Origin of the sequence: Brackiella oedipodis DSM 13743 (assembly GCF_000621025.1) — a bacterium.
GTDB lineage: Bacteria > Pseudomonadota > Gammaproteobacteria > Burkholderiales > Burkholderiaceae_B > Oligella > Oligella oedipodis.
This window is the reverse complement of the sequence record NZ_KK211206.1, coordinates 57672-111965: the sequence shown is the minus strand read 5'-3', so window position 1 is coordinate 111965 and position 54294 is coordinate 57672. Positions and strand designations below refer to the sequence as shown.

The following is a 54294-nucleotide window of genomic DNA, read 5'->3' as shown; positions in this document are numbered from 1 at the left end:
TTAGCCAAGTCTTTGTCGCGTTGCGCCAACTCTTGGTCACGTTGAGCAAGTGCATCTGTAGCGGCGAACAATTGACCACCAGACACAGCGTCTTTGCTATCAGCCGTGATGTCTGCGTCAGCGAGGTTAGTCACTTTAGTGTTACCTGCGTCGATACCGTCTTTAGAAATGCTAGGGCCGACTGGAACCGTTTCACCGGCTTCGTTCTTAGCGGCGAATAATAAGCCTTTGCCATCAACGATGGTGCTGGCGTTTTCGTCACCGAATTGAGCACTGTTAAGACCGACAAGGTTAGGATTTAAGCCGTACTCAACATTGTGACCATCGTTAAGGGCAACGTTCAAGTTGCTACCAGCCGTGAAGTTAACGGTGTCATCAGGAGCGACGTTTTGATTAGTTTCACCAACCGCAACATTCCAACCTTTAGCGGCATTAGCTGCAGCATCAGAAGCTGCTTCGCTAGCGGCTTGGATAGCACCCGTGATGGTGTTCGCACCGGTACCACCGATGTTATCACCGACTAACTTACCGTCTTGGTAAGTCACGCCGTCACCTAGAACACCGGCTGTTGAAGCACCTAAGTCACCTAAGCCAGCGGCTAAGTCGTTATCGCGTTGTGCTAACTCTTGGTCACGTTGAGCTAAAGCATCGGTCGCTGCGAATAATTGACCACCAGACACAGCATCTTTGCTATCAGCCGTGATATCAGCCTCAGCTAAGTTAGTGACTTTAGTGTTACCCGCATCGATACCGTCTTTAGAAATGCTAGGACCAACTGGAACGGTTTCACCGGCTTCGTTCTTAGCAGCGAATAACAAGCCTTTACCATCAACGATGGTGCTGGCGTTTTCGTCACCGAATTGAGCACTGTTAAGACCGACAAGGTTAGGATTTAAGCCGTATTCAACATTGTGGCCGTCATTAAGGGCAACGTTCAAGTTGCTACCAGCGGTGAAGTTAACAGTGTCATCAGGGGCGACGTTTTGAGCTTCTGCGTCACCTGCTACGACATTCCAACCTTTAGCAGCATTAGCTGCAGCATCGGAAGCTGCTTCGCTAGCGGCTTGGATAGCACCCGTGATGGTGTTAGCACCCGTACCACCGATGTTATCACCGACTAACTTACCGTCTTGGTAAGTGACGCCGTCACCTAGAACACCGGCTGTTGAAGCACCTAAGTCACCTAAGCCAGCGGCTAAGTCGTTATCGCGTTGTGCTAACTCTTGGTCACGTTGAGCTAAAGCATCGGTCGCTGCGAATAATTGACCACCAGACACAGCATCTTTGCTATCAGCCGTGATATCAGCCTCAGCTAAGTTAGTGACTTTAGTGTTACCCGCATCGATACCGTCTTTAGAAATGCTAGGACCAACTGGAACGGTTTCACCGGCTTCGTTCTTAGCAGCGAATAACAAGCCTTTACCATCAACGATGGTGCTGGCGTTATCGTCACCGAATTGAGCGCTGTTAAGACCGACTAAGTTAGGATTCAAGCCGTATTCAACATTGTGACCGTCATTAAGGGCGACGTTCAAGTTGCTACCAGCCGTGAAGTTAACAGTATCGTCAGGAGCGACGTTTTGCGCTTCTGCGTCACCTGCTACGACATTCCAACCTTTAGCGGCATTAGCTGCAGCATCAGAAGCTGCTTCGCTAGCGGCTTGGATAGCGCCTGTGATGGTGTTCGCACCGGTACCACCGATGTCATTACCGACTAACTTACCGTCTTGGTAAGTAACACCTTCACCTAGAACACCGGCCGTAGAGTTACCTAAGTCGTTATCGCGTTGAGCCAACTGTTGGTCACGTTGAGCAAGTGCATCTGTAGCAGTAAACAATTGATGACCAGAGACAGCGTCTGTGCTATCAGCTGTGATGTCTGCGTCAGCGAGGTTAGTCACTTTAGTGTTACCCGCATCGATACCGTCTTTAGAGATGCTAGGACCGACTGGAACCGTTTCACCGGCTTCATTCTTAGCAGCGAAGACTAAGCCTTTACCATCAACGATGGTGCTAGCGTTTTCGTCACCGAATTGAGCGCTGTTAAGGCCGACAAGGTTAGGATTCAAACCGTATTCAACATTGTGACCGTCATTAAGGGCGACGTTCAAGTTGCTACCAGCCGTGAAGTTAACAGTATCGTCAGGAGCGACGTTTTGCGCTTCTGCGTCACCTGCTACGACATTCCAACCTTTAGCGGCATTAGCTGCAGCATCAGAAGCTGCTTCGCTAGCCGCTTGGATAGCGCCTGTGATGGTGTTCGCACCGGTACCACCGATGTTATCACCGACTAACTTACCGTCTTGGTAAGTAACACCTTCACCTAAGACGTTAGCGGCACTTGCACCTAGATCACCAACACTGTTGGTAGTGGCGGCCAAGGCTTTTGCTAAGTCGTCAGTACGGTCGGATAAGGCATTCGTAGAAGCGAATAGTTGACTACCGTTGACAGCATCTTTGCTTGCTTCGGAGACTTCACCGTCTGCTACATTTGTTACTTTTAGTTCGCCTGCGTCAATGCCAGTACGAGTAACACTTGGTCCCTGGGAAATCCGATGATTATCCGCATCTTTAGAATAAAATCCTAATCCTTCTGCGTCTAGTTTAGTACCTTCGTTAGCTTTATAATCAAAGGTGTAGAATTCATCTGGAGTTTGTGCGGTTAAATTCTGGAAATTAATCTGTCCATCTTCAGTTTGTGTAAAAGTCGCAATGCGATTGAAATCTGAACCTAACTCATTAGTTTTGTTAACTCCTTCTGGGTTATTACTTCGAATGACAAGATTTTTACTATTTTGAACAAGGTAGTTTTGTCCGTCATTAGATGGAATTTTAATACCAGAGTGGTCAATCACTGTTCCACGGTAGGTTGTTTTTTCAGGACCAGTAGCTTCAAAGAAAGTGATTCTATCGGGATCAATTTCCGTTCCAACACCTTTCTTTTGATTCCAAGAATAAATGCGGTCATTAGTAAAACCAGAAGATGTGTATCTCTCTATAATTTTACCGTTTTCATCTCTTAAATAAGAACCAATTTTGGCAAAATCAGAACCATTCTCGTGAGATACAGTAATACCCTCTTTATTGTTACTACGAGAAATAAAATATTCTGGTGAAATTGAAGTATAAGGTCTGCCATCATCCTTACCCATAAGGATGGCTTTAGAGGTTACTCGAGTACCATCGTAGATGGTAGAGTTGTTTTCAGGGTTGACTTCAAAGAATTTTAACCCGTATTGGCTAAGTTCTACCCCTTTATTTTGACGGTAATCAGTTGTACTGAAACGTCCAGGAGAGATATCTGTGGATACAACTTTGTCCTTGGAACCATTTTGTGGATGAGTGTACTGGGTTAAATGAAATGTTGCCCTATCTAAATCAGCAACTTGTGTGACCTTATCTGTCTCTGCTGTTGCAGATTGAATTGTCAACCTTTCAACTACAGGTTTACTAACCAAACCATACTCAACGTTATTTCCTTCATTCAGACTAACTGTTAAATTTTTACCTGCAGTAAAGTTAACATTGCTCCCTGGGGCTATATTTACAGAATCCCCATCTGCAACATTCAACTTCCAACCCTGACCTGCGGTACCGGCTGCCTTATTGGCTGCAGCGATCGCATCAACAATAGTATTAGCCCCTGTACCGCCGATATCATTACCGACTAACTGACCATTTTCAAAGGTCACGCCATCGCCTAAGACGTTAGCGGCACTTGCACCTAGATCACCAACACTGTTGGTAGTGGCAGCTAAGGCTTTCGCTAAGTCGTCAGTACGGTCGGATAAGGCATTCGTAGATGCGAATAGTTGGCTACCATTGATCGCGTCTTTACTCGTTTCAGACACCTCGCCATCAGCGACATCTGCGATTTTAAACTCACCGGCGCTAATACCTTCTCGACCTATAAACGGACCCGTACGAACCTGTGATGGTCCTCCCTCTTCTCCAGTAGATTCATTATAAAATCCTAAGCCGTCTTTAGTTAGATTAATGCCTTCAAATGAACCTGCTTCGGTTGGAGACTGCGTCCAAATTCTTTCAGGACGTACGCCTGACTGTGCCAATACGGAACCATCTTTAGCAACCTTTTGAGTCACAAAATTAGTCGCACTCATACCTGCGAAAGTATAAGATCCATCTTCAGCAGTTTGATCGATATTTGTGATCGCACCTGGATTTTGAATAGTCCATTTAAGCGGATTTCCTTCTGCATCCGCTTGCGACATTTTCATTTGCTGACCACTTAAACTAACCTCATTGATCTCTCCGTTTTCTGTGTTGGTTTGATTCAACACCAAGTTGTTTGGAGAAAGCACTGAACTCTTAGTTTTAGCATCATTTGCGTCTAGATCATAAGAACCAATATAATCTGAAGCCACTTCAGTACGTGCACGACCACCATTTTCATTGACTTTATCAACAACAATAACACCCGGTTTAACTTGCGCTGATCCTCTAGGATCATCCAGTGATTTACCTACAAATAAACCAGAGTCACCTTCAACTCGCATAAAGCCATTGACGAGTGAATTACCTTTGAAAATTGAGTCGCCATTGACATTAAGATTTTTTCTGACAATGGCATCATTAAATGTTGATTGACCCGTGACAGTCAGTGTTGATGACAAAGCAGTGGGTCCGAAAGCAGTTAAACCGCCATCGATGATTGCGTTACCTTCAACACTTAGATTCCTTTTCGCAGTAATATCTTTTTTAGCTGTAATACTGCTATCAGTCGTTATATTGCCGCCTGCATCGATAGCGCCATCAACGCCGAGTTTTTCATCAACACCTAGGCTACTTACTTGAACAGAATCATTTAAATTAAGTTCTACTGTATTGCCTTCCTTCAAGAAAGCTGAAATATTCTTGCCAGAAACTAGATTAACTTCGGATCCTGGAGCGATATTTGCACTTTTTTTACTACCTAAGAAACCTTCGTCAACATTCAACTTCCAACCCTGACCTGCGGTACCGGCTGCCTTATTGGCGGCAGCGATCGCACCAACAATAGTATCAGCCCCTGTACCGCCGATATCCTTACCGACTAACTGACCATTTTCAAAGGTCACGCCTTCGCCCAATACAGTGGCGGCACTATTGCCAAGGCCAAATAATTGGCTGCCATTGATGCCATCCGTGCTATCAGTGGCAATCGCACCAGGGGCAACGTTAGTCACTTTTAGGTTGCCAGCATTTAAGCCATCGCGCGTGATATCTGGACCGGTAGCCGCTAAATTACCATCGGCATCCGTGCTGTAGAATTTTAAGCCGCTATTATCTAATTGAGCGCGATCCTCGGCGCCATTAGCTTTGTCGGCGACATATAAGAAATGCGGAGTGACAGTGGCCTGACTTACTGTCTTAGCATCGTTGTTGACATCATAAACACCAAAATAATCATCTGCGGTCTCAGTACGGTAGAAGCCGTTAGAGCCATCCGTTTTTGGATTTTGAACGATGATATTGTCTTTTTGGATATGGGTAAAAGAACCGTTTTCGTCTTCACCGAAGAAGGCATCGCCGCCTGTGACGTGAAGTTCTTTGTTAACGACGGCGGTGTCATTTACAAAAAGTCGTTCGCCTACAGTGGCATTGCCCGTGACTTCTAGAGAATTGCTGGTCGTCGTACCGTTGACATGGAGATTAGTAAAGGTAGGCTCATCAGCGACGCTGTATTCAAGATAACCTTCTGGTGTCACGCGTACGCTTGTATTATTACCCGCTTCGAATCTTAAGGTATCACCTAAGCCGATATCTTTGAAACCTGAATTCTCACCCGCTTGAACCCTGATATTACCACCAGCACGTTCTGCTAAGGCATTATAGAGATTTTTACTATCATTAATCGCAGCGTAAAGCTGACTACCGTTGACGGCTTGTTTACTGTCTTGTGTGACATCACCGTCTTCGACATTCGTCACCTTGGCGTTGCCCGCATCCACACCACTGAGTGTGACGCTTGGACCATTCTTAAGTGTAAGGCCGTTTTTATCTAGTTGCGTTCTTGTATATATGTTGTTTTCACCGTCTTTAGTCACGGTATCAATAGTGAGCGAACCTTGTAGAAGACGTGTGCGATCTGGGTCTTCGTAGGATCTACCGATAACAATACCATTATCCGCATTGACAGTGCCTTCAAAGAAGCTGTCTTTGTGAACAGTAACGTTGGTGAATTCGCCGTTTTTGGATGTTAATGTACCTAAAAAATTACCGTCGACAGAGTTAACAGTTTCGTTAGCGATGATTGATTTACCTCTGATATCACCATCCGCAGTGATGTCATCGCCCATGAAGGTTCCTAAATTAGGGCGATTACCAGTAAAATAATCACCCTTCCCAATTTGAATACCTGCATACACTGATGGAGTTAAGGCAGCTAGCGCAAGAAACACAGAAGCAAGCTGTATTTTCTTGAGGTAAGAGTGATGTTGCTTAGTCGTATGGGAATGATCGGCGACTTGTGAAGAGGTTGAGGACTTTTTCTTGCCCTTAACGAGTTCAGAAACGGCTACCCACACGCCAAGGTTAGCGCTCCATATGACTTTATGAATCTTGTTCATAATTCGAGATCTCCAAATTAAACAAAGTAAATACAGCTAATAGTGTTAGCCATCAGCGCTGGCTAATATGAATCAAACAACGTACGATTTATGCAACAACTCTTATAAAAAACGGCTTAATGTATTGATTATTAAGATAAATATGTATAAGATATGCGGTCTTAATAATTTAGAAATTAAGTTGAAATACGAACTAAGCGCTTATATAAGTTGTACGACTAAACCTAAAAGTTAAAAACAAAGCTGAAAAATTAAAAACGAAATAAAAGACGAAATAAAAAACGAAACTGCAAATCAGCTAATTAAAAACAAAAAAACTGCAAAATTACAAAAATTAGGATTAAAGATTAAACAAAAACAAATTAGTTGACTAAGATGACAAAACCGTTAAAAAGTAAAAGATAAAAGTAAGCGTTAAAAGTAAAAATAAAAAAACCAAATCCACCAAGCTCTCTTACTGACAGGGTCAACATCGAAAAAGCTTAGGTAGGTTTGGTAAGTCGATTTTTGGTAAATTTACAAAACTGTATAAAAACATGCAGGTCTACTGTTCCTATGTGTCAGCTCGCTGGGTTAGTGTCATGGCTAAACTACAAACAGCTACAAACAACTACAAGCAACTTCAAACAGCAAGCAAACATACAAAATGTTTACAAATACAAAATGTCTACAAACCAGGGTTATTGCAAGCGATTGAGCCATAGGTCTAAGCACTTAGCTGGCTTCGTCTGAGTTCGTCAGAGAGTTTAGGCGCTGCAGCGGGGGTAAACTCTCTGGCGGTCAGGTGTATTAGCAAATGCTATCGAACTAACTTATTCAATGCCGTACTGATGCTGGCAAAACACTGGACAACGGTTTACTGCGATTACTACAAGTTAACACTAAAATACAAGGGGTTGAGAGATACGTTTGTCAATCGAGATCTGTGCTATGACGCCTAACTTGGAGCTGCTGACTCGTGAACTACCTGGGGATTCATGAAACTCATGAAAAAATAAAATACAGCAAGTAATGCACATTATGTACAGCAGGTACTTCTGGCCTATGCACTTCTATAACGTTTAGGAATGAGCTCTAATGTGTATGGAGCTTGAGATACCACGCAAATAGCAATCATTCTTGATTACTGCGTGCAGCGACACTGTATACGCAAAAAAGCCTAATCATTCATAAATGCAATAATCGATCAAAAAAAACGACCGCTCGAGCCACATAGCCACTAAAGGCTTAGGCTCTATGAGTACTACTAACTACTTACTACTACAATGTTATGTTTGAATTACCCTGGCTTGATTCTGCGATCAGGTGACTTGAGGGTTGGGTTATTGTTGTTGATAGAGTGCAGTAAAAAACGCTTGTAGCTTAGTGATAGACTTACGCCCGGGGGCTTGCTCTACTCCACTACTCAGGTCAACCGCATAAGGTTGAACGCTATTTACTAACTCAATCACATTACTGGCATTGATCCCACCGGCCAGAATGTACTTATATCTTACATTATTTTCTGACATATTTGGCAACATTTTGAGATCAATTTTTTGGCCTGCCCCCCCATAGTGTGGTGTAAATGCATCAAATAAAATTGCTTTCGCATGGCTATAAGTGCGCACAGCTTGCTGTATTGAAATAGGGTTATCTAAGCCTGGCGCCCCTACGCGAATGGCCTTGATATAGGGATAATTAAACTGCTCGCAAAAGCTCGCCGTCTCGTCACCATGGAATTGAATATAGCTTGGGCGCAACTCGGTCATAATTTGTTGCACTTCATTAACACTTGGGTTAACACAAAGTACGACCGAGCTCACGCCAAAAGGCACTTGCGAAATCAGGGTACGCGACGTAGCCATGTCAATGGCGCGTTTGCTTTTGGGATACATTACAAAACCGAGAGCGTCGGCGCCGGCCGCTACAGCCGCGTGTAAGTCTTGAGAATTGGTAATACCACAGATCTTGACACGTATACGCATAGGACCCCCTGCTCTTTAGTCACGATAACCATTAGGATTATTACTTTGCCAATGCCAGCTATGGCGCATCATTTCATCTAAACCTAATTGGGCTTGCCAATTGAGTTCGCGTTTGGCCTTGCTCGGATCAGACCAGCATTCGGCAATATCGCCTGGACGACGCGGGGCAATTTTATAATTGATGTGGACTTGGTTGTTTTTTTCAAAGGCTTGGACAATTTGTAAAACGGAATAACCATTGCCCGTACCTAGATTCCAAACATGGCAACCTGACGCATGGTGTTTAAGGTAATCAAGCGCCGCTAAATGCCCATTTGCGAGGTCGACCACATGAATATAATCACGAATAGCGGTGCCATCCTGGGTGTCGTAGTCGTCACCAAAGATACTCAGCTGCGGCAACTTACCAATTGCCACTTGAGTGACAAAAGGCATTAAGTTGTTTGGTATACCACTAGGATCCTCTCCCATCAGACCGCTAGGATGGGCGCCAATGGGGTTAAAATAGCGCAATAAGGCGATGGACCAGCGCTCGTCACTCTTGGAGAGGTCTTGCATAATACGCTCGGCCATCAGCTTGGACATACCGTAAGGATTGGTGGGTTGACCCAGCGGGCACTCTTCAGTAATTGGGATTTGTTGCGGATTACCGTAAACCGTGGCCGAGGAACTAAAGACCACATTAAAGACGTCATGTTCGCGCATGGTTTGCAGTAATTGAATGGTGCCGTAGACATTGGTTTGATAATATTCCAATGGTTTTTGGGTGCTCTCACCCACCGCTTTTAGGCCTGCAAAATGAATCACGGCGTTGATCTGATGATCAGCAAACACTTGATTAAGTGCATTCTTATCAAGAATGTCACCTTGGATAAAAGGCACGGCATGACCGGTGATTTGTTTAACGCGCTCTAGGGCGACTCGAGAACTATTACTGAGATTATCAAAGACGATGGGCTCATAACCCCGTTGAATGAGCTCGACCACCGTGTGTGATCCAATATAGCCACAACCACCCGTGACCAGAATCGTTTTGTTGCTTGACATGGTTTTCCCCTCATAGAATGTGACAGCATTATAACCAAATCCCCACGCTTAGCCGTCAGGTGATGTAGATAAGATTTGATTTATGACGCATCGAAGCCTAATTGCTTACACAAGTCGCTGTCTGTTTTTTGTGCTTATAGAAAAGCCCGCCCCAGGGTAGCCACCCTGGCAGCGAGCTTGAACACTACAACTAGTGAGAACTTAGAGTTTCTCGGTGAGTTCTGGAACCGCTTGGAATAAATCAGCGACTAAACCGTAGTCTGCCACACCAAAAATCGGTGCCTCTTCGTCCTTGTTAATGCAAGCAATGACTTTGGAGTCTTTCATACCAGCCAAGTGCTGAATAGCGCCAGAAATACCGACAGCGAGATATAGTTGTGGCGCGACGACTTTACCCGTTTGACCGACTTGGAAGTCGTTAGGGGCATAACCCGCATCGACTGCCGCGCGGGACGCACCTACGGCTGCCCCTAGCTTGTCTGCGAGTTTGTCGAGTAATTCAAAGTTCTCGGCGTTGCCCATACCACGACCACCAGAGACCACAATTGAAGCAGTCGTCAAGTCTGGGCGATCACTTTTTGCTAGTTGACGTTCGACAAAGCTAGATAAACCACTGTCAGAGACGGCGTCGATGTTGGCTATTTCGGCACTACCACCCTCGGCAGCCACAGGGTCAAAAGCCGTAGTACGCACAGTAGCGACAATCTTGTCGTCTGATGATTGTAGGGTTTCAATAGCGTTACCGGCGTAAATAGGATGAACAAAGGTTTTGTCGTCGACGACTTCAATAACGTCGGTGATTTGTGCCACATCTAATAAAGCTGCCACACGTGGCGCGATATTTTTGCCATTGGACGTCGCTGGAAATAGGATGTGATTATAATCACCTGCCACTTGGACAACTTGTTGGGCGACGTTCTCGGCTAAGCCATCTTGTAGGCTAGCGTCCTGCGCTAATAAGACCTTGCTAACGCCAGCCACTTGAGCCGCTTGATCGGCGACGGCCTGAGCGTCATTACCGGCTACTAAAATATGGATATCGGCGCCAATTTGTGAGGCCGCGGCAACGGCGTTGCGCGTAGCGACATTAAGGGATTGGTTATCGTGTTCTGCAATTACTAACGTTGTCATATTAAATCACCTTGGCTTCGTTTTTTAGTTTGTCTACTAAGGTATCTACATCTGGCACTTTGATGCCTGGTTGGCGTGCAGGCGGTTCCGTGACTTTGAGGGATTTGAGACGTGGGCTCACATCGACCCCTAGATCCTCTGGTGACAAGGTATCAATGGTTTTTTTCTTGGCCTTCATAATATTAGGTAAGGTTACGTAACGTGGCTCATTGAGGCGCAAGTCTGTGGTAATAACGGCGGGAAGCGATAATTTAATGGTTTCTAGACCACCATCAACCTCACGTGCCACAGTGACGCTATCACCTTCTAACTGTACGCTATTAGCAAAGGTGGCTTGCCCCCAACCCAATAAGGCAGAAAGCATTTGACCGGTTTGATTGGCATCGTCATCGATCGCTTGCTTACCTAGAATTACCAGTTGTGGTTGCTCCTTGTCGACGACCGCCTTGAGAAGTTTAGCAACGGCTAGCGGTTGCAGTTGCTCGTCGGTCTGCACTAAGATGCCTCTGTCAGCCCCCATGGCCATAACGCGACGTAACACTTCTTGGCATTGGCTAACGCCGCAAGAAACCGCAATGACTTCTTCGATAGCACCGCTTTCTTTGAGTTTAATGGCCTCTTCTGCAGCAATATCGTCAAACGGGTTGATCGACATTTTGACATTGGCGATATCTACACCCGTTTGGTCTGATTTGACACGTACTTTGACGTTGTAGTCAACAACACGTTTGACAGGTACTAATACCTTCATCCACAACTCTCCTGAGTAAAAATTGAACAAATCTAGGTCTAAGGGCACAGCAGTCTACTAGAAGATGTTTACTGAGCACTAAAAACTAAAACAGTAAAGACTAACGCATTAAGCGACTACGACTTCGTACACTAAGCCGTCTGATCTCTGGTCTAAGAGGACGACTTTGGGGCGCATAGTTACTACTTAGTCACTTCTTAGCTACTAATGAGTTACTAATAACTGTTAGTTAATATTAGCCAATCTTCGGTACTGTTAGGCACCTTTAATCCTAAGTTAATATAAGTTAGGTTAAGTTAAGCTCAGTTAAAGCCTCTAGTTGGCTAGCGTGTGTGCCTTCGACTAATCACCTAACTATATATTGTTTATAGCACTAAAACAAGCGAGCGCTTGCGCTCTACGGGCTCTGAAGGGTAATCCCCTAGAATCCAGCTCAACACTGAGTCTGCAACCTCTTGGCAAAAAAACCTGATCAGGTTGATCAGGCTAGAGCGGCTGATGATGCTAATGAGACCGGTGGATGAGCGGATGGGTACTCTATGAGCTGAACTAAAGTGCGGCCAAGGTACGAATATGCTCTACCGTGCTGCGCGCAAGCGCCGAGAGATTGTAACCGCCCTCTAAAAAGCTAATAATACGGCCATCACAATAGGTCTCGGCTAATTGCATGATTTGCTCGGTAATCCAGACAAAGTCCCCTTCGAGTAAATCCAGTTGCCCCATGTCGTCCTCGCGATGGGCATCAAAGCCAGCCGAAATCATGATCATTTGCGGTGCAAATTGACGAATGCCTGGAATCCAATCCTGCTCAACAATTTCTTTGATTCTGGACATCCGTGTGTACGCTGGCACGGCCGTGTTATGCATGTTTTTGCCTAGGCTGACTTCACCTGAGTGCGGAAATAAAGGCGACTGAAAAAAGCTATACATTTGAATGGCAGGATCTTTGGCAAAAATGCGCTCGGTGCCATTGCCGTGATGCACATCAAAATCAATTAGGGCGATGCGCTTGAGATCGTATTGTTGAATGGCATAACGTGCCGCGATGGCCATATTGTTAAAAAAACAAAAACCTGTTGCCTTATGGGGTTCGGCATGGTGGCCAGGGGGGCGCACGGCACAAAAAGCATTTTTGTAATGGTGAGCCATGATTTCATCGACTGCCAAAAGGCCAGCGCCGGCAGCGCGCAAAGCGGCCTGCCAGGTGTGGGGGTTGAGGCTGGTTTCTTCAGAGTCGATCAGATAATAACCCTGTGTTGGTATATTGTCGCGGATAGAGGCAATGTAATCGGCATCGTGGCAACTTAAGAGATCCTCTTCGGTGGCATTGGGCGCCTCTGCGTGATGCAAAAAATCATGCAAACCACTCGATAGTAGACGATCATTGATCGCTTCTAGGCGTTGTGGAGACTCGGGGTGCCAGCTCTGCATTTCGTGTAATAAGCAGTCTGGGTGCGTGATGTAGAGTGTCTCCATAGTGTGCCTTAGATACCAATAAGTGTTTGAAACGCGATGGGTTTGTCTTGAGTTAGGGTAAGTGCCTGTTCTCGACCCTGTGAGTACTCAGCTTCAGGTTATCATTAGACTATAAAACTTTTTACAGCACTTAAACACTGGGATTATCGCTATGCTTGCTTTTTCTAAAAAACTATTGCCTGCCTGCTTACTCTCACTCAGTACGGTGGCCTGCAGTCACTCGCCCCATACGACTACGACAGGAACGCCAGTGAGAACATCCTCCGGCACCGTGCCAACGACGGTACGTAGTGCTGAATTAGAGGCGCAGCCGCTCAGTGCCGTTCCTCAGCAATTTGTGGCTCAGGTGGCACAGCGTTACCAAATCCCGGCCAGCACGGTGCAGCATATTTTACAGAGTGCACGTTATAACCCGACGACGGCTAAACTCATGACGCCCAAAGCCAAAACCGTCGTTAAGCGCTCTTGGCAGGCCTATCGGGCACGCTTTGTGGAACCGATTCGTTTGCGAGAAGGCCACAAGTTTTGGCAACAACACCAAGGTACATTAGCGGCAGCACAACAACGCTATGGCGTGCCCGCCGAAATTATTGTGGCCATTATTGGGGTCGAGACGGTGTATGGTCGCAACACGGGTAGTATTCGAACCCTAGACGCTTTGTATACTTTGGGCTTTCATCATCCAGACAGTAGCCGTCCTGATCGTCATCTGTCTTTTCGTAATCAATTAGCAGCGCTGATGAGTTTGCATCAACAAGGGAAGCTCGATGCGATGAGCGTCACCGGTTCGTTTGCAGGGGCCATTGGCTTGCCGCAATTTATGCCGATTAGTATTTTGCAATATGCCGTGGATGGAGATGGCGATGGCCGCATTGATCTAACCGATAATGCCACCGATGCGATTTTTTCTGTGGCTAAGTTCCTGGTGGATCACGGTTGGCAGCGCCAATTACCCGTATTTGCGCCGGCCAGCCTGCCGAGTAATGCTGCCAGTCTCGTGGATGGTGGCTTGACGCCCTCTTATACCTGGTCGCAGTTACAGGCCAAGGGTGCAAATAGTGAGGTACAGGGAGCGGCTTGGCAACATGGCAAGGTGTTGGGCGTGATTGATCTCAAGGAGGAAGGCCGTGGTCAAACCACCTACCGTTTAGCGACGCAGAATTTCTTCGCTATTACGCAATACAATCATAGTTATTTTTATGCCACAGCCGTGGCGGACTTAGCCCAAGCGCTCAAGCAAAGAAGGTAGTGTTAGCGCAGGCGACCTCTCAAAAAAAGGATAGCGCTATAAAACAGGCTATCCTTTTTTGATAGGAGGACTTAATAAGCTAAAAGATGACTATGGAACCATTACGATCAATTAAGATCGGTAAGAACTACTAAGATCTATTATGATCTATGTAGACTTGATCCTCGTTGTGGTGTCATGAATGAGATCTTAGATATCTATCGTTAGGCATGCAATTGCGGCCAGGCTTTGCGTAAGTAATAGACCATGGACCAGAGTGTGAGTATGGCAGCTACGATGATTAGGGCCTCTCCTACCATACCCAAATCGATGTTATACACCGTTTGGTGAAAGAGCAAACAGGGAATGGCGATCATTTGAGCTGTGGTCTTGAATTTGCCTAACCAATGGACGGCCACATTGTCGCGCGCCCCCACAGAGGCCATCCACTCACGTAAGGCAGAGACGGTTATCTCGCGACCGATGATAATCAAAACAATAAAGGAATCGACGCGCTGCAAATTAAGCAACACGAGCAGCGCCGTACAGACCATGAGTTTGTCGGCGACGGGATCCAAAAAAGCCCCAAAATTAGACGTTTGATTCCAGCGTCGAGCTAACCAACCATCTAACCAATCAGTGACCGCAGCAGCAATAAAGAAAATCGTGGCAATATCGTCCCGCAAGTGCTCGCCCATCCAGTCTGTGGGTAGATAATACAAGGCTACGAGTACAGGAATAACGACAATACGTAGCCATGTCAGGGTGATGGGCAAGTTAAAGGACTTCATAGATTCTTTAGGTAACGGAGCTAAGTCATGACAATTTATTTGTAAGCTTAGCAAATTTATGTTACTTAAGAAAGGGATAGTTACCGCCCTTATCGGAAGGAATCGTAGATTTTTTCGGCTAATTGCTTAGAAATGCCTTCTACAGACTTAAGGTCTTCGACGCTAGCATTGGCCACACCACTAAACCCGCCAAAACGAGCCAGCAGTTTTTGGCGACGCTTAGCACCAATGCCCTCAATATCCTCCAATCGCGAAACGTTGCGTGCCTTGGCACGTTTGCTACGCATGCCTGTGATCGCAAAACGATGCGCTTCGTCGCGGATTTGCGCCACTAACATCAATGCTTGTGAGCCTGAACCGAGCTCAAGTGGATCACGACCATCGGTAAAAATCAAGGTTTCGAGACCGACCTTTCGACCTTCACCTTTGGCAACGCCCACAATAATAGAGGTGTCCAATCCCAGCTCTTCAAAAACCTGCTTGGCAATATTCACCTGCCCTTTGCCGCCATCAATCAGGACAATATCTGGCATGTTCTCGTCCGTATTGTGACTATAGCGTCTTTGCAGCACTTGACGCATGGCGGCATAATCGTCTCCGGGCGTAATGCCATTAATATTGTAGCGACGGTACATAGAAGATTGCATATCGTGATGTTGAAACACCACACACGAGGCTTGCGTGGCTTCGCCGTGACTGTGGCTAATATCAAAGCATTCGATGCGTAATTGATCGAGCGATTCGGCATCGTCATCAAGACCCAAGACCTCAGCCAAGGCCGAGGTTCGCTGTTGCCGTAGAGAGGAGTCTGACAGATGGCGCGTTAGTGCCAGTTCTGCGTTGCGAATGGCCAGTTCAAGCCAATGCCGACGGATCTCGGTGGGACGTAACACCAGACGGGGTTTGCCGCCCCCCTGGTGTAATAGGACTAATAGTTCGGGGTCAATCAGCGGATCTGAACAGATCAAAAGCGGTGGCAGCGCATGATCTATATAGTGATTGGCCACAAAGGCGCTCAGGACTTCACTCGCACTGTCGCCATCAATCTGAGTCGGGAAGATGGCTTTATCCCCGAGGTGGCGTCCCGCGCGCACCATGGCTAAATTGACACAATAGCGACCTTGTTTCTGCACCACCGCGATAATGTCGGCATTGGTATCGCTGGGCATCTCCATACTTTGTGAGTGCATGAGGGTCGAGAGATTTTGCATTTGATCACGCCACACGGCCGCGTTTTCGTAGTCGAGATTCGCGGCGGCTTTTTGCATTTTTTGTACTAGATCATCCATGACTTGCGAGGTTTCGCCTTGCAAGACTTTGACGGCTTGTTGCACGTCGTCTTGATAATCTTCTAGGCTAATGCGTCGCACACAAGGTGCTGAGCAGCGTTGGATTTGATGCAATAAACAGGGGCGAGACCGATTTTGGTAGACCCCGTCCTCACAGGTGCGCAACTTAAAGACTTTTTGCAGGACTTGAATGGTATCGCGCACCGCATAGGTATTGGGGTAAGGGCCAAAAAATATTCCTTTACGACGCGTCGTACCGCGATAAAACATAATGCGTGGGGCTTCATGATCGGTAAACAACAAATAAGGATAAGACTTATCATCGCGAAACAAAATATTATATTTGGGATGATAGCGCTTGATGAGGTTGTTCTCGAGGATGAGCGCCTCGGCTTCGGAGTTGGTGACGGTAATTTCAACATGATGGACCCGCGCGATCATATGGGCGATACGCGGGCTCTTCGGGGTGCGCTGAAAATAGGAACTGACTCTACGTTTGAGATCTTTGGCTTTACCTACGTAGAGGATCTCATCATCGGCCGAGATGTGACGGTACACACCCGGCAGATGCGGTAACTCATGCAGGAAGGTATTTAGATCGAAGTTCTCGGGCATACAGATAACGACTATCTTGTTGTAATTGCGACCAACTCATAAAGGCTTGTTGCGGATAGAGTGCACGTAAGCGGTTGACCGATTCGGCAGGCATTTGATGCTGTAAATGCTGCAATAATTCATCAGCTAAATCTGGGCGATTACACACTAGCACCATATCGCAGCCGGCACTAAAGGCCGCTTGAGCACGCTGTGTGATATCCCCCGCCACTGTGGCGCCTTCCATGGTGAGGTCATCCGAAAATACCATGCCTTGGTAATTGAGGCGATCGCGCAGCACGTCTTGAATCCAAAATTTAGAAAAACCAGCAGGCTGAGCATCACATTGACGATATATGACATGCGCCGGCATGATCGATGGTAGCACCATATCCCCCAAGGCTAAATACGGCACAATATCGTCTTTCATAATGTCTTCAAAACTGCGTTCATCGACAGGTAAGGCCACATGCGAGTCGGCTTGCACAAAACCGTGACCAGGAAAATGCTTACCACAAGCGGCCATCCCCGCCAAGGCTAAGCCTTGAATTAAGGAGCGGGAGACGCCTGCCACAATTTGTGGATCCCGATCAAAGCTGCGATTACCGATGACTTGACTCTGACCATAGTCCAGATCTAACACCGGAGTAAAGGAAAAATCCACCCCACAAGCACGCAGCTCAGCCGCCAAGATATAACCGACTTCGCTGGCCAAACGATTGGCTAGTGAGGGCCGTTGTTGCCACAATTTGCCCAAGGTCGCCATGTCTGGCAAATGCGTAAAACCATTGCTTTTGAAACGTTGTACTCGCCCGCCCTCGTGATCGACGGCAATTAATAAGGGTTCATCGCGCAAATCATGGATGCTTTGGCACAATTGCGTGAGTTGCTGAGGGCTCTCATAATTACGACTAAAGAGAATCACCGCCCCGACTAAAGGGTGTTGAAGACGTTTTTTTTCGTGCTCGCTTAATTGTAGTCCCTCAATATCCACCATGACGGGACCCGGCGCGATGGCTTTTTTATTTTGATTCGATAATAACGTAGGCCATGGCCAAGTCTGATTCATCGGTGAGTGAAACATGTGCTACTCCAAATTTTTGTTGATACCAAGACAGTAAAGGCTCTGATAATACCACTATCGGTTTACCACTGGGGTCATTCAGGGTCTGCATGGCCGACCAACGCATGGGGCTGTGCATGCCTAAACCAATGGCCTTAGAAAAGGCCTCTTTGGCAGCAAAGCGCGTCGCTAAAAAGCGCATGCCGCGCTGTGGATCACGCGCATAACGCTGCTGGAATTTTTGGATTTCTTGGGCGCCTAAAATGCGGCGGACAAATTTATCACCAAATTGTTGATAAGACGCCCTAATCCGATCGATATAAATTAGATCGGTGCCGATACCTGCAATATGCGCTGCCGTCTGCATGACTCTATACTCTCTAAGATAACCTCTGGGGTTGGCAAGTCGTAAACGTTACGACTCGTGACTGTTGGAATCTTTAGGGGCTTGCATCACCAAAAAGTGATCCCGATAATAAGCGAGTTCCTCAATTGACTCGATCACATCGGCCAGCGCCTCATGCTTACCGTGCTTTCTTATGCCTTTATAGACATCGGGACGCCAGCGTTTAGAGAGTTCCTTAAGGGTACTCACGTCAATCGTCCGATAATGGAAAAAAGCCTCTAATTGCGGCATGTACTTGAACATAAAACGCCGATCTTGGTTGACGGTATTACCACACAAGGGGGACACGCCTTTGGGTACATGTTGTGACAAAAATTCCACTAAGCGTTGTTCGGCTTGCTGCTCCGTCACGGTTGAGTCTTTGACTTTTTGAATTAGGCCACTGCGACCGTGATGGTTTTGATTCCATTCATCCATACCATCTAAGACACTATCATCTTGATGGATGACCATGACGGGACCCTCAGCCACTATACTGAGATCGGCTTCAGTCACCACCACAGCCACCTCAAGGATGCGATCGTGCTCAGGATTGAGCCCGCTCATCTCCATATCTAACCAAATTAAGCGTTGACTATTCCTTGTCATAGTTTTGGGTATCCTTAAATTTACATAACAGCTATGGTTATAATTGTATTTTGTTCACAGCCATCTGTACACTTAAAAGGAAGCAATGGGCGTATGCAAGCGAGTTTTTTTACTTTAATTTTTGTGATTTTTTTGATTGTGCAATTTGCCATAAAAACCTGGCTAAATGTACGTCAAAGCCGCTATGTCCATGCCCATGCCGATACCGTCCCGGCCACGTTTAGAGAGCAAATCAGTCTTCAAGCGCATCGTAAATCGGCTGCTTACACCTTACAGAATTTGCGTTTATCGCAGTTTGAGTTACTCTACGAAAATGTGATTCTTTTGGTCTTTACCCTGATGGGCGGCATTGATCTGATAACGCGGGGTCTCAATCGTCTGATGCTGCCTGGCTTATTGCAAGGCCTGTGCTTAATTCTAATACTGTTCACCCTGTCTTACCTCTTACAGATCCCCTTTGGCTGGTACAAAACCTTTAAACTCGAAGAAAAATTTGGTTTTAATCGCAGCACCCCTGCCCTGTTTATCAAGGACTTACTCTTACAATACTTGCTCAGTCTCTTGCTTGGGGGACTTTTAGTCTTAGGGGTTTTGTATCTGATGCAAAGCACGCAACTCTGGTGGTTATGGGCCTGGCTCTTTAGTTTGCTGTTTTTTAGCTTGATGATGTACATCAGTCCCACGCTCTTGATGCCACTTTTTAATAAATTCAGTCCGATCCAAGACGGTGAGGTGAAATCACGCATCCAAGCCTTAGCGCAACGTTGCCAATTTGCCCTCAATGGGATTTTTGTGATGGATAGTTCCAAACGCAGTGCCCATGGCAATGCCTTTTTTACGGGCTTTGGTAAAAACCGTCGTATTGTGTTTTTTGATACCTTGCTTGAGACGTTGCAACCGGCTGAAATTGAAAGCGTCATGGCCCATGAATTGGGGCATTTTAAACACAAGCATGTACTCAAACGCATGCTACTAATGGTGCTCGCAGCCTTTTTATTCTTTGCGGTGTTGGGCTTTGTCGCTAAACAAACCTGGTTTTATGCGGGTTTGGGAGTTTCACCTGAGCAGATCGCCTTTTACCCTTATGCCCATGCCTTAATATTGTTTGCCTTGGTTGTACCCATTTTTACCTTTTGGTTTACTCCTTTAAGTAGTTGGATGTCCCGTAAAGATGAATTCCAAGCCGATGCCTTTGCGGCGCAACATAGTGATGCCCAGCAGTTAGTCGCCGCCTTACTCAAACTCTACGAAAAAAACTCTGGCACGTTGACCTCTGATCCTATTTATACGGCTTACTACTATAGTCATCCCCCTGCCCCAGAACGCATTGCGCATTTGCAAGCGCAGATGAGCGCCTAATGGCCAGTCCTATGGACTCAGCCAAGGTCAAAGCCCGTATTATCACAGCGCATGGGCGCCATTATACGGCGCTGGCGCAAGACCAAAAGATTTGGCATTGCTATGCTCGTGGCAAGAAAAAAGAGGTCTGTGTAGGTGATTGGGTGGAACTGCGGCCGCAGAGCACGACGGAGGCCACGATTGAACAGATTTTGCCGCGCCGTAATCTGTTGTATCGCTCCGATCAAATGCGTAGCAAACAATTTGCGGCCAATATTGATTTATTGCTTTTTGTGGTCGCTACCGAGCCGAGTTTTTCGGAGGATTTATTAAGTCGTGCCCTAATTGCTGCTGCCAGTGCAGGCATCGAGGTGGTGATTATCCTCAATAAATGCGATTTACACGATAAATTAAGCGCAGCGCAGCAAAAACTGGCGGTGTATGAACAGATGGGTTATCAAATCCTACAACTGAGTACACATGCGCCTGAGGCGCTTAAGCAGCAACTAAGGCCGTTGTTGCAGCACAAGACGAGTTTACTACTGGGTCAAAGCGCCATGGGTAAGTCCAGTATATTAAATATACTTGTACCGCAGGCGCAGGCCTTTACGCAAGCGCATTCGCAGGCCTTGGGTACCGGTAAACACACCACCACTTTAAGTCGTCTCTATGCCCTTGAAAACGATGATGGGGCGATTATTGATTCGCCTGGCTTTCAGGCGTTTGGACTACTGCATTTAGATGACAAAGCGATTGTCCGTGGTTTTCCTGAGTTTACACCGCATCTGGGGCACTGCCGTTTTTATAATTGTCGTCACCTCAAAGAACCTGGCTGTGCCATCACTGCCGCCGTGCATGCTGGTGAAATTACGCCGGCACGCTACGATATTTATGTGCGCTTGCTTAACGAATTGGACGACGCCAAAAAGTACTAGGTAGAGTGTGACCCCTAGATTGGTTCGGTTGCCAATATTCACATGGCTACCAATACTAAAAACCCCGCTTAGCATGCAGCGGGGTTTATTTTAAAATAGCGACTGATGTATCACGCTTATTCACTGATACCTTCGGCCTTAAAGGCTTTTTGCACAGATGGTCGCTCTTTGATGCGTTCGCGATAGGCCTGAAGATTAGGCCATTGAGAAAGCTCTAGCGGTGTGACGCCGAGCCAACCCAAAATCACAAATAAATAGGCATCTGCAATCGTAAATTTGTCGGCTACGAGATATTCTTTGTCGGCCAAATGTTGCTCCACATAATCGAGGCGTTTGCTTAGCGTTTGCACGCCATAGTCTAACCAAGCGCCTTCGGCTTTGTAGAAAAATGGCGTAAAATTTTTGTGTAACTCAGTGCCCGCATAACTCAACCACTCGGCTACATAATAGCTTTCTAGGCCATTGGAGCTTTGCAGCGCGATATCCTTGGCAGGCACGAGATCAGCCAGATAAGTGAGGACTGCAAAGTTCTCGGTCAAAATCACGCCATTATCCAGTTCAAGGGCAGGTACGTAACCCTTAGGATTGATTTCATTAAAGTCCTTACCAGACTTGGTGCGTTTTTCTTTGACGTCGACTTCTTCGAGAGAATGCTTGAGTTCAAGCTCGTAGAGGATGATATGAGCGGCCTGTGAGCAGGCGCGAGGTTTATAGTAGAGTTTCATCGAAAATCTCCATGGGGTTGATTCGATGAAAACACTTTAACACATTCAGATTACTTTGTTGAGAGAGCTCGGCGACTGGGATTTGCCGCAGTTGCGCGATGGTCTGGGCAATCCCCAATAGCTCTGCAGGTTGATTCGGGCCTTGCCCGAGCCAAGCCGGTAGCGCGTAGGGTGCGTCCGTCTCGAGTACCAGGTGTGGCAAAGGGATGCTTTGCGCTAAGCGTCTGATCTGGCGTGCACGATCAAACGTCGCTGCGCCGCCAAAGCCCAAACAAAATCCTAAGGCTATAAAGGCTTGAGCCTGCTGTTGACTGCCATTAAAAGCATGGGCAATGCCCTTAAGACCTGGACGTTGGCGTAAATACTTAAGCACCCTATCTTGGGCGCGGCGCACGTGTAAGATCACAGGAAGATCATATTGCCGCGCCAACGCCAGTTGTACCTGAAAACACGTTTCCTGATGGGTCTTTAGCTGATCCGTCGTCTTTTCTTTGTCAAAAAAATCTAAGCCAATTTCACCCAGTCCCACAAAGCGTGGATCGTGCATAGCCCGAGCGACCGTGTCCGACAATTGCTTGAGGTCGCGCTCTGTATACTGATGAGCTACCATGGGGTGAATTCCCAGGGTGTAATAAACCCCAGGATATCGCTGCGCCACCGCTTGTACCTGGCTAAAGGTTTGCGGTTTAACGGCGGGCACAATCATGGCCACCACCCCTTTAGCTCGCGCCTGGCGTAGATGGTGATCCAGTTCCGGCGCTAATTCGGCTGCATCAAGATGGCAATGGCTATCGATTAACATGGCGGCCCTAAGGATAATCAGCTAGTGCCTTAGGCAGCGACTTCTAGCAATTGACCGCGTTCCATTTGTAATTTGCGATCGGCGAGTTGTGCCAGTTTTGGATCGTGCGTAACGATAATAAACGCGGTATTAAACGTTGCTTTGATTTGTTTGAGTAAATCAAACATTTGGCTCGCGGTATTGCTATCGAGATTGCCCGTAGGTTCATCGGCCAAGACGCAGACCGGATTGGTCACCAAGGCGCGTGCTAAAGCGACGCGTTGGCGCTCACCGCCCGATAATTGCCCTGGGCTATGCTGCATTCGATCCGCTAAACCGACTTTGCCCAATACTTGCTCGGCAGCTTGGCGCGCTTTATGGCGACTCATGCGTCTGACAATCAGGGGCATGGCGACATTGTCTAAGGCCGAGAACTCGGGCAATAAGTGATGGAACTGATACACAAAGCCTAAATGTTGATTGCGAATCTGACTCAATTGGTTTTCTGATAATTTGTCTGTCGTTTTACCATTGATAATCACTTCACCCGTGCTGGGCTTATCCAGCAAGCCTAGGATATGCATGAGGGTACTTTTACCCGAACCAGAGGCGCCGACAATCGTGAGCATCTCCCCTCTTTTGACCTGTAAATCAATGCCATCCAAGATGACTAATTCATGGTCTACATCTTGATAACTTTTACGAATATCTTTGGCATGCAGCACAATCTCTGGTGCCTGCGGTTGGGATTTGAATGAATTAGTCATGACGTAGGACCTCCGCAGGTTGCAATTTAGAAGCGCGCCAACTTGGATAAAGGGTCGCCAATAGCGACAAGATCAGTGAAGTGAGTGCAATCACAGTAATCACATTAATTTCTGGGTTGGATGGCAATTCACTAATAAAGTAAATCTGGGCATTGATAAATTTGACGCCAAAGATATTTTCAAAAAACGGAATAATGACATCAATATTGTAGGCAATCAGACACCCAAATAAGACACCTAAAAAAGTGCCTACAATACCAATCAGTGCACCCTGAACTAAAAAGATTAAGGCAATCGATTTTTGGGTGACACCGAGCGTGCGCAAAATCGCAATATCCGATTGCTTATCTTTGACGGCCATCACAAGTGAAGATAAGAGATTAAAGGCAGCGACGGCGACAATAAGTGCAAGAATTAGGAACATCATACGTTTTTCGGTTTTGACAGCGGCAAACCACGTACGGTTTTCTTGGGTCCAATCGCGTATAATTAAGCCCGGCTGCATGCTACTGACGAGTTCCATAGCGACTTTGGGGGCTTCGATCATATGTTTGATTTTGAGGCGAGTGCCGGCATAACCATTGTCACGAAAAAGCACGGCGGCGTCATGAGCTGCCACAAAGGCGACACCCGAGTCATATTGATCATGCCCTGAAGAAAAAATGCCAGAGACGGTAAACTGTCGCATCCGTGGCGAAAAACCAGAGGGGTTGATAGAGCCTTGGGCACTTAATAATAATAAGGTATCGCCCACACGAACCCCCATTGATTGCGCTAAATTTGCCCCCAATACTATATTGTAGGCGCCCTGTTTGAGTTGTTGCAGATCGCCCTGCACCATTTGCTCAGGTAATTCAGAGACCTGCCCTTCATTAACGGGATCGATGCCACGGATTTCTACGCCCTTTAGCATGCCGTTGCGACTGAGCATCCCCGTGGCCGAGACAAAGGCAGAGGCACCAATCACTTCGGGATTACGTTCAGCTTGTTGCGCCAAGTCTTGCCAGTGCTCAAGACTCGTGGCTGGATCTTGGTTCATATTAAAGACCTGAATATGTGGGATGACCGACAACATGCGATCTCGCACTTGCACCTGAAAGCCGTTCATCACAGACATCACAATGATCAAGGCGGCTACTCCTAAGGCAATACCGGCCATTGAACTGCCCGTGATGACCGAGATATAGCGGTCCTTTTTTTTGCCTCGGCCAGCCACTCGGCTCAGTCCCGCATAGCGCAGACCAATCCAAAATTCATATAAGTTTTTCATTAAAAATTACTCGTTAAACAATTACAATAGAGCGATGGATATATTAATTAGCGACGCCGTATTGCCCGTCGATCTTGCTACCGAAATTAGCGCGCATATCAGCCCCCAACATGCCTTACGGCAAGTGCTCAAACACGCGACCCACCAGGTCGAGCGCCTCGATCAGCAGCAGGGCTGCAGCAGCAGTGAAGCTGTGATTTTAAATCATTATGGCTACACAGCGTCAGCAAATTCCCCGCTGCTTGATGTATTGCCTTTTTTGAGTCTCCTAAAAAGCCCATTGTCGACACCGCAAACGCAGCCATTGGCGTTGTTAGAGCTTTGTCACTTTGAGATTGACCAGCAGCACAGTGGCTTAATTCCCGCCAAAGAACTGCACATTAGCAACGAGCATCGGCAGCAATTATTCACAGAGCTAGCCCCTTTATTGGCCGAAAAAAACATCACTGTATACGATCACCGTCAAGATAGATGGCTCATTAGCTTGCCAGACAGTATTGTAGCAGCGCCACAAAGCAGCGCCAAAATGGCCTCGCAACTGGTGCATGAATACTGGCCCAAAAGCGCCCAATACAAGGGGCTCAGAGTGCTACTTAATGAAATTCAAATGCAATGCTTTCAGAGTGCCGTCAATCAAGCGCGCCATGTAGCGGGGTTGCCTGCCATTAATAGTGCCTGGATTTTTGGCAAGTTACCAGCACACATCCGTCCTGACAGCCAACAGCGCTGGCACACTGCCAGCTACCAGGGTCTGACTTATGAGGTTTTTGAACAAGGTGATCATGCGCTCGCCTATATCGATGTCTTAGAACCGGCTTTCAGAAAACAGGATTGGGGCGCTTGGCTACAAGGCTTTAATGGCCTCTCAGACTTTATGGCACAGGCCTGGAAAGCGAGGCCGCACACTCGGTTCATTTTCACTGGACCTGAGGAGCTAAAAACGTTGACTCGCACTAAACCATGGGGCGCTAAACGCCTTCTACAAACACTGAATAAGAGCAATAAACAATGGAATCAATGGTGGCTTCAATCATTTTAGAAACCCGTCCGACTAACCCCAAAGCCCAAGAATCACTGCAAGCAGCCGGCGTGGCGCCTATTTTGGCGCGGTTATTTGCCGCCCGCGGTATCGAGCAATTACAAGAAGTGCAATATGATTTGCGCCATTTGCTCTCGCCCGGCCAGCTTTTAAACTGCCAAAAAGCCGCGCAACTCTTGGCTGATGCCATTGCCGCCAAAAAATCCATTTTGATTGTGGCTGACTACGATTGTGATGGCGCCACCGCCTGCGCTATTGGCTTGCGCGGCCTGTCGATGTTTGGCGCCAACGTCGACTTTATGGTGCCGAATCGTTTTGAGACAGGGTATGGTTTATCTCCAGCCGTGATTGAAGTCATCCAAAAGCGCTTTGATCCCCTACCGGATCTGATTGTCACGGTCGACAACGGGATTGCCAGTATCGATGGTGTGGCTGCAGCCAAGGCCCTCGGCATTGATGTGATTGTGACGGACCACCACTTGCCGGCCGATGAGGTGCCCGAGGCCTTAACCATTGTTAATCCAAACCAAAAAGGCTGTCAATTTCCGTCTAAGAGCATGGCGGGTTGCGGTGTGATTTTTTATGTTTTAATTGCACTGCGTGCTGAATTACGACAACGCGGCGCCTTTGCGCACAAGCCCGAGCCCAATCTGAATCAACTGACGGATATTGTCGCCCTGGGTACGGTGGCCGATGTGGTGAAACTCGATGCCAATAATCGGATTTTAGTGTCGCAAGGCTTACGACGTATGCGTAATGGTCAAATGGCGGCCGGTATTAAGGCTTTATTTGATGTGGCGGGAGCCGATTATCGGCGCGCCAGCACTATGGATTTGGGCTACAAAATCGGTCCGCGTATCAACGCCGCCGGCCGTTTACAAGATATGAGTATTGGCATTCACTGCTTGCTCACCGATAATTACGATGAGGCCTTTGAATTAGCCACGCAACTCAATAACATTAATTTGCAACGTCGTAGCATCGAATCTCACATGAACGAGGATGCTTTAGAAGTGCTCGAAAACAATACAGCACTGAATGAACTAGCGGCGATTTGTGTGTATGAGCCCGGTTGGCATCAAGGGGTGATTGGCTTAGTTGCCTCGCGTCTCAAAGAAAAATTCTGGAAGCCGGTATTTGCCTTTGCTCGGGGTGATGATCATGAATTGCGAGGCTCTGGTCGTTCAGTGCCGGATGTGCATTTGCGCGATGCCCTTGACTGGGTCTCTAAAAAACATCCTAAACTACTGCTTAAATTTGGTGGCCACTCCATGGCAGCGGGGCTATCTATCCTCGAACAAGATTTGCCTCTTTTTCGCCAAGCCCTGCACGAAGCGGTTGTCAGCATGACGGGTAAACAAAAATTTGAGGCCGTACTAGAAACGGATGGTCCACTGGATAATCAATTAGTGACGGTACAAAATGCCCAGTTACTGCAACAACAAGTATGGGGCACAGGTTTTCCTAATCCCGTTTTTTGTGATGTTTTTCGTCTGCGCAAACATCTTATTCTCAAAGAAAAACATAGTCGCTTAGTCCTAGAAAAAAACCAACAATTATTTGAAGCGATTTGGTTTAATCATGTTGATCCTTTGCCTGAATACATCGAGGTGGCCTATGAATTGGATAATAATGAATGGCAAGGCTTAAGCAAAGTACAGTTATTAGTTCGACACGCCACGGAGGCTTTTTAGAGGGAGGCTTTTTTAAATGCGACATTTTGCTTTGCGGTCTTGCTTACGACGTGCACTACGCATAGTGCTGCCGCTTAGTCTATTGGCTGTGGGTTTGGCGGGCTGTGCCGACGCGACCCCGATTAGTCGACAAATTGATGGCATGATTGGCACCGTGGGCGGCTCGTTTGGACAGGTGACGGGGCATTCTTGGTAATCACTTAGTGCCGTTTGCTTGGGGGTTGGCCGCTACGCCATCCAGCCAAAATCAAAAAGACTCATTTTGCAGATTTACCCACTTGCTGACACTTATACAGCACAAACGCTTAAAATATTGGGTTTACTATCTTTTTATTGGTATTAGCATGGAAGCAGAACGTCAAAACGCAATTAGCGCCAAATTAGAGGATTTGAGCGCCAGAGAGCTTGCCCTACGGGGGTATCTTTGACTACGACCAAAAGAGCGAGCGCCTACAAGTTGTCAATCTAGAACTCGAAAATCCAGAGATTTGGAATGATCCTGAGCATGCTCAGAAACTTAGCAAAGAAAAAAAGCGTCTCGACGATGTGGTCTTGGTCTTAGAACAATTACAGCAAGACATTGCTGACAACCAAGATATTCTGCAATTAGCCCAAGAAGAAGAGGATGACGAAACCCTCAAGGCTATTGAAACAAGCGCTAAGTCGCTTGAAAAAACCATTAAGGGCTTTGAGTTCCGTCGTATGTTCTCCAATCCCGCCGATCCATTAAACTGCTTTATTGATATTCAATCCGGTGCTGGGGGTACCGAGGCTCAGGACTGGGCCTCTATGCTGTTGCGCCAATATCTTCGTTACTGCGAGAACAAAGGTTTTAAGGTCGAGGTACTCGAAGAGTCTCCGGGGGATGTGGCAGGCATTAAATCCGCTACCCTCAAGGTCGAAGGTGAATACGCCTTTGGCTTATTACGTACCGAGAGTGGTGTGCACCGCTTAGTGCGTAAGAGTCCATTTGACTCAAATAATGGTCGCCATACTTCTTTTGCGAGTTTGTATGTGTATCCAGAGGTTGACGATTCCATCGAGATTGAGATCAACCCGGCTGATTTACGTATTGATACTTATCGCGCCAGTGGTGCAGGTGGTCAACACATTAACAAAACTGACTCGGCCGTGCGTATTACGCACGAACCCACTGGGATTGTGGTGCAATGTCAAAATGACCGTTCGCAACATCGTAATCGTGCCGAAGCGATGTCGATGTTACGCTCGAAATTGTACGAATTAGAGATGCGCAAGCGCATGCAAGAGCAACAATCCCTTGAAGACGCCAAAACCGATGTGGGTTGGGGCCATCAGATTCGCTCCTATGTTCTCGATCAAAGTCGCATCAAAGATTTACGTACCAACGTAGAGATTTCTAATACGCAAAAAGTGTTGGATGGCGATTTGGATCCCTTTATTGAAGCCAGTCTTAAGCAAGGAGTCTAAATGAAACGTTTTGTCATGGTCACGGGAGCCTCCCGCGGTCTCGGGCTTGCGCTCGCTAAAGCTGCTCTCCCCTATGCCGATACGCTACTCGTAGTTGCAAGACACCCAAGCGCAGAACTGCAAGCCTTGGCGACTCAAAGTGCTTGCGAGCTGCGCTTTGAAGCCTGTGATCTGAGCGATTGTCAGCAAATCGATCAGTTATGCCAAGGCCTCAGTGCCTATTTACAAACTCACGCGTTTGATGAGTATTGGCAAATCAACAATGCAGGCACCTTGGGCCCCATGAAGCAATTCAACGGCTTAGCACGGACCAGCGCGCAAACCATTAGTCAAGCCTTTAACCTCAATGTGGTGCAAGTGATGCGACTCTGTAGTTGCTTTTTAGAAGCCACTCAAGATCGCCTAACCAAGGTGGTCAATATCAGCTCCGGTGCCGCACATCGAGCCACCGAGGGCTGGGGCGTATACTGTGCCAGTAAAGCCGCCCTGGATATGTACACTAAAGTCGCACAAAGCGAGGTACAACACGCGAAATTGGTCGCCATGGCGCCAGGCGTGGTAGATACCGATATGCAAGCCAATATCCGCCGTCAATCTGAAGAGGATTTTCCAAATATTGAGCGTTTTTTGCGGCTACATGCTGAGCATGAACTACGGAGCCCTCAAGAAGTGGCCCTAGCCATTATTGAGTACATGACGACGCCAGAATTTGGTGATCCTATTATTGACCATATCAACAATATTATCTAAACATCGCTATTTATTATTATGACAAGCCAAGATCAAACCTCCACAGACGAGAATCATTTAATTGCTGAACGCCGCGACAAACTCACGGCACTACGCCAGCAAGGCAATCCTTTTCCAAATAAATTCCAACCGCAACACCATGCTGACGAGTTACAACAAGCTTTTGCTGAAGCCAGCAAGGAGACTTTAGCCGAGCAAGCCCAGCAGGCCAGTGTTGCCGGTCGAATCATGCTCAAGCGGGTCATGGGTAAGGCCAGTTTTGCCACCATCCAAGATGGCTCGGGTCGGATTCAATTGTATTTAGATAAGGGTGTGCTGGGTGAAGACGCGTATGAGGATTTCAAGCGCTTAGATATAGGTGATATTGTCGGTGCTCGTGGTGAGATCTTTAAAACCAATAAGGGCGAGTTATCTATTCGTGTACAAGAATTGGCCCTTATCGCGAAGTCCTTACGTCCCCTTCCTGACAAATTCCATGGTTTAGCCGATCAAGAAACACGCTATCGTCAGCGTTATGTTGATTTGATTATGAATGAGCAAACGCGCCAAACCTTCAAAACCCGTAGTAAAGCGATTGGTGTGATTCGTAATTTAATGCTCGATAATGAATTCATCGAGGTCGAAACGCCGATGCTGCACCCTATTCCAGGTGGTGCTGCCGCTAAACCTTTTATTACGCATCACAATGCGCTCGATATGGATATGTATTTGCGTATTGCCCCAGAACTTTATCTCAAACGCTTGGTTGTCGGTGGTTTTGAGCGGGTGTTTGAGATCAATCGCAATTTCCGTAATGAAGGTGTCAGTCCACGCCATAATCCAGAATTCACCATGATGGAATTTTATGCGGCCTACAAAGACTACGAGTGGATGATGAATTTCACCGAGAATTTGATTCGGGAAACCGCTAAACGTACGCTAGGTTCCGCGGTGCTGACTCACCAAGAGCGTGAATTAGACCTAGAAAAACCGTTTGATCGCTTAACCATTACCGAAGCCATTCTTAAATATGCGCCGCAATACACGGCTGAACAACTGCAGGACAAAGACTTTTTGCGCAATGAATTAAGACAATTTAAGGTCGATGTCGATGGTGCTGTGATGCAACGTGCCGAAATTGGTGCTTTGCAACTTGCTTTATTTGAAGAAACCGCTGAAGCACAATTGTGGCAGCCGACCTTTATTGTTGATTACCCTGTGGAAGTCTCGCCCCTAGCACGTGCGAGCGATGCCAACCCAGACATTACGGAGCGTTTTGAATTATTCATTACTGGCCGAGAAATCGCCAACGGCTTTTCGGAGTTGAATGATCCCGAAGATCAGGCGGCGCGTTTCCGTGCCCAAGTGGAAGCCAAGGATGCGGGTGACGAAGAAGCCATGTATTACGATGCCGATTATATTCGCGCCTTGGAATACGGCATGCCTTATGCGGGTGGTTGCGGCATTGGTATTGATCGCCTGATCATGTTATTGACCGACAGCCCTAGCATTCGTGATGTCTTGCTATTCCCACACTTACGTAAACTTGACTAAAGAATTGCCTTAGTGTCCGTACAAAAAAGCCTCCCATGGATGGGAGGCTTTTTTACGTCTAGCTGCTCGTCGATGCTGTGTGTACAGCGGTCGTTGAGTAGCTTTAGTTCCGCAAGATTGGTACGACTGATCATTAAAAGATCAGACGGTCGCTTAATTAGGCCGCACCCCCTTATTAATCCTTCAGTCGATAACCCGTTTTAAAAAGCCAAGCCACCAAGCTAGAGCATAAGACGAGGAATAAAATAATAATGCTAAAGCTCACTAAGGGGCTAACGTCACTACTACTATAAAAACTCCATCTAAAACCACTGATTAAATACACTAAGGGATTGAGTAAAGCCACTTTGTTCCAAATCCCAGGCAGCATGTCGATAGAGTAAAAAGCACCACCCAAAAAGGTTAAGGGGGTAATCACCATCAGCGGGATAATTTGCAGTTTTTCAAAACCATCGGCCCACAAGCCAATAATAAAGCCAAACATAGAGAAGGTAATAGCCGTCAGCACGAGAAATACGACCATCATGAAGGGATGTTGTACCTCAAAATCAACAAAAAATGAGGCCGTGATCAGGATTAATAAGGCAATAATGACACTCTTAGTGGCGGCCCCACCCACAAAGCCCAGAATCACTTCTTTGTAAGAAACCGGCGCCGAGAGAATTTCATAAATTGCCCCATTATGACGCGGCATATATATGCCAAAAGAGGCGTTGGAGACACTCTGCCCCATGAGAGTCATCATCATCAATCCTGGCACAATAAAGGCACCGTAACTGACATCACCAATATTGCCTATACGGGACCCCATGGCACTGCCAAACACCACAAAGTACAAAGCGGTTGAAATGACGGGGGCTAAAAGGCTTTGTAATAACGTGCGCCAAGCACGTTTAACTTCATATTTATAAATGGTAAAGGCGGCAAGCCAATTCATACAAGTTCCTTAAGGAGAAGGTAAACAGCAGTGGTCAGTGTTGACAAAAAACGCTAGATACGGCGATTTAGCAAGCGCCCATTAGGCATTTTCTTTGACGAGCGAAACAAAAATATCTTCTAAACTACTTTCAGAGGAGTGAATATCACTGATTTGGATATTTTCTTCGAGTAGTTTTGACAGTAACACATTAAAACTGTTCTGCCGCTGGTGTTCACGTGAATAGGTATAGACTAAGGTGTGGCCATGGTTTTCGAGGCGAATCGGCCAATCGTGTAGGCATTCAGGAAGGCTAGTTAGCGCTTGTACTAAATGCAAGCTGAGTTCTTTTTTACCTAACTGGCCCATGAGTTTGTCTTTGTCTTGGACCAATAAAATCCGCCCGTGATTAATGACAGCAATACGATCGGCCATATCTTCGGCCTCTTCGATATAGTGGGTGGTCAAAATAATCGTCATACCCTGTTCGGTTAAGCGACTGACCATACGCCACAAATCACGACGCAGTTCTACGTCGACGCCAGCGGTCGGCTCGTCCAAGAATAAGACTTCAGGATCATGCACCAAGGCCTTAGCAATAAGCACGCGGCGTTTCATACCGCCTGAGAGACTAAGGATACGATTGTCACGCTTATCCCAAAGATGAAGATCTTTGAGGATTTGCTCGATTTTGGCAGGATCGGCTTTTTTGCCGAAGAGACCACGGCTATAGGCGACGGTATCGTAGACTTTTTCGAAGGACTCGGTCAGGAGCTCTTGGGGCACGAGACCAACCAGTGGGCGCACTTGACGATAATCTTTTTGGATATCGAGGCCATTGATCAGAACTTGACCACTGCTGGCATTCACTAAGCCTGTAATAATACCAATCATCGTGGTTTTGCCAGCACCGTTGGGACCGAGAAGTGCCAGGATTTCGCCGCGTTTAATATCGAGATTGACTCCATGTAGAGCGGTAAAACCATTTTTGTAAGATTTTTTGAGATCTTTGATAGAGACAATAATATCGTCTGCTGCGCTAGCTGTGGAAGCGTTTGTCATAATAAAAAAGCTGAACATTGCGGTCCAGCTTCAGTTAAAAGATTGAAATTACACGAGTTTGACGTTAATGCTGGGTAAATCATCGACAGTCACGTGGATGACATCACCTTTTTGTACTGGGCCCACGCCTTCTGGCGTTCCTGTGTAGATGATATCGCCCGCCTGCAATTCGAAGAGTTCTGAAAGTTTAGCAATGGTTTCGTTGACAGACCAGATCATATCGCTGAATTGGCCATTTTGTTTGACAGTATCGTTTACAGATAACTGTAAATGGCCCTCGGTCAATTCACCCGTGGCTTGGATGGGCTTGATGTGACCGATGGGCGCGGCATAATCAAAGGCTTTGGCAATATCCCAAGGCAAACCCGCTTCGCGCATTTGTTGCTGTAAATCGCGACGGGTCATATCCAAACCTACAGCATAACCAAAAATATGTTGCGCCGCGTGTTCCACTGCAATGTGACGACCACCTTTGGCCAAGGCCACCACTAATTCACCCTCATAGTGCAAATTAGTGGTTTGTGGTGGATACGGCAATTCCACAGTTTGTTGCGGATCGACGACGAGTAAGGACTGAGCATCACTGGCCTTAGTGAAAAACACAGGGGGCTGACGACTCGGATCACCGCCCATTTCCTTGACATGATTGGCGTAGTTTTTGCCCACGCAATAAATACGACGTACTGGAAAAACTTGCTCGCTGCCTTCAACAGGGATGGCGGCGCGCGGTGCTGGTTCGAACGTATAAGTCGTCATAGGGATTCCTTCCATTAAATACTAGTCGTTATTACCACCTAAAAAGCTTTTGAGTTTGTCTGCACGACTTGGATGACGCAATTTACGTAAAGCCTTGGCTTCTATTTGACGAATACGTTCACGGGTCACGTCAAATTGTTTACCCACTTCCTCGAGCGTTTGATCGGTACTAATGCCAATCCCAAAACGCATGCGGAGCACTTTAGCTTCTCTTGGTGTAAGTGAATCCAAGACCTCACGGAAGGCATCGCGCATAGAGCCTTGTAGAGCGCTCTCTACTGGTGCAGTCGTTTGCACGTCCTCGATAAAATCACCTAAATGTGAATCATCGTCGTCACCGATAGGAGTTTCCATAGAAATCGGTTCTTTGGCGATTTTGAGGATTTTGCGAACCTTATCCTCAGGCATGTCCATTTTTTGGGCTAACGTGGCTGGATCAGGCTCTAGGCCAGTTTCTTGGAGAATTTGGCGATTGATACGATTCATCTTATTGATGGTCTCGATCATATGCACTGGAATACGAATCGTGCGTGCCTGGTCAGCAATGGAACGGGTAATGGCCTGACGAATCCACCAGGTGGCATAGGTAGAGAATTTATAACCACGGCGATATTCGAATTTATCAACGGCTTTCATGAGACCAATATTACCCTCTTGGATCAGATCCAAGAACTGCAAACCACGATTGGTGTATTTTTTGGCAATAGAAATCACTAAGCGCAAGTTAGCCTCAATCATTTCTTGTTTGGCTTTCTTGGCAGTGGTTTCACCATTAATCATGCGTTTGTTAATGTCTTTAAGGTCGCTAATCGGAAGCAAGACCTCTTCTTCAATAGCATGAATTTGTTGTTGTAATTCCTGTACGTCTGGTACTGCACGCAACAAGCTCTCTACATACGGCGGATTTTTTGCGATTTCTTGATGGATCCACTCTAAATTCGTTTCATTGTTCTTGAAAGACGCAATAAAGTCGGCGCGTGGCATACCGACGCGTTCAACGCAGGCATCTAACACGCTGCGCTCAAGCGCACGAACTTCGGCCACTTTTTCGCGCAAGATATTACTGAGGCGTTCCACCATTTTAGAGGTCAAACGCACGCCCATTAATTCGTTGAGAATCGCTTGTTGGTGCTTATTGTAAGCCGCAGATTTGTAATGCCCTGCTTTGTGCTCGTCAAGCATTTTGTTGAAGGATTTCTCGATGCGTGCAAATTTGTCAAAGGACTCCACGCGTAGGGTCTCGAGTTGCTTGCTACTCATACCGCCGGCAGGTGCATCTTCACCGTCTTCAGAAGCTCCTGAACCCGCATATTCTTCGCCATTTTCATCGAGTAAACCGTCAACAATATCCTCAATTTGCGCTTGTTTGTTTTTGACTTTTTCGATGTGATCGAGGATTTCTCGAATGGTACGAGGGAAGGTCGCGATCGCCATTAGCATGTGTTTGAGGCCACCCTCAATACGTTTAGCAATTTCGATCTCGCCTTCTTTGCTTAGCAAATTCACTGAACCCATTTCACGCATATACATGCGAACAGGATCGGTCGTACGACCAAAATCAGAGTCGACTGTCGTCAGAGCCGCTTCGGCATCGTCGTCAACATCGTCATCGTTGACAGGATTTGGATCATTGAGAAGTAAATCTTCGGCACTCGGTGCTTGATCGTAAACGGTGAGGCCCATTTCGTGGAAGGTCGCAATAATGCTATCCATCGCATCGGAATCGACCAAATCTTCTGGCAAGGAGTCATTGACGTCAGCAAACGTGATATAGCCACGATCTTTGGCCAATTGGATTAATTCACGTAAGCGTTTACGACGCTCTTCGAGATTAATGGTTTTACGACTACCGCTTTCTTTGACTGTTTTGGATTTTGAGCCGCTTTTTTTGCGAGATTGCTTACTATTAGAGATTTTGCTTTCTTCTTTTTCGATGAACGCGGCGTCTTGATCCTCATCGTAATCGTCGTCGTTATCATCATAATCGTCAAAATCATGATCATTATCTAATTGATCATCATCGTCATCTTGCAATTGCGCTTTATTGGCACTGGCTTTTTTAGCGGTGCTTTTGGACTTTGGGGCACGTTTAGCGGTGCTTTTGCTAGCGGCTTTTTTGGCGCTCGCTTTCTTGGCCGCGCGTTTCCTGGCTGGGGCTTTTTGCGCCGTCGTAGAGGACTCTGCGGCACTCTCTGCACTTAGTGCAAGCGCTTCCTCTGAGCTCGGATTTTCTTTAGTTTGAGTGGTCGCCGTGCTTGACGTTTTGCGTGTACTGCTTTTGTTCGTTTTGCGACGAGTAGCAGGCGCTTTTGGGGTAGCGCTAGGATTGACCGTAGTATTCTGGGCTTGTGTCGTATCCGCTTGAGCAGCCGTGGTTTTTTTTGGAGTTTTTGCTGGTGTCGTAGATTGAGATTTGCTGTTAGACATTGAAATTGTCACCTTAAACCAAGAATAATTAAATTAAGAAAATACCGATAAACGGTGTCGCTTCTAAAAACTAAGAAGTTATCACATTACATAGGGATTAATGAATAAATTTCAAGTAAATTAAGCCCCAAAAGGCGATTTATCGTTACCTTATATGCGCTAATTACAAAACGCCTAAAAACCATTGTCTATGCTCACGAGACGCCAAGGCATTCAGAGTGAACGTATTTAAAACTCGCTGCAAAGTGTTTAAACTTAGCTGACATTTGATGCCATCAAAGCCAAGCCCTTCCCCTACATACACAGTCTTCTTTTACCTAAAAAGGTACCCACCATATTACGATCGCTCGCAAACAATCCCAAGCATCGTCCTTAAAACATGCCGCCTAGCAAGCCATATCTTTGCTAGCGACACTGAGGGCTTAACATGGAGAGACGCGTAAGGCTTAACTCACCATTTGCTTGCCAGCGCTACCTTTATCCACCACATCTGCCACCCCAAAGAGCCAGATAAGAAGCAACATACCAGCCTTTTTGTGCTGCTTGAGGTGGCTTTGAACTGCTTTTGGCAACCTGAGGCTACTTTTGGCGGCCTTAGACCGATGTCCTCGCTTAGCTTATAAGGGCTCTCGCTGTATAAGAGGGATAAGAGTTTAGCGCTTGCAGAGCGATGTCCTATCGTTTGAAATTGTCCTATTTGCAGGTGCTCTATTTGCAGCATTAGCAGTCATAGGTAACCTAATATTATAACATGTATCCGATTTATACCTACTTTAAGATACGTATACGTGCATTTAAGGTTTGGTAACGTTTACGGGCGCTATCGGTCTGTAAGCCCTTATCCACTAAGTCTTGCTGCTCAGAGAGTAGATTTTCCAATTCGATCTTACGCAACGCATCTTGCCATTCTTGCAACGGTTGAGGCAAAGGTTCTAACTGGCTCGCCTCTGTTTGTAAACCTAAAAGCACTTGATAGAGCCGATCTTGTGGGCTCAATTGCTGCATCCAGATGGCTAAATTTCTGCCCGCCTGACTTTGCACAAAGGCGACAAATTCCACAACTAAACCTAAATGGGGATGCCGACTGAGCACCTCTAACTGCCTTTCATTAATTTGCTCGAATAAGTCGGGATGCATGAGGAGCAATGTCAGGAGGCGCTTAGACAACGGTGTGGTACGACTGCGCGATGGTGTCGAAGGCGTATGCGACCGATAGCGTGAAGGTCGTGACGCAGGCGGCGGTGATGATGAGCCCGAATGTCCGCTAGAGAGTGCGGCAAAAGGATCATCATCGTCTGGACTATTGGCTGGCGCCGCTTGGTGTGAGTGAGTGGCAGTGGCGCTGCCCGAGGTCGCCAAACCTGGATAATGGGCTTGACGCTGCTCTTGTTGCTGTTGTCGTTGCCATAAGGCTTGTTGCATTTCATCGTGTGTCAGCTGCAAAAGCCGCGCCAATTCGTTTTGAATTTGGAGTGTCAGATTAATCGCTGGCAACTGTTGCCACAAGTCATAAAACGCATGTAAGCAGGCGGCTCTACCTTCTGCTTGTTGCAAGTCATAGCGTTGTTGTAGTTGCGCGAACAAATAGCTCGATAGGGTTTGGGCATTTTTGAGTAAATCCTCAAACTGCGCCTTACCGTATGCTTGTACATAGCTATCCGGATCATGTTCTGCAGGTAAGAACAAAAACCGTATAGAGAGGTCATCTTGGAGCAACGGCAAGCATGATTGCAAAGCACGCCAAGCGGCTTTTTGACCGGCGGCGTCACCATCAAAACTAAAAACAATTCTGTCACTGACTTTGATCAGTTGCTGAATGTGCGCACCGCTCGTAGCAGTACCTAAGGTCGCCACCGCATAGTCTAGGCCGGCATTGGCCAAGCTGACCACATCCATATAGCCTTCAACCACCAACACCTGCCCCGCTTTGCGGATACTTTGGCGGTTTTCCCATAAACCGTAAAGCTCTTTGGACTTATTAAATAACGGGGTTTCGGGCGAGTTCAAGTACTTAGGTTGGCCCTTACCCAAGACACGGCCACCGAAACCAATCATATGACCTCGCGCATTGCGGATCGGAAACATGACGCGACTACGAAAACGGTCATAGCGTAAACCTTGCTGGTTTTCTATGACCAAACCACTGGTGATTAAATGCTCATTGCTTTGATAATCGGCGAACACTGTGGCCAGACTTTGGCGATCATGGCCAGACCAACCAAGCCGAAATTTTTTGGCTGTTTGCCCGCTAATCCCCCGGCCTTTGAGATAAAGCGCCGCTTCATTGAGACGCTTTTCGGCATGCGCCTCTATGCCTAAGGTTTTGCGCTTGAGTAAATCATAGTAATGCTGTTCGGCTCGATTCAGCGCATCGGTGAGTAATTCTTTTTCGGTTTTTTGCTGTTTGAACTTCGCTTTTTGGGAGGGACTATATTCTTTTTGGGGCACTTCCATGCCCACAGATTGCGCTAAGCTTTTGACGGCTTCAGGGAAGCTTTGGCCAGTATGCTCCATCAAAAATTTAATCGCTGTGCCGTGAGCGCCACAACCAAAACAATGATAGAACTGCTTACTAGGACTGACGGTAAAAGACGGTGTTTTTTCTTGATGAAAAGGACATAAGCCCAAAAGATTACTACCGCCCTTCTTTAATTGCACATATTGCCCGACAACATCGGTAATATCGACGCGTTCTAGCAATTGTTGAATAAAGTCTTCTGGGATCACGCGGGCGCTCTTAAACAATTGGATGGGAACAAAATGCTGTCGGGTCAGTACAAACAGCAAAGGGCATAATAAATCCCAATTTACAAGAAATTAGAATTTATTATGCCTGAAAATAAGGAATCTGCGCGAGTATTCAGTCGGCTTAAAATAAGTCAGCAGTTAGCTGGCTAAGTCCTAGCATCCTGAGTGATGCATTGATCTAGATACTGACTTGTGCGAGCCTTATATATGTCATCGCTTATTAAAACATTGCTGATAGCTAGGCTAAACGCGTATTTTAAGCGTGTACTGCTTTGCGATTGAATGACAGTTTAGCATCACACTCACCTAGAAATGCCATGAAAACTAAGTTAGGCGCTATCACTAGGCGCTCAGTCTTGGTGGGCAGTTATTAAAAAGAATATCAACTTTTTATAAAAGGATTAACTATGGATGGACGCGAACTCATTGTCTACGCCCATCCTATCTTAGCAAACCCTCTCGTCACCAAGACCTTTGCTGAATGAACAATCGCTAAGAATTAGTATAGGCGCGGTGGTAATTGTTGACTACGGATACGTTTGTAGTGACGTTTAACCGCTGCAGCGTGTTTGCGTTTGCGCTCTGCAGTAGGTTTCTCGTAGTATTCACGAGCACGTAATTCAGTAAGAAGACCAGTTTTTTCGATAGTGCGTTTGAAGCGACGTAAAGCAACTTCGAACGGCTCATTTTCTTTGACGCGAATGTATGGCATGTAATATAAACTTTTAGTGAGTTAAAAAAATTATTAGAAAGTTAAGTGTAGGATCTAGCCACTGACATAAACCTAGTGGCAGCAACTAAGTAAGCGGTTCCTTTAGTGATTTAATCAGTGATTTAATCAGTGACTCAATCAAGCTGATATTACGATAAATCCGTAAGTGCTTAGTGTATTAAATCATTAGCACTTCATAGCCCCTGAGGACGATATAGTAGACCATAATGTGGCCTAACGACCAGCTTATCACCGTCTTTATCCGACGATAACGTGTTACTGATAACGTGCTACTCTATAACACTCTATGCCAGCACTAAAAAGCCTTTGCTAACTCTTTGGTAAGCCTTCGACAAGCTTTTGCTAACTTTGGCAACCTTTTAGTATCCCTCTAGCCTATAGTGCCTATTCGATCAACACCGATACCGATAAGCAGCGGCCAAATCGAAGTCGAAGGCTCTATAGTCCTATGACCTAAAGTCTAAAACGCTAAAACACTTTATCAACACGTCTACGCTTCAGCACTGATTAAATTTTACTAAATACTGAACTTTACTTAGGATCAATACACTTTTATCTTTTACCCTAAATAAATTAATCTATAAATTACAACTACTTAAGATTAAATTTAATCTAGGATGATAGCATATTTTAATTGTTTTGTATACCTTTTCGCATCCACGCCTCGAGTTGGTGTGGTCGAATCGTATCATAATCCTCAAAAGGCTGATGAATCCAAGGGTTGGTATCGAGCTTTTTGACATAATAGTCAGGTTGTACAGTAGAGTGGCCTTTCCACCACAAAACAGCTGAACGCAGTTCTTCGATTTGGGGGAATTGGGCAAGCAAATGCTCACGCACCTTATTGAAGGTATGCCCCGTATCCACCATATCATCGACCAATAGAACACGCCCACTGAGGGTGCCTTTAGTAATGGTGATGAATTCAGCAATATCCAACGTGCTCTGGATGGTTCCGGCCGCTTCGCGATAGCTACTGGTGGCCAGGATGGCCAATGGCACATCATAGATGCGGGACATCACGTCGCCTACGCGCACGCCGCCCCTTGCCAAACAGACGATAACGTCAAACTTCCAATCAGAATGATAAACCTGTAAGGTCAATTCTTCGATTAGGCGGTGGTACTGCTCCCAACTCACCCACTCATCAGTCTCGGTGCTTTTTGGCAAGGTGCTCATAAGTTATCCTAGGTAAAACCCCTATTATAAACCCTATGATGCTTTAGTTAAAGCAAATGGATCTTGGCAGAGAATCGTTTCTGAGCGATCGGGGCCTGTGGAGATCATGGCAATTGGCACTTCGCAAATTTCTGCAATACGCTCCAGCAATTTACGCGCATTTTCAGGGAGTTTGTCGTACTCTTTTAGACCTTTGGTTGAGGATTGCCAACCTGGATAGGTTTCAATAATGGCTTCGGCTTGAGCCACCTTGTCAGCGCCATACGGTAATAAATCGATGGTCTCACCATTGATTTTGTAACCCACACACAGACCAATTTCTGCTAAGTCGTCCAAGACATCAAGCTTAGTGACACATAAACCACTAATGCCATTAATAATGACTGAGCGTTTTAGGGCGGCGCCATCAAACCAGCCACAGCGGCGTGGGCGGCCAGTGACGGCACCAAATTCTTGCCCTACTTTAGCAATGTGAGCACCGGTTTCATTATCGAGCTCGGTCGGGAATGGGCCGGAACCGACGCGTGTACAATAAGCCTTGGTGATACCCAAGACATAGTGCAGGCTTTGTGGACCAACACCAGCACCGGCTGACGCTTGACCAGCCAGGCAGTTGCTGCTGGTCACAAACGGATAAGTACCGTGATCAACGTCTAATAAGGCCCCTTGGGCACCTTCAAAAAGCAAGGATTTACCCGCTTTTTGGGCACGATATAACAAGGCAGAAACATCAGCTACCATCGGTGCGATTTGTTCGGCTAAGCTTCGGATCTCCTCGCGCACCGTAGCAAAATCAATACTGGCGGCGCCTAGGTGTTGCAATTCGACATTATGATAGTCGATCACAGCTTGTAATTTTTCATCGAGCTTATCGCTATAGAGGTCTTGTACGCGAATGGCACGACGCGCGACTTTGTCTTCGTAGGCTGGACCGATACCTCGGCCTGTGGTGCCGATTTTTTGATCCGCTTTGCTTTTTTCGCGGGCTTGGTCAATAGCCACGTGATATGGCAAAATCAAGGGACACGCTTCGGAGATTTTGAGGCGATCGCGTACCTTAATGCCAGCGCTTTCGAGCTCTTGGATCTCTGAGATCAGGGCTTGTGGTGACAAGACCACGCCATTACCAATATAACAATACACATGCGGATGCATAATCCCAGAAGGAATTAAGCGTAAAACGGTGCGTTGACCATTGATCCAAAGGGTATGTCCAGCATTATGCCCCCCCTGAAAACGCACGACACCGTGCACTGACTCGGCCAACCAGTCAACAATTTTACCTTTACCTTCGTCACCCCATTGGGTACCAATAACAACAACGTTTTTACTCATATTTGATGCTTTGTATTTAAAAATTAAAATAAAAAACTCTTAGGCAATGTCTTGCAATTGCCACTGTGCATCGACCTGCACTAATTCTTGTGTGAATTTAAATTCGTCTTGATCTTGTTGCGCATCAGGCAGCATTTCGACCACGATGTGGCCTTGGGCACGTAGCTGGGCGATGGCTTGCCTCAGTGATGCATCTTGGGACTGCCAGGGCGCCTTGATGGCCTGTACGATGGGCGCTGGTGCTAAGCCCTGTACTAACTGGCGTAGATCCAAACTAAACCCTGTCGCTGGACGTGCCCGACCAAAAGCCTTACTGACATGATCAAAGCGACCACCACGCACAATGGCATTGTGCCAAGCGCTCGCATAGACAGCAAAACGGATCCCGGTATGATAGTCATAACCACTGACATCAGCCAAATCCACGCTAGCATTGGGAAAGCGTTGCATGACGCTGCGCAACTGCGCGAGGCTCTGTTGGATCGCAGGTAAGTCTGGCAGAATGTGTTGGGCCTTATCGAGTACGCTCTGATCACCATATAAACTTGGCAGCGCTAAGAGGGCTTGCTGCAGTGCTTCAGGCACTGTTTGCAGACGTTCGCATAACTCGCGAAGACTTGGGGTGTTTTTTTCTTGGAGCAAAGTGAAAATAGTCGCCGCGTGGGCGTTCAGTTGCGGATCTTGTTGGATCAGAGCGCGGGTAATCCCAGAGTGATTGAGATCAATACGCGGCGCTTGCACGCCACAAATTGCCAAGGTCTGCAAGACCAAATCTATGATTAATAAGTCCGCTTCGGGGCCTGGATAACCGTAGATTTCGGCGCCAATTTGGAGTAATTCACGATCCCCCAATGCGTTGCTTGGCCGTGCCTGAAAAACCGGTCCACAATAGCATAGACGAGTGACGCCCTGACGGTTAAGCAAATGCGCATCAATACGCGTGACCTGAGGCGTCATATCGGCTCGTACTCCCATGGTACGCCCTGAGAGTTGGTCGATGACTTTAGTGGTGCGTAAGGCCAACTCACGGCTTTGGGTCGCGAGTAAAGACTCGGTAAACTCTAACAAAGGCGGAGAGACTAATTCGAAGCCAGAAGTTCGAAAGAGATCTAAAATTTTTCTGCGAAGTTCTTCGGTACGTCTTGCCTCTGCGGGCAGAATATCTGCCATATGGGCAGGTAAAAGCCAAGCACTAATACTCATAAGCACTACGAAACTGTAAACAATAAAAAACGGCTTGCCAAAGGGGCAAGCCGTAGCGAAATATTCTTAACTTGCACTATATTGTACAATCGATTGGGCGCTTTTGTTAGTCAGATTCATTTTTTTTAAAAAAACGTAAATAATCTGACTGGCTATCTAAAATCAAGATGCCATTGCCCTTTTCAAAACTTTTTTTGTACGCCTGCAAACGACTATAAAAACGATAAAAATCCATATCTTGGTTATACGTTTTAGCGTAGAGTTCAGCTAATTGTTGCTGCGTTTGCGTGCGGATTTTTTGGGCTTCAAGCCGCGCCTCAAGTAAAATATGCTCGGCGCTTATTTCGGCGGGTTTAAGTGCAGGTGGCGCGGCTAGTGCTGCGGCTTGAGGCTGGCCCGCTTTCTCGACCACGGCTGGCTCTGGTTGCAAGTTTTGTGCGAGCTCATGCAGAACATCCTCAGCTACGCTGTTATCAATCATCCTCACCTGAAGGAGTGTTAAACCGCGGTTTTGGAGCCCTTCTTGCATAGCGGCTTGCAGTGCTTGACTAAATTTATGCTCGCGATCCTGTAACAATTCAAGCGCTGTAAACTGCTGGGCGATCGTGACCATTTGTCGCTCAAGCATAGATGTGAGGAAGGCATTGGCCTCTTTCATAGGATATTGGGCATCACGGTGGTTTTTATAGAATTCCTGAGGCGCTGTGATTTGCCACTCTATACTTGGGGTAAGTGATAGCTGTTTATCATCTTTGGAGACCACGTCAATATCTTTTTGGTCACTATTGGCCTCTTGGACACGTTTATCAAGATACACCACCTTCGTGGTAGGAAGGGGTGACATGGCATGTAAGCCAGGCTCGGTGATGACTCGTTTGATATCACTGCTGTTTAGCACCAATGCAATCTCTGTGTTTCTGACGGTAAACAACGATCTGATTATTGCGATCAGCACAATAATCAAGACGACAATCATTATCCATTTTTTGCGTGACATAGCTATTCCTTTATTCTTGTTCATGACGTGCTTTAAGGGCCGCATCGCGATGACGGCTTAAGCTGCGTGAACGCGGATTTTCGTCAGTCACATCGTCTGACTCGACGTCCTCGGGATTGGGTGCCGCGCTAGGGTCCGTTTGATTTTCTGACGCTTGTGGCGACTCGGCGCCAGGTTCTGCTTGGCGCTGTGCTGTACTTTGCGCTGTGCCAGCAGGCGCAACGGCATTGCTCGCGATATTCACTGTGATGCCATTATGAGGATTTTGCGAGTCATTAACCACCACCGCTTGGGCTTTGGAAATGACCTCTTGCATAGTGTCATCGTACATTTTTTGGCGCATAAGCTCTGGCGCCTTGCGATAAACCTGTAACTGCTGCTCAAAATCAGCGGTTTCGAGGGCCGCTTTATCGATGGCCTGATGGCTATCTTTTTCGGCTTGCAAAAGTATGGCTTTGGCTTGTTTCTGGGCTTGGGCGATACGATTTGTAGGAGGTGCCGCAGCAACCTCTGGTTCTTTAGGTGTATCTTGTGGCGTAGCGGCTTGTTTAGCTTGAGGCTTGAATGGCGCTAGCAGCGTGACTTCGACCTTGACCACTTGCAGTCCCAACTGCTGCTTATCTAACTCAGCTTGCAGATGTTGTTGTAACTGCTGCACAAAGGGATCATTCTGCACAACGGTATCACTACTGTCCGGCGGCGTTGCGCGCGAATGGTCAGACTCGGCGGGAGCGCCAGCCGTCTGTGTCTCGTGAGGGGCTAGCCCCTCTTCTTCATCATACGGATCTGCAGGAAGCTTAATTGCTGTTAGCTCTTGACTCGTACTGTGCGCGACGACATTTTGTAAAACACTGTTCAATGTCCGCTCTGCGGCAAGACTTGGAGAGACCGAATGAAATAAATAACTGGCGGCGGCGCTTGGCGTCTCTATGTTTGCATGTTGCAGCTCTTCTGCTGTTTTTAGGCGTAAGTTCGCTAAGGCATCGATAGTAAATAAACGATGGTCAGCACTGATTAGCACGTGATTAGAGCCAGATACGGAGCGAATCGTATTGAGGTTTTCATTTCTAATAATGGCGTCAGCGCCCAAGGGGGTTGGGTAATGCCAATGGTAGCCACTACCGACAGTTTTGTGGTATTTACCCAGGCGTGTAATCACGGCCTGATCGCCCTCCTTGACGGTAAAGATACCGCTAGCGGCCCACATAAGCAGTAGCAAAATTACAATAGTACTGAGCAGCTTAAATGTGGTGCGACGATGGTTTTTGTGATTAGGGCGCCCTCCCTGTGGCGGTAGACCCGCGCCTTTTTTGGCTTTGCCACCCAATATAGATCGCAGATTATTTTGGAGATCTTGCCACACTTGGTCCAAATCAGGTGGTCCGTCATTATTGCGTTGTTTTTTCTCTGACTTAGTGTCTTTTTTTTCGGATAAATACATGTTTAAACCCAGTGTCACCATCAATATAAAGTTAAGTGAAAAACCGTCTGCTGAGCGCAGAATTGGCCCTTCTAGGAGGGATCATCCGTGCCGGGCGTGATAGGATCTTGCTGTAGTGCGCTCGCATCCATTGATTGTATATCATGAGCCGCCTGCTCTGGGGATGGATAAGGACTATGTTGTAATACCGAATCCGTAGACGGCGCCAGTGCCTGGCGCTTAGCTTGCTCATCAAGATGCGTCTTAAAAAGCGCTAAGGCTTGGCGAATATATTGCAAGCCTTGACGCTCGACTGAGCTCACAAAAATTCGAGCGGGTAAACCACGGGCATCGTATTCCATTTTGGGGGGCAATCCCGCTAAGTCGATTTTGTTATAGACATACAAAATGGGCACATGTTCAGCGCCGATTTCTTGCAAGACCTTATTGACCTCGAGTATTTGCGCATCGCGTTCTGTACTCGAAGCATCTATCACATGCAAGAGGACATCGGCTTCTACCGTTTCTTCGAGCGTCGCCTTAAAGGCGGCAATTAAGGTTGTTGGCAATTCCCGAATAAACCCTACGGTATCCGATAAGGTGACTTGCCCTGCCCCTTCGACCCAAACCTTACGTGTGGTCGTATCGAGCGTAGCAAAGAGCTGATCAGCGGCGTAGGATTTGGCTTTGGTGAGGGCGTTAAAAAGTGTCGATTTGCCCGCATTGGTGTAGCCCACCAGCGAGACATTAAAGGTATCAGAACGCTGACGCGAACGTCGTTGCGTTTGGCGTTGCTTTTGGACTTTGTGCAGACGCTGACGCAGCACTTTGACTTTGTCACCAATCACACGGCGGTCCATCTCTAGTTGCGACTCACCCGGACCGCGCAGACCAATCCCCCCTTTTTGACGCTCCAAGTGGGTCCACATACGGGTCAAACGCGTGCGTAAATGCTGGAGTTGCGCCAACTCCACTTGCAGTTTACCTTCGTGACTCTTGGCACGCAGCGCAAAAATATCCAAAATTAGCGCCACTCGGTCAATCACACGAAGATTAAATTCTCGTTCAATATTACGTTGTTGGGCGGGGCTTAGGGGTTGATCAAATAAGACGATCTCTGCGTCAGCCGCTTTGGCTAATGCAACCGCCTCCTGCAACTTGCCTTTACCAATAAAAAATGCAGGATCGGGGCGCTCACGATTAGCCACTAAATTGCCGACGACCTTGGCACCTGCGCCTTTGGCCAGCATTAAAAATTCATCGTGTTGTGCTTGAAAATCTAAATTTCCTAAATTGACGCCTAATACAAATCCACGCATCTATGTCTCATAAAAGAAAAGCCCGCCGAGCGAGCGGGCATGTTGGCTGGGGTCACTGCGAGTAAGGTAAACAGTAAACGATCGCTCTATACAATGAGCTGACGGCACCCAGCCTAGAAAAATGATTATTAATATTTACTATTATTCAGTGGGTGCATTGGCTGAAAAACTTGCCGCACGAGCCGGAACAATGGTTGAAATGGCATGTTTGTAGACCATTTGGGTGACGGTATTTTTGAGTAATACTACATATTGATCGAAAGACTCGACTTGGCCTTGTAGTTTGATACCGTTAACGAGATAGATGGATACAGGAATATGTTCTTTGCGTAAGCTATTTAAGAAAGGATCTTGTAAGGATTGTCCTTTATTGCTCATTATTGAGCCTCCATTTGTATTGATATTGTTTAGTGTTGTTATACCACTTAGCAAAAAAGTCCTAAGTGATTTCTAACTGTTTAAATTAATATTAATTTGCTGTTTTGTCAATCTCGGATAAAATTTGTTGCAAAGCTTGGATGAGTTGCTGACATTCTACTTGTAGCCCAATCGTAATGCGCAAAAAGTTCTCTATACGGGCTTGTTTGAAATGCCGTACCAGAATGCCTCGCTGTCTAAGCGCAGCCGCTATTTGTGCGGCCTCAATCTCAGCATGGCGCACAAACACAAAATTGGTCTGCGAAGGCAGGACCTCAAAGCCCAACTCCATGAGGGCTTGACTTAAGTATTGACGTGAACTGATGATTTGTTGACGACATTGCTGAAAATACGTTTCGTCTTCAAAAGCCGCCTGAGCCGCCACCTGCGCCAGACGATCCAAGGGATAAGAATTAAAACTGTTTTTGACACGTACCAAGGCTTGTAACAAGTCGGCTTGGCCCAGCGCAACCCCCACACGCAGCCCAGCCAAGGATCGCGACTTAGAGAGAGTTTGTACCACTAATAAATTGTCATAGCGAGGTACCAAGCTGGCCGCTGATTGCGCGCCAAAATCAACATAGGCTTCGTCGACAATGACTAAGAGATTGGGCTGCGCCTGCAATAATTGCTCAATTTGCTGCAAACGCAAGGCCTTGCCCGTCGGTGCGTTGGGGTTAGCAATAATAACTGCACTCACCGCTTGTGGATTAGCCTGCAGATAGGGTGACAACTCTAGACTAAAGTCTGGGCCTAAAGGGATGGTCTGATAATCCACCTCATAGAGCGCTGCATAGACTTTATAAAAACTATAGGTAATATCCGGAAAAAGGATATGACGGCCAGGATGCTGTAATAAAGCGCGGAAGCTATGAGCCAAGACTTCATCGGAGCCATTACCCACAAAGACTTGATCAGCTTGAAGTTGGTAGTACTGCGCAATAGTGGCTCGCAAGGCCTCGGATTCTGGATCGGGGTATTTCTGGAGGTCAGTATCGAGCGCTTGCTGCAGGGCTTGACGCACCTTTGGCGAAGGAGCAAAAGGCGATTCATTACTATTTAACTTAATAAAATCAGCTTGCTTGGGCTGCTCACCCGGCACATAAGGTTCTAATTGATGAACCGAATCGCTCCAGAACGATGTCATTTTTTGGACTCAGTGTATGGATTTTTCGAGGCTTTAAAGGCAATGCGTAAAGGCGTGCCATGTAGCTTGAAAGCATGTCGGAACTGCACTTCTAGATAGCGCCGATAGGAATCGGGAATAGCATCTAAAGCACTGCCATGAATGATCACTAACGGTGGATTTTGACCTCCTTGGTGGGCATAACGCATTTTGGGTCTAAAAATGCCCTTACGCGGAGGTTGTTGCTGTTCGACAGCAGCATGCAAGACTCGCGTCAGTTTTGGTGTCGAGAGTTTTTTGAAGGCAGCGGCATGAGCCTGATGCACGGATTTAAGCAGACTTTTAATGCCCCGCGCTTTGAGCGCTGAAATTTGGTGGACCTTAGCAAAGCCTAAAAAGCGCATCTTGCGTTCATATTCACGTTGCATCCAGGCTTTTTGGTCGGCGTCGGCCTCATCCCATTTGTTAAAGGCCACGACTAAGGCTCTTCCACTCTCGAGGACAAAGCCTGCAATATGGGCATCTTGATCAGAGATCCCTTCGATGGCATCAAGCACCAATACCACCACATTGCTGGCCTCGATCGCTTGTAAGGTCTTAATCACTGAGAACTTCTCTATGGATTCAAAAACCTTACCGCGCTTGCGCAAGCCCGCGGTATCGATCAGGGTGTAGTGATAATCATCCTGCTCAAATTCAATCTCGATGGCATCACGCGTGGTTCCAGGCAAATCGAAAGCGATTACGCGTTCTTCACCTAAAATAGTATTGATCAACGTGGATTTACCCACATTTGGACGGCCTACAATGGCCAGTTTGAGACGATGCTGTACGGCTTCTTCGTCTGCAGTATGCTCTGGCGCTTCGTCCTCGAGTTCTGATGTGTCAAACTCTAGCTCAGTAGCGAACTCATCTTCTGGACTTTCTGGAGTAGGATCATCAGCAAAATCTTTTAGGGCCAGTTCAATCAAACTAACCACACCATCACCATGAGCGGCAGAAATGGCTAAAGGTTGTCCTAATCCTAGCTCGTAAAATTCGGCGCCAGCATTGCCAGTGGTCATACCTTCGGCCTTGTTAACGGCCAATAAGACCTTGTGACCTACTGTCTTGCGTAACATGGCGGCAATCTCATGATCGTGACCATTGATACCACTACGCGCATCGACCAAAAAAATCACAACGTCGGCTTGCACAATGGCCTGCTCGGTTTGGCGCGCCATTTCTTGTAATATGCCGGTTTTGGTGACGGGCTCGAAACCACCCGTATCGACCACAATAAAGGGAATATCGCCGACACGGCCCTCGCCGTAATGACGATCGCGAGTCAGGCCAGAGTAATCTGCCACCAAGGCCGCGCGAGATCGTGTAAGACGGTTAAATAAGGTAGATTTGCCCACATTCGGTCGCCCTACCAGGGCGACCACAGGTTTGAGTTTTGTTGTCACTGTACACCCAGCATGACTAATTTACCGTTGCCGGTTTGTACGAGTAGACCGGCAGCCGTTTGGGTTAGAGGTGATTGGATCGGATCACTGCTACCCGCTTCGATGCGTCCAAGGATTTCACCCGTTTGTGGGTTATAAAAATGCACATAGCCCTCATAATCGCCAACGGCTAACGTATTGTTAAACCACACAGGATTGGTCAGTGCACGGTTATACAAGGTATTGTCCTGCCATTGCATATCCCCGTTTTGGGCAGAGAAAGCCGTCAACTCACCATGCATGCTGGCACCATAGATCAAATTATCGTGCGCTTCGAGACCTACAGAACTAGAGAAATCCTTGTTCCATAATAGTGCTGGGGCCTGACCCGCTTTGCTTGGTGTGTAGCATGCGACATGACCTTGATAGGTATCTAGACACACAATGCCGTTAGTTGACACAGGTAAACCGACTACATCGGTCACCACGTCCAGATCAGTCACCCCTTGGATAGGTGCTACGGACAATTCCCAAATCAATTGACCATTATTGATATTCAGTGCGACGGCTTTACCGATTGGCACGGAGGCCATAACGGCGCCTTGCGTCATCATGAGCCGAATACTACCTTTGAGTGCCATGGGTGCATTCGTACGTAAGTAGCTCCATTGTAATTCACCGTTTTGGGCATCAAAGGCTTGCACACGATAATCATCAGCGCGAACGACCACCTTGCCCTGACCGACCACAGGTGGGGTTGAGGTAATGGTAGAGACTTTAGTGTGCCAGAGCTCTTTGCCGTCAGCCGCATTAAGGGCAATCAATTGACCATCACGTGTGGTGACTGTCGCGATGTTACCATCGGTGCCCACACCCGCCGCAAGCGTTTGTTCCAGTTTGGTGTGCCAAATGATCTTGCCACTACTTAAGTCAAGCTTGGTGACATCACCAGATGGTGTGGCAGCATAAATGCTATTGTCCTGCACCGCTGGTGAAAAACCAGGCCCGGCTTCGGAGCCAATATTAGCTTGCCAAATAATATTGGGTTGAACTTTAAAGGTATAGTCAGTTAAATCAACAGGCTCAAAACTATCGGGGTTCTCAAATATACTGCAAGCAGCTAAAGAAACTGAGGTCAACGCCACAGCGGCGGCAAGTTTGATTTTTTTGAAATTCATGCGGTCACTCTACTGTTTGAAGATATTAAGTTTTAGGTTCACCAAATTTTTGAATCTTTCATCCACATGGGGATCCTTGACGATAGCTTGCCATTGTTGCTGAGCTTGCTCCATATCACCCTTGGCAAAATAAATATCGGCTTGACGATCTTGGTACAACGTTTGTAGACCTTGTGGGGCATCCTTCAGTTGAGCCAAGGCTTGATCATATTTTTGTTGGTCCGCTAAGACCGTCGCCAATTGCAATGTAGCGGCTGCTTTAAGCTCTGGAAACTCTTTATGATGCTCGACTAACCACTGCAATTTGGCAGCCGCCGCATCGTAATTTTGTTGCTGCAAATCGGCTCGTGCCGCAATCATTAGCGCGCGTCCGGTGTAATTGACACTACTATAATCTTCTTGCATGGTTTTACTGACTTCTTGAAGACGCTTATAGGCGTCATCCGAAGACTGTTCTGAGGCCTCAAGGACGATTTCATAATAGCCCAGTGCTTGCTCGACTTTGTGCTTTTGGTACCAATCCCAGCCATAGCGCGCCAAGACGGTCAGCGCAGCAATAATAATTAAGCTCGTAATTAATGTACCAAAGCGCTCCCACCACGCTTTTAGGGTGTCGATCTTTTCTTGTTCTTCTAAGTCAAAAGCCATGTTTGATTCCTATGCAAGATGCTCTGTTAGCGTTGTCACGAGTTGTGCTTGCGGCACAGAAAGTTGACTAGATATATTACCATTTTTGTCAGCCCGCAACGGTTTTAGACTAATGCTACCCTCGTTGACTTCTGATTCACCCAAAATGGCCGCCCATTGGGCGCCGCTTTGGTCAGCACGCTTAAACTGGCTTTTGAAGCTAGATGTGCCAGCGTGCACGATGGCGCGAACGCCTTGATCACGGCATTGTTCGGCCAATTGAGCGGCTAATTCTGAAGCCGCTTGACCTTGATGCACAAAGTACACGTCACACTCGCTATTGAGCTGCTCTGATTCTTTTTGTTCAAGCAATGCCAGTAAGCGCTCGAGCCCCAAACCAAATCCCGCTGCTGGCGTGGCTTTGCCGCCCAAGAGCTCGCACAAACCATCATAACGGCCACCACCACAGACCGTGCCTTGAGCCCCGAGCCTGTCGGTCACCCATTCAAACACGGTCAAATTATAATAGTCCAGGCCGCGCACTAGGCGTGGGTTAAGCGTGTAACTAATACCGGCTTGTTCAAGGCGGCGACAGACTTCAGCAAAATGTGCTTTGGATGCTTGACCCAAGAAATCAAAAAGCTTAGGTGCTTGATTGGCAAGCGTTTGCATATTGGGATTTTTGGTGTCCAGAATACGCAACGGATTGCTATATAAGCGGCGCTGAGCGTCTTCGTCTAGCTGTTCTTTATGTTGCTCAAAATAAGCGATTAGGGCCGCACGATGCGCGAGTCGTTCCTCAGGCTGCCCCAAGGAGTTAAGTTCCAAACGAATATCCTCAAGACCTAATTGCTGCCAGAGGCGCTTAAGCATAATGATTAACTCAGCATCGGTATCGGCGCCACTAAAGCCAAGGGCTTCGACAGAGAGCTGGTGGAACTGGCGATAACGACCTTTTTGTGGGCGCTCATGCCTAAATACAGGCCCCATGGTGTAGAGCCGTTGTGGGCGATCATAGGTGATGTTGTGTTCGATGGCGGCTCGCACAATACCTGCTGTGAATTCTGGGCGCATCGTCAGCATATCGTCGATATTTTGTTTGTCAGGCGACATACTAAAGGTGTACATTTCTTTTTCGACAATATCTGTGACTTCACCGATACCCCGAGCAAATAAACGTGTACTTTCTAGAATCGGGGTACGGATATTGCTGTAACCATAAAGGCTTAATAGCTGTGTGATTTGTGCTTCTAGTTGTTGCCATTTAAAACTTTCGGCAGGCAAAATATCATTCATGCCGCGAATGGCTTTTAGTTTTTGAAAAGTCTTAGACATGCTGGTTAAAAGAAAATTTGAATCAGTAGAAAAATTAGGCTTTTTTGCCGTAGCGATTAATTACGTATTCTTCGACAATTTCCTGGAATTGTTCAGAGATATCATCGCCCTTAAGGGTCATGCGACGCTCGCCATCAATAAAAACAGGTGCCGTTGGCACTTCACCGGTGCCTGGTAGACTAATACCAATATCGGCGTGACGACTCTCACCAGGACCATTGACCACACAGCCCATGACCGCGACATTCATATTTTCTACCCCTGGATAACGAATGCGCCACTCGGGCATGCTTTGGCGTAAATAAAGTTGGATTTTGTCAGCCAGTTCTTGGAAAAAGGTACTGCTGGTGCGCCCACAGCCTGGACAGGATACAACTAAGGGGGTAAAGGCCCGCAATCCTAGGGATTGTAAAATTTCTTGGGCCACAATGACTTCTTTGGCACGATCACCACCCGGTTCAGGTGTTAGGGAGATGCGAATTGTATCGCCTATGCCCTCTTGTAATAAAACGGAGAGCCCTGCCGTAGAAGCGACAATGCCTTTGCTGCCCATGCCGGCTTCGGTCAAGCCCAAATGTAAGGCATAATTACCGCGGCTGGAAATATTGCGATAAACCGAGATAAGGTCTTGGACATGACTCACTTTGCAAGATAAGACGATCTTGTTAGCCGCTAAACCTATTTCTTGGGCCCTTTCGGCATTGCTAAGCGCCGACACCACTAAAGCCTCTCGCATCACGGCCTGAGCGCTCCAAGGGGCACTGCGCTGGTTGTTTTGATCCATCATTTTGGCCATTAAATCATGGTCCAAACTGCCCCAATTGACGCCAATTCTGACTGGTTTATTGTATTTGCAGGCGACCTCGATCATTTGCACAAAATTATCGTCTCGTTTTTTGCCGCCACCC

Annotated in this window: 44 protein-coding genes (1 of these 44 cut by a window edge); 9 read left to right on the top strand and 35 right to left on the bottom strand. The window is 47.0% G+C overall.

The genetic code is table 11. The features are described from left to right. The 6 genes from Q335_RS10345 to Q335_RS0107025 all read right to left on the bottom strand — a co-directional run. The coding region (locus Q335_RS10345) for an ESPR-type extended signal peptide-containing protein (RefSeq protein ID WP_038369637.1) at positions 1-6569 on the bottom strand (6569 nt) is incomplete at its 3' end. A 1322-nt stretch (positions 6570-7891) separates the two neighbouring features. Beyond that, positions 7892-8536 (bottom strand): phosphoribosylanthranilate isomerase, encoded by a 645-nt coding sequence (locus Q335_RS0107045; RefSeq protein WP_028358017.1) that lies wholly within the window; start codon positions 8534-8536, stop codon positions 7892-7894. Between the two features lie 15 nt (positions 8537-8551). Then, positions 8552-9583: a UDP-glucose 4-epimerase GalE gene (gene galE / locus Q335_RS0107040; RefSeq protein ID WP_028358016.1), complete on the bottom strand. Its 1032-nt coding sequence runs from the start codon at positions 9581-9583 to the stop codon at positions 8552-8554. Positions 9584-9784: 201 nt separating this feature from the next. Continuing rightward, positions 9785-10714 (bottom strand): electron transfer flavoprotein subunit alpha/FixB family protein, encoded by a 930-nt coding sequence (locus Q335_RS0107035; RefSeq protein WP_028358015.1) that lies wholly within the window; start codon positions 10712-10714, stop codon positions 9785-9787. A gap of 1 nt (position 10715) precedes the next feature. Continuing rightward, on the bottom strand, positions 10716-11465 hold the full coding sequence (locus tag Q335_RS0107030) for an electron transfer flavoprotein subunit beta/FixA family protein (protein WP_028358014.1): 750 nt from the start codon (positions 11463-11465) through the stop codon (positions 10716-10718). Between the two features lie 549 nt (positions 11466-12014). Then, positions 12015-12941, bottom strand: a complete 927-nt coding sequence (locus Q335_RS0107025; RefSeq protein ID WP_028358013.1) for a histone deacetylase family protein — start codon at positions 12939-12941, stop codon at positions 12015-12017. A gap of 151 nt (positions 12942-13092) precedes the next feature. Here Q335_RS0107025 and mltB point away from each other — a divergent pair, with 151 nt between their 5' ends. Continuing rightward, positions 13093-14190 carry a lytic murein transglycosylase B gene (mltB, locus tag Q335_RS09650; protein WP_038369635.1) on the top strand — a complete coding sequence of 366 codons (1098 nt, stop codon included), beginning with the start codon at positions 13093-13095 and terminating at the stop codon, positions 14188-14190. A 203-nt stretch (positions 14191-14393) separates the two neighbouring features. Here the strand turns inward: mltB and pgsA are convergent, their stop codons facing one another. The 5 genes from pgsA to orn all read right to left on the bottom strand — a co-directional run bounded on the left by pgsA (position 14394) and on the right by orn (position 18900). After that, complete coding sequence (gene pgsA / locus Q335_RS0107015) at positions 14394-14960, bottom strand: CDP-diacylglycerol--glycerol-3-phosphate 3-phosphatidyltransferase (RefSeq protein WP_028358012.1); 567 nt, start codon at positions 14958-14960, stop codon at positions 14394-14396. Positions 14961-15049: 89 nt separating this feature from the next. Then, a complete protein-coding gene (uvrC, locus tag Q335_RS0107010; RefSeq protein ID WP_028358011.1) occupies positions 15050-16864 on the bottom strand; it encodes an excinuclease ABC subunit UvrC in 1815 nt (604 codons plus the stop codon). Then, a complete protein-coding gene (nagZ, locus tag Q335_RS0107005; RefSeq protein WP_038369633.1) occupies positions 16827-17912 on the bottom strand; it encodes a beta-N-acetylhexosaminidase in 1086 nt (361 codons plus the stop codon). The genes uvrC and nagZ overlap by 38 nt, the downstream gene beginning before the upstream one ends. Beyond that, a complete protein-coding gene (gene acpS, locus Q335_RS0107000) occupies positions 17866-18273 on the bottom strand; it encodes a holo-ACP synthase (protein ID WP_028358009.1) in 408 nt (135 codons plus the stop codon). Before acpS ends, nagZ begins: the two co-directional genes overlap by 47 nt. A gap of 48 nt (positions 18274-18321) precedes the next feature. Beyond that, positions 18322-18900 (bottom strand): oligoribonuclease, encoded by a 579-nt coding sequence (gene orn / locus Q335_RS0106995; protein WP_028358008.1) that lies wholly within the window; start codon positions 18898-18900, stop codon positions 18322-18324. Positions 18901-18993: 93 nt separating this feature from the next. Here orn and Q335_RS0106990 point away from each other — a divergent pair, with 93 nt between their 5' ends. Together Q335_RS0106990 and rsgA are read left to right on the top strand one after the other, a co-directional pair. Beyond that, positions 18994-20259, top strand: a complete 1266-nt coding sequence (locus tag Q335_RS0106990; protein WP_028358007.1) for a M48 family metallopeptidase — start codon at positions 18994-18996, stop codon at positions 20257-20259. 11 nt (positions 20260-20270) lie between these two features. Beyond that, a complete protein-coding gene (rsgA, locus tag Q335_RS0106985) occupies positions 20271-21173 on the top strand; it encodes a ribosome small subunit-dependent GTPase A (RefSeq protein WP_028358006.1) in 903 nt (300 codons plus the stop codon). Between the two features lie 116 nt (positions 21174-21289). Here the strand turns inward: rsgA and gstA are convergent, their stop codons facing one another. Genes gstA through Q335_RS0106965 form a run of 4 tightly spaced genes read right to left on the bottom strand, consistent with a single transcriptional unit; the run spans position 21290 to position 24716 of the window. Beyond that, on the bottom strand, positions 21290-21898 hold the full coding sequence (gstA, locus tag Q335_RS0106980) for a glutathione transferase GstA (protein WP_028358005.1): 609 nt from the start codon (positions 21896-21898) through the stop codon (positions 21290-21292). Beyond that, a complete protein-coding gene (locus tag Q335_RS09645) occupies positions 21882-22700 on the bottom strand; it encodes a TatD family hydrolase (RefSeq protein ID WP_038369631.1) in 819 nt (272 codons plus the stop codon). The genes gstA and Q335_RS09645 overlap by 17 nt, the downstream gene beginning before the upstream one ends. Positions 22701-22729: 29 nt before the next feature. Further along, positions 22730-23446, bottom strand: a complete 717-nt coding sequence (gene lolD / locus Q335_RS0106970) for a lipoprotein-releasing ABC transporter ATP-binding protein LolD (protein WP_211248254.1) — start codon at positions 23444-23446, stop codon at positions 22730-22732. After that, on the bottom strand, positions 23439-24716 hold the full coding sequence (locus tag Q335_RS0106965) for a lipoprotein-releasing ABC transporter permease subunit (protein ID WP_038369629.1): 1278 nt from the start codon (positions 24714-24716) through the stop codon (positions 23439-23441). Before Q335_RS0106965 ends, lolD begins: the two co-directional genes overlap by 8 nt. Before the next feature lie 34 nt (positions 24717-24750). On the opposite strand from Q335_RS0106965, the gene Q335_RS0106960 reads away from it, so the two are divergent. From Q335_RS0106960 to lysS, 6 genes are all read left to right on the top strand, one after another. Further along, positions 24751-25755 carry a hypothetical protein gene (locus tag Q335_RS0106960; protein ID WP_028358002.1) on the top strand — a complete coding sequence of 335 codons (1005 nt, stop codon included), beginning with the start codon at positions 24751-24753 and terminating at the stop codon, positions 25753-25755. Continuing rightward, positions 25725-27449, top strand: a complete 1725-nt coding sequence (gene recJ / locus Q335_RS0106955; RefSeq protein WP_425393519.1) for a single-stranded-DNA-specific exonuclease RecJ — start codon at positions 25725-25727, stop codon at positions 27447-27449. The genes Q335_RS0106960 and recJ overlap by 31 nt, the downstream gene beginning before the upstream one ends. A 16-nt stretch (positions 27450-27465) precedes the next feature. Then, positions 27466-27645, top strand: coding sequence for a hypothetical protein (locus Q335_RS0106950; RefSeq protein ID WP_028358000.1), 180 nt, complete (start codon positions 27466-27468; stop codon positions 27643-27645). Between the two features lie 148 nt (positions 27646-27793). Next, a protein-coding gene (prfB, locus tag Q335_RS0106945) for a peptide chain release factor 2 (RefSeq protein ID WP_156929903.1) occupies positions 27794-28898 on the top strand; the annotation gives its coding sequence in 2 pieces (ribosomal slippage) (positions 27794-27874 and positions 27876-28898; 1104 coding nt in all). Next, positions 28899-29648, top strand: coding sequence for an SDR family NAD(P)-dependent oxidoreductase (locus Q335_RS0106940; protein ID WP_028357998.1), 750 nt, complete (start codon positions 28899-28901; stop codon positions 29646-29648). Positions 29649-29666: 18 nt separating this feature from the next. Then, a complete protein-coding gene (gene lysS / locus Q335_RS0106935; RefSeq protein WP_028357997.1) occupies positions 29667-31181 on the top strand; it encodes a lysine--tRNA ligase in 1515 nt (504 codons plus the stop codon). A gap of 175 nt (positions 31182-31356) precedes the next feature. Here lysS and Q335_RS0106930 read toward each other — a convergent pair whose 3' ends face one another. From Q335_RS0106930 to ispG, 20 genes are all read right to left on the bottom strand, one after another. Continuing rightward, entirely contained in the window at positions 31357-32118 is a 762-nt protein-coding gene (locus Q335_RS0106930) for an ABC transporter permease (protein WP_028357996.1), read from the bottom strand. A gap of 81 nt (positions 32119-32199) precedes the next feature. Then, the gene (locus tag Q335_RS0106925; protein WP_038369723.1) at positions 32200-33159 is read right to left on the bottom strand and encodes an ABC transporter ATP-binding protein; all 960 of its coding nucleotides are present in this window, start codon (positions 33157-33159) and stop codon (positions 32200-32202) included. Between the two features lie 48 nt (positions 33160-33207). After that, positions 33208-33915, bottom strand: a complete 708-nt coding sequence (locus tag Q335_RS0106920; protein WP_028357994.1) for a fumarylacetoacetate hydrolase family protein — start codon at positions 33913-33915, stop codon at positions 33208-33210. Positions 33916-33936: 21 nt separating this feature from the next. Then, a complete protein-coding gene (rpoD, locus tag Q335_RS09640; RefSeq protein ID WP_084493581.1) occupies positions 33937-36342 on the bottom strand; it encodes an RNA polymerase sigma factor RpoD in 2406 nt (801 codons plus the stop codon). 446 nt (positions 36343-36788) lie between these two features. Continuing rightward, positions 36789-36914, bottom strand: a complete 126-nt coding sequence (locus tag Q335_RS10420) for a hypothetical protein (protein ID WP_281172912.1) — start codon at positions 36912-36914, stop codon at positions 36789-36791. Positions 36915-37110: 196 nt separating this feature from the next. Then, a complete protein-coding gene (dnaG, locus tag Q335_RS0106905; protein WP_028357993.1) occupies positions 37111-39069 on the bottom strand; it encodes a DNA primase in 1959 nt (652 codons plus the stop codon). Between the two features lie 520 nt (positions 39070-39589). Then, on the bottom strand, positions 39590-39802 hold the full coding sequence (gene rpsU / locus Q335_RS0106900; RefSeq protein ID WP_028357992.1) for a 30S ribosomal protein S21: 213 nt from the start codon (positions 39800-39802) through the stop codon (positions 39590-39592). Between the two features lie 651 nt (positions 39803-40453). Continuing rightward, on the bottom strand, positions 40454-41002 hold the full coding sequence (locus tag Q335_RS0106895; protein WP_028357991.1) for a phosphoribosyltransferase: 549 nt from the start codon (positions 41000-41002) through the stop codon (positions 40454-40456). A gap of 33 nt (positions 41003-41035) precedes the next feature. Continuing rightward, entirely contained in the window at positions 41036-42337 is a 1302-nt protein-coding gene (locus Q335_RS0106890; protein WP_028357990.1) for an adenylosuccinate synthase, read from the bottom strand. A gap of 39 nt (positions 42338-42376) precedes the next feature. Then, positions 42377-43540, bottom strand: a complete 1164-nt coding sequence (locus Q335_RS0106885) for an ATP phosphoribosyltransferase regulatory subunit (protein WP_028357989.1) — start codon at positions 43538-43540, stop codon at positions 42377-42379. Positions 43541-43646: 106 nt separating this feature from the next. Then, positions 43647-44537, bottom strand: coding sequence for an SPFH domain-containing protein (locus Q335_RS0106880; RefSeq protein ID WP_028357988.1), 891 nt, complete (start codon positions 44535-44537; stop codon positions 43647-43649). Positions 44538-44547: 10 nt separating this feature from the next. Further along, positions 44548-45978 (bottom strand): protease modulator HflK, encoded by a 1431-nt coding sequence (locus tag Q335_RS0106875; protein WP_169733507.1) that lies wholly within the window; start codon positions 45976-45978, stop codon positions 44548-44550. A gap of 71 nt (positions 45979-46049) precedes the next feature. Then, a complete protein-coding gene (gene hflX, locus Q335_RS09635) occupies positions 46050-47276 on the bottom strand; it encodes a GTPase HflX (protein WP_084493579.1) in 1227 nt (408 codons plus the stop codon). A gap of 141 nt (positions 47277-47417) precedes the next feature. Then, on the bottom strand, positions 47418-47654 hold the full coding sequence (hfq, locus tag Q335_RS0106865; RefSeq protein WP_028357986.1) for an RNA chaperone Hfq: 237 nt from the start codon (positions 47652-47654) through the stop codon (positions 47418-47420). A 91-nt stretch (positions 47655-47745) separates the two neighbouring features. Next, positions 47746-48840 (bottom strand): histidinol-phosphate transaminase, encoded by a 1095-nt coding sequence (gene hisC / locus Q335_RS0106860; protein ID WP_028357985.1) that lies wholly within the window; start codon positions 48838-48840, stop codon positions 47746-47748. Then, complete coding sequence (der, locus tag Q335_RS0106855) at positions 48837-50267, bottom strand: ribosome biogenesis GTPase Der (RefSeq protein WP_028357984.1); 1431 nt, start codon at positions 50265-50267, stop codon at positions 48837-48839. Before der ends, hisC begins: the two co-directional genes overlap by 4 nt. Beyond that, positions 50264-51424 carry an outer membrane protein assembly factor BamB gene (bamB, locus tag Q335_RS0106850; RefSeq protein WP_028357983.1) on the bottom strand — a complete coding sequence of 387 codons (1161 nt, stop codon included), beginning with the start codon at positions 51422-51424 and terminating at the stop codon, positions 50264-50266. The genes der and bamB overlap by 4 nt, the downstream gene beginning before the upstream one ends. Before the next feature lie 9 nt (positions 51425-51433). Beyond that, complete coding sequence (locus Q335_RS0106845; protein WP_028357982.1) at positions 51434-52072, bottom strand: YfgM family protein; 639 nt, start codon at positions 52070-52072, stop codon at positions 51434-51436. Between the two features lie 9 nt (positions 52073-52081). After that, positions 52082-53386, bottom strand: a complete 1305-nt coding sequence (gene hisS / locus Q335_RS0106840; protein WP_028357981.1) for a histidine--tRNA ligase — start codon at positions 53384-53386, stop codon at positions 52082-52084. A gap of 34 nt (positions 53387-53420) precedes the next feature. Further along, positions 53421-54294: the 3' portion of a flavodoxin-dependent (E)-4-hydroxy-3-methylbut-2-enyl-diphosphate synthase gene (gene ispG, locus Q335_RS0106835; RefSeq protein WP_038369626.1), read on the bottom strand. Its footprint extends 383 nt past the window's final position; the window shows 874 of its 1257 coding nt (coding positions 384-1257); its start codon lies beyond the right edge, outside the window; its stop codon occupies positions 53421-53423.

Excerpts from the sequence above, each read along its gene's own strand:
- Q335_RS0107045 (WP_028358017.1), bottom strand. The coding sequence starts at position 8,536 with ATGCGTATACGTGTCAAGATCTGTGGTATTACCAATTCTCAAGACTTA.
- galE (WP_028358016.1), bottom strand. The coding sequence starts at position 9,583 with ATGTCAAGCAACAAAACGATTCTGGTCACGGGTGGTTGTGGCTATATT.
- Q335_RS0107035 (WP_028358015.1), bottom strand. The coding sequence starts at position 10,714 with ATGACAACGTTAGTAATTGCAGAACACGATAACCAATCCCTTAATGTC.
- Q335_RS0107030 (WP_028358014.1), bottom strand. The coding sequence starts at position 11,465 with ATGAAGGTATTAGTACCTGTCAAACGTGTTGTTGACTACAACGTCAAA.
- Q335_RS0107025 (WP_028358013.1), bottom strand. The coding sequence starts at position 12,941 with ATGGAGACACTCTACATCACGCACCCAGACTGCTTATTACACGAAATG.
- mltB (WP_038369635.1), top strand. The coding sequence starts at position 13,093 with ATGCTTGCTTTTTCTAAAAAACTATTGCCTGCCTGCTTACTCTCACTC.
- pgsA (WP_028358012.1), bottom strand. The coding sequence starts at position 14,960 with ATGAAGTCCTTTAACTTGCCCATCACCCTGACATGGCTACGTATTGTC.
- uvrC (WP_028358011.1), bottom strand. The coding sequence starts at position 16,864 with ATGCCCGAGAACTTCGATCTAAATACCTTCCTGCATGAGTTACCGCAT.
- nagZ (WP_038369633.1), bottom strand. The coding sequence starts at position 17,912 with ATGAATCAGACTTGGCCATGGCCTACGTTATTATCGAATCAAAATAAA.
- acpS (WP_028358009.1), bottom strand. The coding sequence starts at position 18,273 with ATGCAGACGGCAGCGCATATTGCAGGTATCGGCACCGATCTAATTTAT.
- orn (WP_028358008.1), bottom strand. The coding sequence starts at position 18,900 with ATGACAAGGAATAGTCAACGCTTAATTTGGTTAGATATGGAGATGAGC.
- Q335_RS0106990 (WP_028358007.1), top strand. The coding sequence starts at position 18,994 with ATGCAAGCGAGTTTTTTTACTTTAATTTTTGTGATTTTTTTGATTGTG.
- rsgA (WP_028358006.1), top strand. The coding sequence starts at position 20,271 with ATGGACTCAGCCAAGGTCAAAGCCCGTATTATCACAGCGCATGGGCGC.
- gstA (WP_028358005.1), bottom strand. The coding sequence starts at position 21,898 with ATGAAACTCTACTATAAACCTCGCGCCTGCTCACAGGCCGCTCATATC.
- Q335_RS09645 (WP_038369631.1), bottom strand. The coding sequence starts at position 22,700 with ATGTTAATCGATAGCCATTGCCATCTTGATGCAGCCGAATTAGCGCCG.
- lolD (WP_211248254.1), bottom strand. The coding sequence starts at position 23,446 with ATGACTAATTCATTCAAATCCCAACCGCAGGCACCAGAGATTGTGCTG.
- Q335_RS0106965 (WP_038369629.1), bottom strand. The coding sequence starts at position 24,716 with ATGAAAAACTTATATGAATTTTGGATTGGTCTGCGCTATGCGGGACTG.
- Q335_RS0106960 (WP_028358002.1), top strand. The coding sequence starts at position 24,751 with ATGGATATATTAATTAGCGACGCCGTATTGCCCGTCGATCTTGCTACC.
- recJ (WP_425393519.1), top strand. The coding sequence starts at position 25,725 with ATGGAATCAATGGTGGCTTCAATCATTTTAGAAACCCGTCCGACTAAC.
- Q335_RS0106950 (WP_028358000.1), top strand. The coding sequence starts at position 27,466 with ATGCGACATTTTGCTTTGCGGTCTTGCTTACGACGTGCACTACGCATA.
- Q335_RS0106940 (WP_028357998.1), top strand. The coding sequence starts at position 28,899 with ATGAAACGTTTTGTCATGGTCACGGGAGCCTCCCGCGGTCTCGGGCTT.
- lysS (WP_028357997.1), top strand. The coding sequence starts at position 29,667 with ATGACAAGCCAAGATCAAACCTCCACAGACGAGAATCATTTAATTGCT.
- Q335_RS0106930 (WP_028357996.1), bottom strand. The coding sequence starts at position 32,118 with ATGAATTGGCTTGCCGCCTTTACCATTTATAAATATGAAGTTAAACGT.
- Q335_RS0106925 (WP_038369723.1), bottom strand. The coding sequence starts at position 33,159 with ATGACAAACGCTTCCACAGCTAGCGCAGCAGACGATATTATTGTCTCT.
- Q335_RS0106920 (WP_028357994.1), bottom strand. The coding sequence starts at position 33,915 with ATGACGACTTATACGTTCGAACCAGCACCGCGCGCCGCCATCCCTGTT.
- rpoD (WP_084493581.1), bottom strand. The coding sequence starts at position 36,342 with ATGTCTAACAGCAAATCTCAATCTACGACACCAGCAAAAACTCCAAAA.
- rpsU (WP_028357992.1), bottom strand. The coding sequence starts at position 39,802 with ATGCCATACATTCGCGTCAAAGAAAATGAGCCGTTCGAAGTTGCTTTA.
- Q335_RS0106895 (WP_028357991.1), bottom strand. The coding sequence starts at position 41,002 with ATGAGCACCTTGCCAAAAAGCACCGAGACTGATGAGTGGGTGAGTTGG.
- Q335_RS0106890 (WP_028357990.1), bottom strand. The coding sequence starts at position 42,337 with ATGAGTAAAAACGTTGTTGTTATTGGTACCCAATGGGGTGACGAAGGT.
- Q335_RS0106885 (WP_028357989.1), bottom strand. The coding sequence starts at position 43,540 with ATGAGTATTAGTGCTTGGCTTTTACCTGCCCATATGGCAGATATTCTG.
- Q335_RS0106880 (WP_028357988.1), bottom strand. The coding sequence starts at position 44,537 with ATGTCACGCAAAAAATGGATAATGATTGTCGTCTTGATTATTGTGCTG.
- Q335_RS0106875 (WP_169733507.1), bottom strand. The coding sequence starts at position 45,978 with ATGTATTTATCCGAAAAAAAAGACACTAAGTCAGAGAAAAAACAACGC.
- hflX (WP_084493579.1), bottom strand. The coding sequence starts at position 47,276 with ATGCGTGGATTTGTATTAGGCGTCAATTTAGGAAATTTAGATTTTCAA.
- hfq (WP_028357986.1), bottom strand. The coding sequence starts at position 47,654 with ATGAGCAATAAAGGACAATCCTTACAAGATCCTTTCTTAAATAGCTTA.
- hisC (WP_028357985.1), bottom strand. The coding sequence starts at position 48,840 with ATGACATCGTTCTGGAGCGATTCGGTTCATCAATTAGAACCTTATGTG.
- bamB (WP_028357983.1), bottom strand. The coding sequence starts at position 51,424 with ATGAATTTCAAAAAAATCAAACTTGCCGCCGCTGTGGCGTTGACCTCA.
- Q335_RS0106845 (WP_028357982.1), bottom strand. The coding sequence starts at position 52,072 with ATGGCTTTTGACTTAGAAGAACAAGAAAAGATCGACACCCTAAAAGCG.
- hisS (WP_028357981.1), bottom strand. The coding sequence starts at position 53,386 with ATGTCTAAGACTTTTCAAAAACTAAAAGCCATTCGCGGCATGAATGAT.